Source organism: Defluviitoga tunisiensis, assembly GCF_000953715.1.
In the GTDB taxonomy this organism is placed as follows: domain Bacteria; phylum Thermotogota; class Thermotogae; order Petrotogales; family Petrotogaceae; genus Defluviitoga; species Defluviitoga tunisiensis.
On the sequence record NZ_LN824141.1, the window covers coordinates 173014 to 230377 of the forward strand.

The window sequence follows — 57364 nt, forward strand, 5'->3', positions numbered from 1 at the left end:
CTTGAATGTTTTTGATTTAATAAACAACGAAAAAATAGTATTAACGAGAGAAATGGTTAATAAAATCGAGGAGGTGATCGGCTAATGAAAGCAAAAAATCCTCATGATATTGTGATAAAGCCGATCTTAACTGAAAAATCATATAATCTAATGCAAGAAGGAAAATATACATTTGAAGTTGCTAAAGACGCTACTAAACCTGAGATTAAAGATGCAATAGAAACTATTTTCAAAGTTAAAGTACAAAAGGTCTATGTCATGAACGTTAAACCAAAACCAAAAAGATTAGGAAGAAGTGAAGGGTACACTAGAAGCTGGAAAAAAGCTATAGTTAAATTAGCTGAAGGATACGTTATAAAAGAACTAAAAGCAAGCTTGTAAAGAGGTGAAAAATAATGGCGTTAAAAACATATAAACCTGTAACTCCTTCTAGACGATTTATGGTAACTGTTGATAATACAGATTTATCAAAAGTTAAACCTGAAAAGTCCCTTTTAGAACCAATAAAGAAAAATGGTGGAAGGAATTGTTATGGTCGTATCACAGTTAGACATCGCGGTGGAGGACATAAAAGAAAGTATAGAATAATTGATTTCAAACGCGATAAAATAGGAATACCTGCCAAGGTGGCCTCTATTGAGTATGACCCTAATAGAAGCGCTAGAATTGCTTTGTTAGTATATGCAGACGGAGAGAAACGATACATATTGGCTCCTCAAGGTTTAAAGGCTGGAGATACAGTAATGAATGGTCCAGACGCTGAAATAAAAGTAGGAAATGCTATGCCACTACAAAATATACCTTTAGGTACGTTAGTACATAATGTAGAATTTGAGCCTGGTCGAGGAGGAAAAATTGCAAAATCAGCGGGAACGTCTGCCCAACTTATGGCTAAAGAAGGAAAATATGCATTACTAAAGATGCCATCTGGAGAATTAAGAAAGGTCAGATTAACCTGTATGGCTACAATTGGAACAGTTGGAAATGAAGACCATATTAATGAAGTTTTTGGTAAAGCAGGAAAAAATAGTTGGTTAGGTATAAGACCCAAAGTTAGAGGTATGGCTCAAAACCCTGTTGATCATCCAATGGGTGGAGGAGAAGGAAGAAGTAAAGGACATATTCCTACATCTCCTTGGGGATTACCCGCAAAAGGTTACAAGACAAGAAGAGGCAAAAAACAATCTGATAAATTTATTGTAAGAAAGAGAAGTAAGTAGTACATTTTAGAGTTAGGAGGTGCAAACTGTGGGAAGATCTTTAAAAAAGGGTCCATACGTTCATCCCAGTTTATTAAAAAAAATAAGAGAAATGAATCAAAAAGGTGAAAAAAAAGTAATTAAAACATGGTCCAGATCTTCAATGATATTACCAGAAATGGTTGGACATACAATAGCCGTTCATAACGGAATGAAGCACATACCAGTATATATAAACGAACAAATGATTGGTCATAGATTAGGTGAATTTTCTCCAACAAGAAGATTTGGAGGACATCCTGATAAAAGGGCGGCAAAAGGTAAATTGCAAAGGTAAATTTGGTAAAATTGAGGAGGGTAGTTTATGGCTTCTAATAAAGAAATTACAAGAGTTCAAGAAGATGGTAAAAGAGCTAAAAGATCTGTTTATCATCAAAAAAGAAAAGAACATGAAGCTTCAAAACCAATAGTTGAAGCAAGAGCTGTTACAAAATATGCTAGGATATCACCTACAAAAGCACGATCAATAGCCAACTCTATTAGAAATAAAGACGTAAGCGAAGCTTTACAAATACTTATTTTTAGCCCAAAAAAATCAGCAAGAATTATATATAAAACCTTAATGTCTGCTGTTGCTAATGCCGAAAACAATTTTGGACTAAATGCTGAAAATCTATACGTATCTGAAATAATGATAAATGAAGGTCCAAGAATGAAAAGACTTTGGCCTCGTTCGCACGGAAGAGCAGACGTTTTACAAAAGAGAATGAGCCACATTTATGTGACAGTAAGGGATAAAAATGCAGAAAAGTAAACTAAGTGAGGTGAATTGAGTGGGATCTAAAGTACACCCCTACGGTTTTAGATTGGGAAACAATAAATCATGGAAATCTGTATGGTTTAATGAAAGAAATTACTCTGATTATCTACAAGAAGATAAAATAATTAGAGATTACCTTAAAAATTCGTATGAAAAAGCTGGAATTTCTGAAATATTGATTGAAAGACCAAGCGATTCATTAGTACGTATAGATATTTATGCTGCAAGGTTAGGAATTTTAATAGGACGAAAAGGTTCTGAAATAAAAAATATACGAGACCAAATAGGAAAAATTGTAGGTGAAAAGAACGTAAAAGTATATGTTCATGAAGTTAAAAACCCTTATACAGATGCTCAATTAATTGCTGAAGAAATATCCGGACAATTATTGAGAAGAGTATCCCATAAAATTGCTATGAAAAGATCTATTTCTAACGCTATGAGAAGAGGAGCAAAAGGAATTAAAATAATGGTATCAGGAAGGCTCGGTGGAGCAGAAATTGCAAGGACCGAGTGGTATATGGAAGGAAGATTACCCCTTCAAACATTAAGATCAGAAATAGATTATGCAACCACAGAAGCCCAAACAAAATATGGAACAATAGGTATCAAAGTATGGGTATATCACGGTAACACACCCATCTAAATACTAGCTAATAATAGAAAGTGCCTGTTTAGCAAAGGAGGTTAGAGCCAATGTTGATGCCAAAAAGAGTAAAATATCGAAAACAACAAAGAGGAACAGTCAAAGGAATGTCCAAAGGTGGAACATTAGTACACTTTGGAGATTGGGGCTTAAAGGCAATGGAAAATTCATGGATAACAGCACAACAAATTGAAGCGTGCAGAATTGCAATGGTTAGAACTTTAAAAAGAAGCGGTAAAATATGGATTAATATATTCCCTGACAAGCCTGTTACATCAAAAGGAATAGGTACAAGGCAAGGTAAAGGAAAGGGCGACGTAGAAGGCTGGGTCGCCGTTGTAAAAAAAGGAAAAGTAATGTTTGAAATAGGTGGAGTTGATGAGAAAACAGCAAAAGAAGCTCTACAGTATGCTGCCTCCAAACTACCAATTAGAACAAAGATAGTACCAAGATATGAAATAGGAGGTGAGCTCTAATGAGAATCTCTGAAATAAGAGAATTAACAGATGAAGAGCTCAATCGAGAATTAGATAACTTAAAAGAGAAGTTATTCCAATTGAGATTCCAATTAGAAATTGGACAATTAAAAAATGTTTCAAGTATTAAGTTAGTCAAAAAGGACATTGCACGAGTCAAAACCGTCCTCAAAGAAAGGGAACTTGGAATAAGGAGGTAGAACTGAAATGTCAAAGAAAACAATCATTGGAAAAGTTGTTAGCAATAAAATGGACAAAACTATAACAGTTGAATCTGACGAACTTGTAAAACATCCAAAATATGAAAAATATGTGAGAAAAACAAGAAGATATCATGCACATGATGAAAATAATGAGTGCAGCCTTGGAGACATTGTTGAAATAGAAGAATCAAGAAAACTCTCTAAGACCAAATCATTTGTGCTAAAAAGAATAGTTCGAAAAAGTATTTTGTCAGAAGAATTTGAAACACCTGAGCCTGTTGAAGAAGAAATGCTAGAAATACTTGGAGGTGACTCCGATGATTCAGTTGGAAAGTAAATTAAATGTTGCTGACAATTCAGGTGCTAAAGTGTTAAAAGTAATAAAAGTTTTAGGTGGCTTTCATAAATCTAAAGGAACTATTGGCGATGTTGTTGTATGTTCAGTTAGAGAAGCTATTCCTCATACAAATATAAAAAAAGGCCAAATAGTAAAGGCGGTTATTGTAAGAACAAAAAAAGAAGTAAAAAGAAAAGATGGAACATACATAAGATTTGACGATAATGCTGCAGTATTAATAGATAAAAATAATCAACCCCTTGGTACTAGAGTATTCGGGCCAGTTGCTCGAGAAGTTAGAGAAAAAGGTTATTCAAAAATAGCATCTCTAGCAAAGGAAGTCTGGTGAGGTGATAAGATGAAAAAAATAAAAAAAGGCGACACAGTCCTTGTAATTTCAGGAAAAGATAAAGGAAAGAAAAGCAAAGTTTTAAAAGTTCTTCCAAATGAAAATAAAGTTGTTGTAGACAATGTAAATATTGTAAAAAAGCATCAAAGACCAACTCAACAAATTAGAGAAGGCGGAATTATTGAACAACCTAAACCTATTCACATATCTAAAGTCATGTTAATATGTCCTAATTGTGAAAAACAAACAAGAATAGGTTTTAAATTTCTAGAAAACGGCACTAAAGTTAGATATTGTAAAAAATGTGGAGAAATAGTAGAAAAAGTATAAAATCCTAGGAAATAAGGTAATTTGAAAGGAACTAAAGGAGGATTGCTTATGACAAAAGAACAATATGTCCCTTTAAAAGATTTATATAAAGAAGTGGTTGTACCTTCCATGATGAAGGACTTCAACTATAAAAATGAACTTGAAGTTCCCAAACTTGTAAAAATAGTTGTTAACATGGGAGTAGGAGAAGGGTCTAGAAACAAAGCAATTATAGAAAAACATGCCCAAGAACTAACCCAGATTGTCGGACAAAAAGCAGTGATAACTCATGCTAAAAAGAGTATTGCTAATTTTAAACTCAGAGAAGGAATGCCCATAGGAGTAAAAGTTACTTTAAGAAGTTGGAAAATGTACAATTTTTTGTATAAATTAACCAATATTGTTTTACCAAAACTTAGAGACTTTCGAGGATTACCGGCTGATTCTTTTGATGGAAGGGGCAATTACACTTTTGGGTTACCCGAACAACTAATATTCCCAGAAATTCGTCCAGATGATATTAATAGAATTCAGGGAATGGACGTAACCATAGTTACGACAGCCAAGACTAATGAAGAAGCTAGAAAACTTTTAGAATACTATGGTTTTCCTTTGAAAAGATCATAAAATAGGAGGGAAATAAAATGGCTAGAAAAGCCCTAATTGAAAAATCTAAAAAAACACCCAAATATAAAACAAGAGCTTATTCTAGATGCAAAGTATGTGGTAGGCCAAGAGCCGTTTATAGAGAATTTGGACTTTGTAGAATTTGTTTTAGAGAAATGGCGCTGGAAGGAAAACTTCCAGGTGTTAAAAAGGCAAGTTGGTAAGGAGGGAAGATATAAATGTGGAGTGATCCAATAGCAGATATGCTAACCAGAATAAGAAATGCTAACTCTGTCTATAAAGAAAGTGTAGAAATACCTGCCTCTAATTTAAAAAAATCTATTCTCGATATTTTAAAAAGAGAAGGATACATACTTGATTATAAATTTATAGACGATGGAAAACAAGGAATATTGAAAGTTAATTTAAAATATAAAGGTAGTAGGAGAGACAAAAAATCAGCTATTGAAGGAATAGTAAGAGTTTCAAAAGCGGGAAGAAGAGTATACGTTAACTCTCGAAGCATTCCAAAAGTCAAAGGTGGTTTAGGAATTGCTATCTTATCTACTTCAAAAGGGTTAATGACAGATAAGGAAGCAAGAGAAAATAACGTAGGTGGAGAAGTAATCTGCTATGTATGGTGAGGAGGTGCCTAAATGTCGAAATCAAGAATAGCTGATAAACCAACGGTTATACCACAAAATGTTCAAGTTTTACAAGAAGATAATTTAGTAAAGGTTAAAGGCAAAAATGGTGAATTATCATTATATCTACCCAAAGAACTTGAGATAACAATCAAAGACAATGAATTGATGGTTGAAGGTAGAGAAGAATATATTAAAAGAGCTGCTGACAGAAAGCAAATCACTGCATTAAGAGGCACTTATACTGCTCTCATAAGAAATATGATTAAGGGTGTTACTGAAGGCTATCAAAAAGAATTAGAAGTTATGGGAGTCGGATACAGGGCACAAGTCCAAGGCAACTCTTTAATATTAAATATAGGATATTCCAATCCAGTCGTTTTCGAAATACCTAAAGGAATAGTAATAGAAGTACCTCAACCAACCAAAATAATTGTTAAAGGCATAGATAAATACCAAGTTGGAGAAGTAGCTGCGAGAATAAGAAGCTTGAGAAAAGTCAACGTATATAGTGGAAAAGGTATCAAATATGTTGACGAAGTTGTTATAAGAAAGAAAGGTAAGAAAGTTTAATTCTCATATAATTCTCTAGTATAAATAAAGAGAAAGAGGAAGAAGGAGGCAAACGAAATTGATTAAGCCTGTAGACAAAAAAGACCTTAGAAAAAAAAGACATTTACGCGTTAGAAAGAAAATAAGTGGAACTGCTGAGAAACCTAGATTAACAGTGTTTAAAAGCAACAAACATATATATGCCCAAATAATTGATGATACAATTGGCAGAACTTTAGTATCTGCATCTACTACTGAAAAAGAAGTAAAAGAATCACTGAACAATAAAACATGGGATAAAAATGCTGCAAATGTAGTTGGAAAACTCATTGCACAAAGAGCTAAAGAAAAAGGTATCACAACAATAGTTTTTGATAGAAGCGGATACAAATACCATGGAAAAGTTAAAGCTCTCGCAGACGCTGTAAGAGCCGAAGGCATAAAGTTTTAGGAGGTGTTTATACACATATGTCAGAAAATCAAAAATTTAAAGCCACTGATGCGGCTAATGAGTTTGAAGAAAGAATAATAGAAATACGACGAGTTAGCAAAGTCACTAAAGGAGGAAAAACCATCTCCTTTAGAGCTGTTTCTGTAGTTGGAAATAGAAACGGAAAAGTGGGACTAGGAGTAGGAAACGCCAGAGAAGTTCCACAAGCTATAAGAAAAGCCGTTCAAAATGCTCATAAAAATTTGATAGAAGTCCCTGTAAAAAATGAAACTATTCCTTATGAAACTCTTGGAAAACAGGATTCATCGGTCGTTCTTCTATTCCCTGCTGGACCTGGTACAGGGGTTATTGCATCATCAGCGGTTAGAGCTGTTGTTGAATTAGCTGGGATTAACAATATTCTAACAAAATCAATTGGTTCTACAAACACAATCAATCTAGCTAAGGCTACTTACAATGGATTAAAAGAGCTAAAATCTCCCAAAGAAATAGCAGATCTTAGAGACGTATCTCTCAAACAAGTATTTTACGGTGCACATAAGGAGGTTTGACAAAATGGCAAACTTAAAAATCAAACTAGTAAGGGGTCGAGCTGGAAAAAACAAAAGACAATTAGCTACACTTGATGCCTTAGGACTTACAAAAAAAGATAAAGAAGTTATAAAACCGGATAATCCACAAATTCGAGGAATGATAAAAAAAGTTGAACATTTGGTAGAATATGAAGAAGTCGAGGAATAATAAACATAGAAACTATTTCTAAAAACATAAGATATTTTTATTTTAGCACAAAAGGAGGTCAACCAATGTCACTTAAAATAGAGGATTTAAAGCCTTCTGAAGGTTCTAATAAACCAAAAAAAAGATTAGGCAGAGGAACTGGTTCTGGTCATGGAAAAACATCAGGAAAAGGGCATAAAGGTGAAAAAGCCAGAGGAAAAGGCAAAATTAGTAAAGTTTTTGAAGGTGGTCAAACTAATATAATTAGAAGAACCCCAAAATATGGTTTTTCTAATGCACCTTTTAAAAAAGAATATAGTATTGTTAACGTTTCTACGTTAGAAAAATATTTCTCTGAGAATGAAGAAGTCACACCAGAAATACTAATAGATAAGAAAATTATTAAGACAATAAATGATGGAATTAAAATACTAGGAAAAGGAGAAATAACTAAACCTCTTGTCGTCAAAGCTCATCAGTTTTCTGAAAATGCCAAGGAAAAAATTGAAGCTGCTGGCGGCAAAATAGAGGTGATAAAATAATATGTTTAAAGCCTTTAGAGATGCTTTTAAAATACCTGAATTAAGACAAAGAATATTATTTACTTTGATTGCCTTGATTGCTTTTAGAGTAGGTATTTATATCCCTATTCCTGGTATTAATGTCCAGGCATGGCAAGCTGCTTTAGGAGGAGCTTCCGCAGGAGCAATAGGTGGATTTATAGGTTTTTTTAATGTCTTTGCAGGTGGAGCATTAAGTAATTTATCTATATTTGTCCTTTCAGTAACACCATATATTACAGCTTCAATTATTTTTCAGTTGTTAGCTGCCGTAATTCCAAGTTTGAAAGAAATGCTTCAAGAAGGAGAAAGCGGCAGAAAAAAGTTTGAATTCTATACCAGAATAACAACAATAGTTTTAGCTTTTGGTCAAGGTCTATTAATGGCATTCGCTGCAAAAAATTATAAATCTCCAAACATATCAAGTGGTCTTTTCATTTTTTTGTCAACTGTGTCGATAGCCGCTGGTACCATGTTCTTATTGTGGCTGGGAGAAATAATCACTGAGAAAGGTATAGGAAATGGAGTATCTATACTAATTTTTGCTGGAATTGTTTCAAGTTATCCTACTTATGCTGTTGAGGCTCTTATAGGTTTAACACCTTTGGAATGGGTTTTACTAATTGCTATAGCTATATTCATTGTAATATCAGTTGTTGCTGTACAGCTAGCAGAACGAAGAGTAAACATACAGTATGCAAAAAGGGTTGTTGGAACAAAAGTATATGGTGGATCAAGTACCTATTTACCAATTAAAGTAAATGGCGGTGGAGTTATGCCTATAATTTTTGCATCAGCTATAATGACTTTACCTAGCATGATTGCAGGAATTACTCCAACACCGGTTGATGACAAATTATTTGCAGTAGGTTCTGCTCTATATCTAGTCCTATATGGATTACTTATTTTCTTTTTTACATTTTTTTACAGTTCAGTTGTTATGGATCCAACTGAAGTTGCTGACAATATAAAAAATTATGGAGGCTTTATCCCGGGTATAAGACCGGGTAAACCAACTGTCAATTACATCTCGACTATTACTAATAGAATTAACTTTATTGGAGCTGTTTTCCTTGTTATCATTGCTCTAGTCCCTTATCTAATTCGTGGTGCATCTGGAATGCAACAAATCTGGATTGGAGGAACTAGCACATTAATAGCTGTAGGAGTAGCATTAGATATAGTACAACAAATGGAACAACATATGATGTTAAGACAATATGAAGGATTCCTAAGAAAAGGCAGACTACGCGGAGGGAGATGACATAACGTATGAAATTATTGTTTTTTGGACCTCCGGGTGCTGGTAAAGGTACTCAAGCAAAAAAAGTTTCAGAAATATTTAAAATAGAACATATATCTACTGGAGACATCCTCCGAGAGGCTGTTAATAAGGGAAGCGAATTGGGTAAAAAAGTTAAAACAATAATCGATAAAGGAGAACTAGTTCCTGATGAAATAATGAACGAATTAGTTAAAGAAAAAATTAAGGATTTAGATTCTTTTATTCTAGACGGTTATCCAAGAACTATAGAACAAGCAAAATCCTTAGATAGAACATTGAAAGAACTAAATAAACAAATAGACGCTGTTGTATTAATAGATGTTCCAGAAGAAGAAATAGTAAAAAGGATAAGTAGCAGAAGAGTATGTCCTAATTGTGGAAAAGTATACAATTTGATTACACTAAAACCAAAAAATGATGAACTCTGTGATAATTGTGGGACAAATATCATTCAACGAAACGATGATAGAGAAGAAATAGTTAGAGAAAGATATAAAATATATCAAAGAAACACTTATCCTGTAATAGAATTTTATAGAAAAAATAACACAATTATTACAATAGACGGGTCCAAAGATGTTGAAGAAGTTACAAAAGAATTGTTTAATATGCTAAGGAGATTTCGCAAAAATGATAATAATTAAAACCGATGAAGAGATCGAGAAAATGAGACGGGCTGGAATAAAGCTTGCCCGTCTCCTTGATGATTTACTTCCTGATATAATAAAAGAAGGGGTTGACGGTGAAACAGTAGAAAAATATGTCCTTGAGTATTTTAGAAAAGAAAATGCAACCCCTACGTTTAAAGGATACCTAGGATACAAATATGCTATTAATTTTTCAGTGAATGAAGAAGTAGTCCATGGATTCCCTTTAAAAAGTAAAATCCTAAAAAACGGGGATATAGTATCTGTAGATTGTGGATTAACCTATGAAGGATACATCGCGGATGCTGCCAGAACCTATATAATTGGGTATGTTAGTAAAAGAGAACAAGAATTAGTCGAAGCAACAAGAGAATCTTTGTATCTTGGGATAGAAAAAGCAGTAATTGGAAATACTATTGGAGACATAGGTAGTACCATACAATATTACATTGAAAATAAAGGTTTTTCTGTAATTAGAGAGTATGTTGGACATGGTGTTGGAAGAAAATTACATGAAGATCCACAAATACCAAATTACGGAAAACCTGGAAGAGGACCAAAAATTCGAAAAAATATGACATTAGCTATAGAACCAATGGTAGCAATGGGAAACTATGAAGTTCAAATTCTTCCAGATGGCTGGACGGCTATCACAAAAGATAGATCAAAAGCTGCTCATTTTGAACATACTATAGCTATAACCTCAAATGGTCCTGAAATATTGACAAAATTATAAACAACTAATAATATAGAAAATTTTTTTAGTCCCTTGTTAAGGAGGGAATATATTGGCTAAAAAAAAAGATGTTATCGTGATGCAAGGCAACATATTAGAATCTCTACCAAATGCAACATTTAGAGTCAAATTAGATAATGGTCATGAGATAATTGCCCATATCTCTGGCAAAATGAGAAAAAATTTTATTAAATTACTACCTGGAGATAGGGTGACGGTAGAAGTATCTATATATGATCTAAATAAAGGTAGAATAGTTAGAAGAGAAAAATTAAATAAACCATAATAAACACTTTTTAAAAAATTCTACAGACAAAATAATTCTCCAAGGAGGAATAAAAATGAAAGTTAGAGCATCAGTAAAAAAAAGATGTGAAAACTGTCGTATAATCAAAAGAGGAGGAAGGGTTTGGGTTGTATGTTCAAAAAATCCTAACCACAAACAAAGACAAGGTTAAAAATTATGTACTAACAATTATTAATGAAATTTAACTGCTATTATTCAACAAATAATTTAAATTACATTTTTAACTCAAAAATATTTGGCTTTCTAAAAGAAGGAGGATGAATGAATGGCACGTATCTTGGGTGTTGAGATACCAGATAATAAAGCATTATTTGTAGGACTAACTTACATTTACGGCATAGGTAGAAAAACAGCATTTGATATATTGAATGCTGTTGGTATAGATCCAAACAAAAAAGCTAAAGATCTAAGTGACGATGAAATATCTAAAATCACTCATTATATAAATGACAACTACAAAGTTGAAGGAGAACTAAGACAAGAAGTAAATAATAACATTAAACGATTGATCGATATTGGAAGCTATCGTGGAAGAAGGCACAAGGCTGGGTTGCCTGTAAGAGGTCAAAAAACGCATGCCAATGCTAGAACTCGAAAAGGTCCAAGACTAACTAAAATAAAGAAAAAGTAGGTTCTAATTATAATTCATTTATAAATATTAGTTAGCTTATAATAGTTATTAGGTCTATTAAGCCTTTATTTTTAAAAAAGTTTTATTCTTAATTTGAAAAACTGGGTATCGATAATGGGCATTATTCAAGTGATAGGGTTACAATTTAGTCAAATAGTTGACAATGTGGCATGAAGAATATCCCACTCAAACCTCAAAAGACTAATAAAAGAATACAATAAATTTTTAAGGAGGTTTACATATAAATGGCAAAAAAAGGAGTTCAACAAAAAAGCAAAAAGAAAAAAGCAGCTCCTGAAAAGGCTGTTGTGCATATTCACTCAACATTTAATAATACTATAATAACTTTGACCGACACTGAAGGAAGACCTATAATTTGGTCAAGCAGCGGTAGTGTTGGTTTTAAAGGAACAAAAAAAGGGACTCCATATGCAGCTCAGTTGGCATCAGATAGACTAGCTAAAGAAGCTCTTTCTCTTGGTGTCAAAAGAGTTGATGTTTATGTTAAAGGTCCTGGTTCCGGAAGAGAATCGGCGATAAGGGCTTTACAAGCTGCTGGTTTAAACGTTGAAACAATAAAAGATGTTACACCCATTCCTCATAACGGGTGTAGACCAAAAAAGAAGAGATTTTAAATTATTGAGGAGGGAAGAAATTAATGGCGAGATACATAGGTCCTGTTGAAAAACTTTCTAGACGAGAAAATATAAATCTTTATTTAAAAGGAAAAAGGAGCTATACTGAAAAGTCTTCTTTAAGAAAAAGAAATTTCGCTCCTGGCCAACACGGTAGACAACCAAAAAAGTTAACTCAATATGGCATGCAATTAAGGTCTAAACAGGCTTTAAAAAGAATGTATGGCTTAATGGAAAGACAGTTTAGAAACACATTTGAGGAAGCTGAAAGGAGCAGAAGTGGAGAAACTGGTGAACTTTTAATGCAACTTTTAGAAAGAAGATTAGACTCAGTGGTTTTTCAAATGGGTTTTGCTCCAAACAGAAGAACTTCCAGGCAAATGATTACCCATGGTCATGTATTAGTAAATGGGAAAAAAGTAGACATTCCTTCATATAGAGTAAAAGAAGGCGATGTTATTCAGATTAAAGAACGAAGTAAAAATATTCAACAAGTAAAAGATGGCTTAGAGCTAGTTCAAGAAGGTTATAGAAACATCCCATCCTGGGTTACTGTTGACCTTGAAAATCTCAGAGGCACATTTGATAGAATTCCAAAAATTGAAGAAATGGATGTTCCAGTCGATCTTACTAATATTATCGAGCTTTATTCAAAATAATTATATTACACATATCAAGTCATAATTTATTCATAGAAATATTATCACCTCGCCATAAGAAGGCAGGAAAGGAGGTGTACTCTGAGTCCTTTATGGATCAGAGAAAGCATGGAATTATTAATTAAACCAGAAAAATTTAGAATTGCGGAAAAAAGAGAAGAAAATGATTATAATTATACAAAATATGAATTATATCCCTTGGAAAAAGGCTACGCAGTAACAATAGGAAATGCGTTAAGAAGAGTTCTTTTATCATCTATTCCATCTTTAGCCATTACGGGATTAAGAATTCCAGGAAAATTACACGAATACGACACTGTAGAAGGAATAGAAGAAGATATATTAGAAATATCTTTAAATTTAAAAAAAGTGCAGTTAAAAGTTGAAAGTTTAGATAAATTAAAAAATATTGACCATCCTATTTTATTAACTCTAAAGAAAAAATATAAAGCTAAGGATGTTATTAAGGCTGGTGACATAAAAACTCCGGCGGGAATTGAAGTAGCAAATTCTGATTTAATAATTGCTCACGTAAACAAAGACATGGAAGTAGATTTTGAACTTTACGCCCAAACCGGTAAAGGATTTGTGCCAGCTCAAGAATTAAGTTATCAAAGCGATATAGAATATATATTTATAGATGGTGTTTTTAGCCCCGTCCTGAAGGTTAATTATTTAACAGAAAATATACGAGTTGGTAGAAGAACAGACTATGACAAGCTAATATTAGAAATTTGGACTAAGAAAAACATTACACCTAGTGAGGCGTTAAAAGAAGCTACTGAAACCTTGATGGAACATTTCGATTTTATCGCTCAATTATGGAATAGAGAAGGCAAGATTCAAGATTTAGAAAGCGCTGAGGTAACCATTGAAATTGAAAATGAAGAACAAGAAGAAACTGAAGATACAGAAGACGTCTTTGGTTTTCCAAAAGAATTATTAGATACACCTATAGATTCATTGGATTTAACAAAAAGAGCGAAAAACTGCTTGAAAAGAGAAAAAATTGATACTATTAGAGACCTACTAAAGAAAAGGCCAGAAGATTTATTAAAAATAAAAAATTTTGGTAAAAAGTCTATGGAAGAAGTTCGAAAAGAACTTAAAGAAAAATTTGACATAGACTATGATAAACTGTATGAAGATGAAAGGGGGAACGACTTCGATGAGGCATAGAGTCAAAACAAACAAATTAAACAGATCCGCTTCTCATAGAAAGGCCATGTTGAATAATATGGCAAGAAGTGTCTTTGAATCTGGAAGCATTATAACAACAACAGCAAAAGCTAAAGAAGTAAGACCTTTAGTTGAAAATATAATAACAAAGGCAAAAAAAGCAAATACTACCAGCTCACCAGAAGAAAGAGTGGCTTTAAACAGGGAAATAAACAAACATTTCAACGATAGAAAGCTTGTCCAAAAAATAGTACATGAAATTGCTCCAAAATATCAAAACAGAGATGGAGGATATACTCGTATACTTAAAATTGGAAATCGAAGAGGAGACGGAGCAGAATTATCTATTCTCCAACTAATTCCTGAAAAAGAATAATCAAATTATAATTATATAACCCCCAAAGGTATCGCTCTTTGGGGGTTATTTTAATTAAGTAGGACTGTAAGCCGGATTCTGTCTTATTGATCATTTATCTTCGCGGTCTACCTGGAAGGCGGAGAAGAACTCTCACTCGGCGGATCACCTATGGCCTTCCTGCTTGACCTTGCTCAAGGTGGAGGTTGCCAAGCTATCAGATCGCTCTGATACTGGTGGGCTCTTACCCCACCTTTCCACCCTTGCCTTTCGGCGGTTTCCGTTTCTATGGCCCTATTCAAGGATCTCTCCTTCTGGCAATTAACCAGCACCTTACCCTTAGAGTCCAGACTTTCCTCAAGATAGGCCCTGTATGCCTACTCGCGATCAATCATCCTACTTACTTTTATTTAATTTTAATTTTAAATCATTTACTATAGTTTTTTTCGGACCATACACCAAAAAAAAGGTGTTGTTATACCCTGTAAACCATGCACTAAGTTGCATCTTAGAATATTCTATATTGAACTCTCCATAAATAAAAGGAATAGCTGAAAAAGCCACATCTAAACCATCTGTATAATCTCTCACAAAATCATACCAAAAATTCATTAAAGTAAAGGTACTACTAAAGTAAATTACATGGACCTCATAAATACCCCTACTCTTTTTAAAATTAATCTGCAAATGTTCGCCTTCTTCAGGAACAGATGTCTTCAATACCTTACCGTCTCTCATAATAACTCTACTAATATCTTCATATCCCCTGGGTGAAAATTCAACAAAATCTTCAATCGTACTAGCAATTATTATTCCTGATATTCCCATCACAAACACGGTTATTAAAATTATTTTCAATCTCTTTGTAATAATATTCAAATTTCTCATATATTTCTCCCTCATCTAATAAATTAACAAATTTCTTGTCAAAATACAACCACTTTCCAGCAACCATTGTACCAAATACATTTCTAGGATTAGCAGAAAAAACTATGTTCGATTTCATTCTTTTTAAATCTTTTGGACAAAATTCTGGGGTATTGATATCTAATACCACTAAATCTGCCTTAAAAGTTGGTTCAAGCCTTCCTAGCCTTTCTCCTAACGCAAATCCTCCATTTTCCCATGCCATCCTTAAGATTTGTTTAATTGTCAACTTATCAGGACCATACTTATACTTTTGTAAAATGGAACCTACCTTCATCTCATTAAAAAAATTTAAAGAATTATTACTAGCACATCCATCAGTTCCAAAGGTCACATTTACATTCTCATCAATAATATCAACTATTGGAGCAATTCCATTTCCTAATTTCATATTACTGGTAGGATTATATACAACTGTAACATCATTTTTAGAAAGCACTTTAATATCTTCATTATCAACATAAACACAATGCGCAGCTATAGTAGGAACTTCAAATAGACCCGTATTTTCTATATCTGATAAAGAATATTGATTCTTCTCGTTTTTTGATTCCAATAAATGAATTTGAATATGAGTATTATACTTTTCAGCAATTTTTGCTATTTCTTTCAATTTATCAAACGAAACGCTGTATGGGGCGTGAGGACCAAAACCAATATAAATTCTGTTTTCTAAACCGTTAAACTTTTCATAAGTAGAAACATTCTCTTTTACTCTTTGGTTCCATCCTTCTTCATTATCAAAAGAAAGTCCTCGGGAAATATATGCCCTCATTCCTAAATCATACGCTGCTTTTGCAATTTCGTCTGTAAACATATACATATCAACAAAAGTCGTTATACCGCTTGAAATCATTTCTAAAATTGAAATAACTGCGCCATAATAAGCCATTTCGCTTCTCAAAAAATCTTCACGAGCCAGCATTTCTTTGAACAACCATTCTTCAAAAGAAGAATCATCGGCTACTCCTCTAAAATAAGACATCGCAGAGTGTGTATGCATATTGATAAAACCTGGTATTATTAGCTTTCCCGATAAATCATATTCCTCTACGTCTTCTTCCTCAATTTCTTCTGTATTCTCGGGTAAAAGAAGATCTTCTATTTCATCATTCTCTATTAAAACGTCCAATTTTTCAATATCATCATCAGCACTAACTAATACATAACCATTTTTAAGCAATTTTTTAGACATAACAACATCTCCTTCAAACTTTCGTTCGTAAAAATTATACTATAAAAATAACTATTTAGCACTATTGCATTTTGTGTATATACTCCTTCAATTTTTATATGATAAAATAATTAAGTGAATCAAAATATTATTATTGACTTTAGAAATGAAGATTTTCTAAAAATAAGCAGTTGAAGTTATAATGGGTTTAGGGCGGAGCCCTCTCCCCCAGCGTACAAGTGTCAAAAAGGTTAAAGAAATTCAGAACTAGTGATGATTAGAACCTAGAATGTATTTTATAAAAAAATCAATTCTAAAACATATATATAATGCTGATTTTGGAATTTTTAAAGTGAGTAAAAATATTAGATAAAGGAGGATTTTTATGAGTGGAAGTCAAGTTATCTTGGTTATTTTATTGACCGGTGCACTGATTGGTGGCGCTATATTGTTAACTCCTCCAAAGCAAATTTATACACCAGATATTATCACTGAAGAAGCAAGTCCTAATAATACACTATATGAAAGCAGTGAAGAGTTTTTTTTGAAAAACTATAAAACTGTTAGTTGTTTCTTAAAAACTCAAAAAGAAGAGATAGTCATTTCGCAAAACAATAATCAAACAACAAATGTCAGAGGAGTTCCATTTGTTATTTGTATAAGTGCTGGGGAGAAGAGAACTGGCGGATACAATTTGAGTATCAAAAACATTATCTTGGACCAAGAATCAAAAAAAATATATATCGATCTCTTTTTGAAAACACCAGGACCTGGCGAAATGGTTACACAAGCATTTACTTACCCTTCAATTGGTATTGAAATTGAAGAAAACTTAATTGAAGGTCATTGGGAAGTTATAGCTAAAATAGAACAAGAAAAAAGTCAACCTGTCTTTTTGAAAAAAACTTTTCTTTTTTCACTCTAATGAATCTATTGAAACCTAATAATATATTTATTATATTAAGTACCTGTCTAATAATATTCTATGTTGAATCTACAGTTTTGGCTAATCTTGCTTCTTTTGATACAAATTATTTCAAGGTTAAGCCTGAAAGTTTTTATTTTAATTATTGGGAATTGGACGACAATCATAATTTATTTATGAAAGAATACGGATTAATGCAAAGAATATCTCTTTCTTATCTATATAACTCAAATATTTTATATAAGGTTGAAGGTAGATTTGCATATGGACAAATTAGTTATGAAGGTTCAACATCATATGGCCATCCTGTTAATCTAAGCAATGTTTGCGATTATATGTTTGAAATAAGAGAGTTAATAGGCATACAATTGCTGATAAACTCGGATTTAGCAATTTCTACATTTTCCGGACTAGGTTATAGAAACTTAAATGATGAGCTAGGACAAGCTAGTTATCTAGGTTATAAAAGAGAATCTAATTATTTATATCTTCCTCTTATTATACAAACATGTGTCAATATAAATAATAAGGCCCTTATAAATAATGAATTTGAATATGATTTTTTCTTGCTTGGAATTCAAAATAGTTATTTAAGTGATTTTAATCCAAATTATAATGACGTGACAAATATTCAAAATCAAGGATTTGGTTTGACTAACAATATTTCTTTCTCCGTTCCATTAAATAATCTTATTTTATCGACTGAACTTTTTTTTAGGTATTGGCACATTGAAAAATCTTATCTATCATATTTAAAAAATAACGGGGAAAATGTTGGGTATGTTTGGGAACCAGAAAACAATACTATAGAAATTGGTATTGGAATAGGATTATTTTTTGAATTTTAAGCATGTAAAATGGTAAGGTTATTTTCAAACTTCAATATACAAACATAATATATTCATTTAACTTATAAACTAAAATAGTAATAAATAAATAGTATAATTATTGGTGGTTTAACGAGTAAAAATTTTTCATTTTAAAGTGAGGAGTTTATTTTGAAAAATTTTGATTTCAACTCTTTTCACAACTTGAATATTATTTTTTATTTTGCTATTATAATACTGTCTAATATATTTGTAGGTTTTTTAATTGGATATTTTATATTTTCATTGACAAGCCAAAAATTTTGGATAGTCATTTTCATGATTATAGGTATAATTTCAGGTTTATATTCAGCTGTGCAGGAATTCTCAAAAGAGGTTGACAATCATGACAGAACTCAAAAAAAAACTAAAGGAACTGATAACAAAAACAATTATACTTCTAATAATTGAAGTTTTTATCTTTTCTTTCTTTTTTTCTTTTCAAGCTTTATGGATTCTGTGGGGAGGGACAGGTGCCGTAATAGGTTTTATTTCTTTAGCTGAAGAGATTAAAAAAATGGATCCAGATTCTAAACCTAAAAAGTTTTCGTTTGTATTTTTGATTAGATACTTACTATATTTCGCCATACTGTGCGTAGCTGCTCTTAATTCTCTATTAGCTTTAATGTTAAGTTTCTTGGGTATTATGAATATGAAAATAGCATCTTACCTTTCTTATAAGTAAAGATTATTATTGTAAACTTGCAAAAGAAGGAGGTGATTAGTTGACAACTGATAGAGTTTCAAAATTCATTATTTTTTTCTTCATTCTATATGTAGGTTTAGGAATAATTAATTTTTTCTTCTTTGAAATGAGCATGGAAGGCGTTGGAGAGCGGTGGATTGTTTACTTTGGAAATGGTGGATTTTTTGGACAATTGAATCCAATGACTCTCATAATGTCTTTTGCAATAATGATTATGCTGGTATTAATTGCAAGAAAAATCAAATTTGAAAGAATACCAGGAAGGGTTCAAGGTGCGGTAGAAACTTTTTTTGATTCTTTTTGGCAAATAACTGAGGAGGTTGTTCCTAATCCAGAATACAGAAAACCTACTTTTGTAATTGCTATGACTCTGTTTTTGTATATTCTAGTTTCAAACGTTTTAGGTGGTATTCCTGGAATAAATGTTACTCCTCTAGCTAGCGGAATAAATGTTCAACTTTTTACCGATGTATGGTACTCACCAACTTCTGATCTAAATGTTAACTTGTCTTATGCAATAATGGTCTTAATTATTAGTCATGCCTTTGCAATAAAATCAAAGGGTTTTGTAAGCTGGTTTAAATCTTTTTTTGAACCTACTCCTATTATGTTTCCAATGAATATAGTAAGCGAGATCGCAAAGCCTATATCTCACTCCTTTAGGTTATTTGGTAACATCATGGGAGGAGGTATGCTCGTTCTAATTTTGAGCAGTATTGTTAGGTATTTTGTTCTCCCTGTTTTCTTATGGGCAATTTTTGGGTGGTTCTTTGGTATTATTCAAGCTTTTGTTTTTTCTTTGCTAACTATAGTTTACATTGGATCAATGTTATAAAAAAACAAATGACTCAAAATAAACAAATTTATTATATCAATCAAACATCTTAAGGAGGAGAAAACATGGATTTAAAAACTATGTTAGAAACTTTGGTTACCAACGGAGGTTATTTGGGTTGGGGATTGTATTATTTAGGAAAGTTTTTAGCTGCGGGTCTTTGTATGGGAATTGGAGCTCTAGGACCTGCACTTGGAGAAGGTAAAATTGGAGCTGCTGCAATGGAGGCAATGGCAAGACAGCCAGAGTTAAGCGGTACCATAAGAACAAATATGATCCTTGCAGATGCTGTAGATGAAACTACTGGTATCTATTCTCTTTTAATTGCTATAATACTATTACTAGTACTTCCATAAAAATTAAAATTGTTAACAACGATAAGTAAATTATCCCTAAAGGGGTGCATGTAGATATGTTATCTTTTAATTTGACTTCTATTGTCAATTTGGTAGGTTTTATATTTTTTATGCTCTTAATGTACAAATTACTCTACAAACCATATTTTGAAATAACTGATAAAAGAAAGCAAGAGGTAGAAAAGAATTTAAGTGAAGCTGAAAAACTTCGATTAGAAGCCCAAAACAAGAAAAATGAGTTAGATAAACAGCTTCAAGAAATCGAAGAAAAAAGAACACAAATAATTCTTAAAGCAGAAGAACAAGCTAAATTAATTTTAAAAAGTGCTCAAGAAGAAGCAGAAAACCAAAGAAAATATATAATTGATAAAGCAGAAAAGGAATCAGAAGAAATAAGAACAAAGGCCTTAAAAGAATTACAATCACAAATCGTAGCAATGGCATTGAGTATTTCTTCTATGATATTAAAAGAACAAGTCGACAAACAAAAAAATGAAGAAATTATAAAAAGAGCTTTAAGAAGCTTACAGGGTAAAGGAGAATCTCAATGAAGCCCTCTTATTTTCTTGCTTCCAAATATACCGAAGCTTTAATAAATATATTAACACAAAAAAGTAAAATAGATCAACTTGAGAAGTTTTTAAAAGCTTTTCAAGAGATTAGTAATATAATGGAAAAAGATGAATCATACAAAGATATTATCTTTAATCCTTTGCTACCTACAGATTTTGTAGTAAAAAAACTTGTAGATGTATCGGATTTTATGGACGATATTTTTGTCAATTTTTTGAAAGCTCTTGTTCAGAAAAAAAGGCTAAACCTGATTCCACTTATAACAGAATTACTGTACAGAGAAAATTTAGAACTAAATAAAACAGTAGAAGTAAAATTAATTTTAGCTAAAAAAGTTTCTAAAAAGGTTCTAGACGAAATTTCAAGAACCATTCAAAAAAATACTGGAAAAAATATTAAGTTAGTAGTAGACTATGAAGAAGAACTGATAGGCGGAATGCAATTATATATTGGAGACAATTTTTTTGATTATTCTGTTAAAGGGTTTCTAGAAAGCATTCAATCCGCCTATGCCCCAGCTGGTGGAGGTGAAATTTTTGAGGGTTAATCCTGAAGAACTAACTAGAGTTATAGAAGAACGTATTAAAAGTTATGAAAGCGGAGAAATAAAAGAAATAGGGCTAGTTATGCAAGTTAGTGATGGTATTGTAATTGCATATGGCCTTAAGGATGTAATGTCAAATGAATTAGTTGAAATAGAGGCTTCAAACGGAAATAAGGTTTATGGTATAGCAATGAACCTTGAGGAAGACAATGTAGGTATAATTACTCTTGGTAATTATAAAGATGTTAAAGAAGGAGACAAAGTTGTTAGAACCAACAGAATAATTGAAGTACCTGTAGGTGAAGAACTTTTAGGAAGGGTTATCAATCCTTTAGGTATTCCCTTAGATGGTAGGGGTAATATTCAAGCAAAGGAATCTTATCCTATTGAAAGAAAGGCAATGGGGGTTGTAACAAGAAAACCTGTTGATACACCCCTTCAAACTGGTTTAAAAGTATTAGATGCGTTGATACCTATTGGAAGAGGTCAAAGAGAATTGATTATTGGAGATAGACAAACTGGTAAAACTGCTATTTCTATCGATACTATAATCAATCAAAAAGGCAAAGGTGTTTATTGTGTATATGTTTCAATAGGGCAAAAGGTTTCTGCTCTTGCTAGAACTATAAACAATTTAGAAAAACATGGGGCTATGAAATATACAGTAGTAGTTTCTGCAGATGCATCAGATCCTGCTTCACTACAATATCTAGCTCCTTATGCAGGAACCGCCATTGGAGAATACTTCATGTTTAACGGAAAAGACGCTCTGGTCGTTTTTGATGATCTTTCAAAACATGCTGCTGCTTACAGAGAAATTTCATTGTTGTTGCGTAGGCCTCCAGGAAGGGAAGCTTATCCAGGAGATATCTTTTATTTGCATTCCAGACTATTAGAAAGAGCATGTAGGCTTAACGAAAATCATGGAAATGGTTCTTTAACTGCTTTACCAATTATTGAAACTCAAGCTAATGATATTTCTGCATATATCCCAACAAACGTAATTTCTATAACAGATGGTCAAATTTATCTGGAGGCAAGTCTTTTTAATGCTGGAATAAGGCCTGCAGTTAATATAGGTTTGTCTGTATCAAGAGTAGGTGGAGATGCTCAAACAAAGGCTATGAAAAAGGTAGCTGGTTCATTAAAACTTGATTTGGCACAATATAGAGAGTTAGAATCATTTGCTCAGTTTACCGCCGATCTTGATGAAGCTACTAAAAAACAACTCATCAAGGGTGAAAAACTAACAGAACTTATGAAACAACCTCAATATTCTCCTATGGAATTAGAAGAACAGGTTGCTATTATTTATATAGCTACAAAAGGTTATATTGATCAACTTCCTACGGAAAAGATTGCTCTGTTCGAAAAACAATTTTTAACATTTTTGATAGAGAATTATTCTCATACGTTAAATTCAATAAAAGAAACTAAAGACCTTACAGATGATATTACAAAACAATTAGATGAAGCCGTATTAAAATTTCTAAAAATCTTCAAATAAAGTGACGGTGATGATATAAAATGAGCCGAGGAAACTTGCGAAGTATCAGAAAAAGAATAGATTCTACCGAATCAACCATGCAAATTACAAAAGCCATGCAGATGGTCGCTACTGCAAGACTCAATAAAATACAAAAACAATGGAAAGGCATAAAAGATTTTTCTTTTTATACACAAACTATCTTAAAACACTTTCCTTTTGTTGAAGACAGTTTTTACACTCAAGATCGTGCGGGGACACTTATTTTAGCGATTACACCTGACATGGGACTTGCAGGCTCTTTTCCTTCTGATCTAATAAAAGAAGCATTAACCATAAAACAAAATACTGAAGATTTCAAGGGATTTTTAGTTATTGGCTCAAAAGGATACTTTTCCTTAAAAAATGAGGGAATTTTACTTACTAGAACAAATTTATACGACATTCCAAAGGTTGATCATGCAGAATTTTTAGCTGAGGACTTATTTGAAATCATGAGAGAAAATAATATTTCCAAAGTTAAAGTGCTTTATGGGAAATTTAAAAATGCTCTCGTCCAATTGCCCTCAACTTTTGATTTGTTGCCAATAAAAAAAGAGCACCTTGAAATTGATGAAAGATATGAATATGAACCTTCTACAGAAATAGTTTTTGAAAGTGCTGCTTATTTATATGTTTTATCAAAGTTATACCAATTTCTTTTTGAAACGAAATTGAGCGAGTTATATGCACGACAAAATGCTATGAAAAATGCAACTGACAATGCTTCTGATTTAATTGAAGAACTTACTCTTGAGTATAACAAACAAAGACAAACTGCAATTACTCAAGAGTTAATAGAAATAATTAATGGGGCGAAAATGCAATAGGAGGTAATTTAATGCAGGAGCAAAAAGGAACTATAATAAGCATTATAGGTCCTGTGGTGGATGTTAAATTCCCCATTGGACAATTACCAAATGTTTATGATGCTTTGATTGTAAAAAATAAATATAATAATGAAGAATTAGTACTTGAAGTAGAGCAACTTATCGGAGATAATACAGTTAGGTGCGTTGCAATGGATTCTACTGACGGCCTTAGAAGAGGTGAAGAGGTAATTAATACTGGTGGCCCTATAAAAGTACCAGTAGGAACTAAAACATTAGGTAGGCTATTCAATCTTCTAGGAAAACCTATAGATGAAAAAGGAGATATAGAAGTTGAAGAATATTGGCCAATCCACAGAGAACCTCCCGCTTTAACAGAACAAGATACCACTATAGAAATCTTGGAAACAGGTATTAAATGCATAGATTTATTAGCCCCATTTCCAAAGGGGGGAAAAATTGGTTTCTTTGGTGGAGCGGGAGTTGGAAAAACTGTTCTAGTTATGGAACTTATTAGAAATATAGCTATGGAACATCGAGGCATTTCTGTATTTGCAGGTGTTGGAGAACGCACAAGAGAAGGAAACGACCTATGGTTGGATATGCTTCAAAGTGGTGTTATCGACAACACAGTTCTTGTATTTGGACAAATGAATGAACCACCAGGAGCAAGATTTAGAGTTCCATTAACTGCTTTAACAATTTCTGAATACTTTAGGGATAAAGAAAAAAAGGATGTTTTGCTGTTTATAGACAACATTTTTAGATTTGTTCAAGCTGGTTCAGAAGTATCAGCTTTGTTAGGGAGAATGCCATCTGCAGTTGGCTATCAACCGACTCTTGCTACTGATATGGGACAACTACAAGAACGAATAACATCAACAAAAGATGGTTCAATAACCTCTGTTCAAGCTATTTATGTGCCTGCTGATGATTTCACTGATCCTGCACCAGCGACTACCTTTGCCCACTTGGAAGCTAATTTAAACCTTTCTAGAAAGCTATCAGAACTTGGTTTATATCCTGCAGTTGATCCTTTAGAATCAACATCTAAAATGCTTGATCCTAATATTGTTGGCGAAGAACACTACAACGTAGCAAGGCAGGTAAAGGAAGTTCTACAAAGATATGAAGACTTACAAGATATTATAGCAATATTAGGGATTGAAGAGTTATCAGAAGAAGATAGAAAAATTGTTAATAGGGCTAGAAGAATTCAAAGATTTCTGACTCAACCATTCTTTGTTGCTGAAAGATTTACTAATTATGCAGGAAAATACGTGACAATAGATGATACAATTAAGGGATTTAAAGAAATCCTTGAAGGAAAATACGATGATTTACCCGAGAATGCCTTCTATATGGTAGGGACAATCGAAGAAGTTATAGAAAAGTCTAAAAAGTTATAACCTTGATTTTTGCTAGTAAAGGCAGGTGTTTACCATCTTTAAATTTAGAATAGTAACCCCTGAAGGTATAAAAGTTGAAGAAGATGTAGAATATGCAGAATTTAAAAGTATCGAAGGTGGAATGGGTACTTTAACTAATAGATTGCCCATAATTGTTAGATTAAGAATAGCCCCTGTTAGAATAAAAAAAAGCGAAAATATCTATAAAACTTTCGCTGTTCATGGCGGCGTATTACAAATGACCGGAAATGAAATGACTATAGTTACAACCGCTGCTGAACGACCAGAAGATATCGATGTTCAAGCTGCTCGAAGGGCTTTAGAAAGGGCTCAAGAAGAGCTAAGAATTACCGAGGACAAATTTAAAAGAATGAAGCTTGAAACTCGTATCCAAAAAAATCTTTTAAGGGTAAATGTATCAAACGAACGTTAATGTTTTATATCTGAAAGCTGTCTAATTTTGCTTTTATTAACGTTAAGTCCTTGTAATTAGTTTCTAAATAATTGTTTTTTATGCTTTTTAGATATTTTAAATTTAACTTTATCATATCTTTTGTCTTTTCCATAACCATATTTTTTTCAAAAAGATCAGGTACGTAAACATTCTTATCAGTAATCACATAAGCTATTAAATTATTAGATAAATCTTGATTAAAATAAGATGAAATGTTTGTACTAAAGATTATATCTATGTTTTGCATCTTAAGTGTCATAGTTACCGCAGGATTGTTGACCTCTTCAGGAAATAAAAAAGTGATTTTTGAAGAGCTTATACTAAAAATTCGATCTTTTAAAGATGTTTGTGAATCCATATAAAAGCATCGATTATCAAACATCCTTAAAATACAGTTTTTACTAAAGATAATGAAATGAATTCCATATATATTTGTTAATTCTTTAATCAATTTTATTTTTTGTTTTGGAATTTGACGAGATGTAAAGTAAAAAAATACATAAAATCCTTCACCAATTCCTTTGGCGAAGGATTTTATTAATGATCTAAAATTCAAATTCGAAGTTATATATATACCAAGAATATCCTTTGTTATCCTTTTGTGACCTTTAAGGGTTTCTAATGAAGAAAAAATATCTTTTTTAAATATCCAATAATAACTTTTTAATAGAAACCGTTGAAACATCATTTTATCTTCTCACCGTAACTCTAAATGAACAAAGAGTATCTTGTAAATCCAAGATATACCTTCCAAATGTTTGAAATTTATGCTCTTTCTTTTTGAATTCACTGTACAAATATATTGAATCCTTCACCAAGAAATCGTTTTGATAGTTTGGAATAATATAATAAATCTTAGAAATTTTATCAGTACTATTAATCAATATAGTAGGAATATTTACCTTTCTTAGATTGGATTGGATTAACAAGAACATTTTTTTGAGGACATTGTCAGAATAATAAGTTGAAAATATAATTAAATCAGTATTATTCACCAAATTCATAAAATAAAAGTCAAAGTTTAGAATGTCTTTATCAAACCCAAAAGCTACCAAAAAATCATTAAGATTTAAAAATCTATTTTCTTTACTTAAATAAGTTTTCTCTTCATTTACATAGATTTCTACATACTCTCTATTTAAAATACCAACAACATCAGCTTGGTTATTCAATAACCAACCAGAAGTTGATAATATTAAGTTAGTACCAATAAATTCTAAGGCATTTAAGGGATTACCAATAAATACTCTCATTTTCCAAATTTTTCAAAAAAAGTTTTATATGCCAGATAAGTTTCATAGATATCCGCTTTTGAGGCTATCTCATAAGGTGAATGCATTCCTAATAGCGGCACACCCGCATCTAAAACGTCAAGTCCTTTTTCAGCAAAGAAAAGGGCTATAGTACCTCCTCCTCCTCTATCGACTTTTCCTAATTCACCAACCTGCCAAGAAATATCTTCCTTGTTGAATAGATTCCTAACCTTTGCTAATAGCTCAGCGTTGGCATCATTTGTTCTTGATTTCCCTCCTGAACCTGTATACTTCATTAAGGTTATTCCATATCCCAATCTAGGTGCATTTGATAAATCATGTGCCTCCTTGTAATTAGGGTCTACCGCAGCAGATACATCAGCGGAAAGTAATGCTGAATTAGAAATAACATCATCAATAATACTACATACCTTTTCTTCTTTAGCTAGATGCATGATCTTTCTAATTACATTAATCCAAAAATGATTCTTTGCTCCGGTATTCCCATCACTCCCAATTTCTTCCTTATCAACCAACAATACTGCAGGATTTTTTAAAGAAGAACTAGAATCAATTAAACCAGTAAGTGCTGTATAGGCACAAACTCTATCATCATGACCATAAGAAGCCATTAAACTTCTATCCAAACCTACATCTCTTGCTTTTAGAGCCGGAACGACTTCTAATTCGGCACTTACAAGATCCTCTTCAATAATTCCATATTTCTCAAACAGTATCTTCAACACATTTAATTTCACTGGATTATTAACTTTTTTATCATTTTCATAGGTAATAGAAATGGTACCTAAAATTAAATTCATTTTTTCTGGGTCAAAAGCCTCTGATACTTTTTTATTTGGTAATTCTTTATCAAGATGTGGTAAAAGATCAGAAATGACAAATATTGGATCATTTTCGTCATCTCCTATAGATACTTCCACTTTGGTACCGTCACTTTTTACTACTACTCCATGCAATTCAAGAGGTATATTAAACCAGTGATACTTTTTTACTCCACCATAATAATGAGTTTTTGCCATGGCAATATTCTCATCTTCTATGAGTGGCTCGGGTTTAAAATCAAATCTAGGTGAATCAATATGAGCTCCTACTAAGTTAATACCATTTTTCATTGAATGATTATACTTAATAGCAAATAATGATTTCTCTCTATTTACAAAATATATTTTGTCTCCTAAATCTATCTTTCCAATACCTTCATAATAAGACAAGGGTTTAAATCCATTATCTTCAAGTAATTTAATGGAATATTTTACCGCTAGCCTTTCTGTCTTTGAATAATCTATGAATTTTTTGTACTTAGAAGTATAACCTTCGATACTGTCTATATCTCTTTTGCTCCAGACACTTTTCTTTTGAATTGTTAGTTTTTTTTCTAATTCGTGTATGTCCATAATTATCCACCTCCAATTAAATTTTATCATACTTTTACTAATAATGATTAAGTTAATAAATAAATTATTTAATAGTTTTTAAATATGAAATTATTAAATATTTAAATTATATACTTTACTCAGAATTAAACGTAAATACATCTATTTATATTAACTGGTTGTTAATTATACTAATTTTTTCCATTTTTTAAAAAAAGAAAAATATAATATAATAAAAACGTAAAGATGTTATTCATATTTTTAAATTTTTGTTTTTATTAACAAATCATATTCAACATCAAAAAATATATTTCGGCTTAGATAGCTGAAAGATAAAAGGAGGAGTTTCATGGATAAAATAATATATCCCGAATTAACAATGGATTTGGTTAGAGTAACCGAAGCATCTGCATTACTAAGTAGTTTGTATCTAGGATGTGGTAACATGGAAAAAATCAAAGCTGTCTCTATTGATGCTATGAGGGGAATGCTTGATTATATTGATTTCAAAGGAAAAATTGTTATTAGTAAATATGACAAAGATTCTTCAGGAATGCTTTATACTGGAGAAAAAGTGGGAACTTGGAAGAACGATTTTCCAGAGATGGATATTGCTGTGGACCCAATAGATGGGGTGAAACTTGCTACTTTTGGATTACCAAATGCCCTAAGCGTTGTTATAGCAACAGTTAAAGGTGGAATAACATTGCTACCAACATTCTATTCTTATAAATTGGCCGTGGGGCCTGAATTAAAAGGTAAGCTAGATATAAGAAAATCAGTGAAAGAAAATATAAAAATAGCTTGCGAAACTTTGAAAGTTAATCCTAGCAATTTAACTTTTGTCCTTTTAAACAGGCAAAGACACGAAGAAATTATTGAAGATATCACTCAAAGTGGCGCACGGATCAAATTAATAAGTGATGGAGATATTACACCTGCCATTGCTACATCTGTGCCTAATAGTGGAGTTGATATTTACATAGGTATTGGAGGAACTTTAGAAGGAATATTGGCAGCAGGTGCGTTGAGTACTCTCAATGGAGAAATACAGATGAAATTATGGCCAAGAGATAGGAATGAATCGCATTTGATTTCCGAAAAGGGATGGGACACAGAAAAAATATTTTTTACTGAGGATCTTATAAATGGCGAAGATATAATATTTTCTTCTACTGGTATTACTGACGGAGACCTTTTAGATGGTGTCAAATTTGTAAAAGAATTTGCATATACTCATACATTAACAATGAGAAAAAAGAGTGCAACAGTAAGAAAAATAAATACTGAGCACAATTTGAAAAACAAAACTATTAGATTAAAATCACTAGAAAAAGACGAAAAACTAATAGAATTAAGAAAAATCTTATAAAAAGTGCATTAAACTTTAACCTAATCAGTGACAAAACTCTCTCACTTCTATAAGGAGGTGGGCTCACAATTAGCAGTTAACTATTCGTCTTTTTTGTTATTTCTAATAAAAAATAAAACCAATATTTCAAAAACTATTTGCAAATAATAGGTAGAAAATCTCCATATTAAAATAACTGGAGATGTAAACTTTTTTTGTATAAATCCAGATAATACTATTCCGTAAAAAGCTTCCACTCCACCTGTAGAGCCTGGTGTTGGAACATAATAAACAACAAAATTCATAATGATAAAAAGTATAAAAACATCAAAAATCCCAAACTTTACACCAGTTATCCCTGCCAAAGCCGCATAAAAAGCCAAAGAATGCAAGAAAGTTACCACTCCACCTAGTATAAAATCGAATGCAACAATTTTTGCTTTCTGTATCCATAATGAATGGATACTATCTTTTAAATTTTCTAGCCAATTCTCCAACTTAGAGGCCCGTTCTTTCATTTTTGTTTTATTTTTTTTGGGCCAAATCTTTATAAAAAAATTGAATATCTTATATAAAAGTTTTGGATAAACAAAAATCAAGATTAATAGGGAAGTCAAACTCATTGATACTACTATTCCAGCTATAATTATATATCTTCCTACACCAACTTTATCTAAAACGTTTATAACTTTTTTCAGAAATATTAATATTACTCCTCCTGAAAATATTAAACTTTCAATAAATCTAGACATAACTATATTCGTTGCTAGAGTAGATTCTATACCAATTTGAGTAAGATGATAGATTTGATATGGCTGTCCACCACTAGTCATAGGAGTTATGTTAGAAACAAAATAATATGAAAGAGTATTTTTAAGAGCATCCTTGAAATTAATTTTCTTTTGAAAACTTGAAGTAACTATACATAGACGAATGGAGTCTATAAAGTAAGTAGTAGAAAAAATTAAAAAAGATATTAAAACGACAGATATATTAACATTTTTAAGAACACTTACAGTATCCTCAAAATCAGAGAAAAAAGAAATCACTATGTTTATTGCAAATCCTATTATAACAACTAAAATAATATTGATAATAATTTTTTTTCGACTAAGAGTTCCTTTTTCTTTTTTATCAATTTTTTCTGACATGTTCTTCACCTTTGTATTTTATTTAATTTTAACTGCTTATTTTTTACTATTAACTCCTTCTTCATAAATTTTTTTTAATTCTCTAAAAGCTTTTTCTTCATTATACATGTCAAATAACTTATAAGACTTACTTTCATACTCCTTATAAAAATTTATATCATTTTTTAATTTTCTGAATATCAACATAAAATCTTGAATAGAAGTACCTGATAGATAACAAGAATTAAATATTTTTTTATATACTTCCAAATCTCGCAAAACAATTGGTAAACCGCTACCTGCTGCTTCTAAAACCACTAAACCAAAGGTTTCTTGCAAGGAAGGAAGAAAAAATATATCGGCCATATTATAAAAATCAATCATTTTTTCTCTGTTCACTATTCCTGCAAAAAACAAGTTGGAAGGAGCATTATTAATTAACTCATTCATTTCCTCATAACCGTCTGTCATTTTTTGAAATGGCATACCTCCAACCCAAATAAACTTCATTTCTTTTAATTCAGATGCCATTTCAAAGAAATCTCTAATGCCTTTTCTAGGTTGAATTTGTCCAGCTCCTAAAACCACAAAATCATTTACAGAATAACCATATTTTTTTCTTAAAAATTTTTTTTTAGATTCTTTATCTTTCTGACTAGTATAAAACAGGTCCTTTCTAACAATATTTCGAAACACTTTAATTTTTTCTGGCTCAATTTTTAAATCATTTATAAGTTCCTCTCTTGTTTCTTCACTTACAGCTAAAACAACATCACTAATTTTGTAAAAACTCCAGAGATATATTCTAAATAGAAATAGCCAAAATCTATTTAATTTTAAACTACCCTTTAAAGAATTTGGAACAATATGAGCACTTATAACGCAAAAAGATTCTTTTTTATGGAACAATAATGAGAAAAAGCTTTTTGGATTAATCGTATGAATATGTAAGATATCATATTTTCCAAACAACTTATTTTGATATATCTCGTAATCACTATACTTTTCAAGCAAATACATGTGGTCTTCTGTAGCAGAATATACACCTTGCCCTGGATATTTATGGGCTATAGACAATATATTTATCTTCATTTATCACCTCTATTAAAGCTATAATAACTTCTTTATTCTTTTCAGGGTTCTGTTATATATTTTAGTATACATTATAGCAGAATTATCTATTAGAAATTCACGAAATGCATAACCATCAAAAACAATTTTCTCGTTATTTAAATATTTTTTTATTAAAGTCTTTGATAACCCTTGTTGTTTTGTTAGTATTATAGGTAATCCAATAGTTTCAATGTCATAACGGGCATAATCTTCTAGTTCTGTATAGATTTTACTTTCAAGATCATCTTTTTTCTTGTCTCCAAATAAAATTCTTCCAATTTCCTGAAGCTCCTGACTTCTTCCTCTTAATAATTCTGTTGAACTTTTTAAAAGCTGTTTTCTGTTATCATTTAAATAATCTAAAGAACCACATTTAATAAGCAACTCAATGATGTTTCTATTAATGTTTTTTAGTATTGCGAAATCAAAAAAATCTTCAACATCTTGAAATTTGCAGTTCATAAATATGTCTGCTATATTTTTACCTATGCCTTTAACAGTGTATAACGGTAAGATAATTTGGGTCTTATCAAAATTACCATGTGGATATCTAATATCAGGCGATTTGATATCTACACCTAATATTTTAGCCTCATTAATTATATCAACGTCTAGACCTTTTAATTTAATTAATTCTAAAAAAAAATGAGATGGATCTTTAAATTTCTTGTCCATAAGCCAATAAGAAATATGTGCATAAGCTACTGCGTGAGATTTATTAAAGGCATATTGCGAAAATTTTTCTAGCTGAGAAAACAATAAATTTGCCTGAGCATATCCTATTTTTTTGGTAGCATTATTTATAAATTTGTCTTTAAACTTACTAATCTTCTCTTTTTCTTTTTTAGACATTGCCTTCCTTAATAAATCAGATTCTTCTGGTGAGAATTCCCCTAAAATCTGTGAAAGTTTCATTATTTGTTCTTGATAAACCAAAACACCTTTAGTCTCTGGAAAAATATCTTTCAAATAATCTGGAGCATCTTTTTCTAGATACTGATCTATCATTCCCGATTCAAGTGGACCCGGTCTGTTTATAGCCAACAATAATACCAACTCTTCAAAATTTTTTGGTTTAATCTTTTTTGAAAGCCTTTTTCCTAATCTAGAATCTAATTGAAATATACCTTTAGTTAATCCCATTGAAAGATATGCATAATTTGAGGTATCTTCTAAATTTTCATATTCTTCCTTTGCTTCTATTTTTTTTAAAAAAGATAGTGTATCTAACGAAAGAACATCAAATTTTTCAACACCCACAAGCTTCAAATCTGACATTTCCCACTCAAGTATAGGTATACTTCTTTGTTCTAAAGGTCCAAAGGTTCTCAGATCATCATCTGATATAACTAAACCTGCTGCGTGCGTTGATTCTGCAGTTTCTAAACCTTCTAAATAGTACGCTAAGATATAGAAAATTTTTTCTTTATTGGTATAATTTGATAGTTTATTCAGGTTTTCTTTACTTCTAATTGGAGGTAATAACTGAAGGTCGGTAGAATAGCCTAGTAATTCTTCACTCTTTTTTAAAGCAGACCTAACTTTCATTGTAGAATAAGTCCGTATTTGAACAACATTATAAAATCCCATATTTCCTTGTAATGTTTTTATAAGTTCGTTTCTTCTCTCTGCATCAACGTCTATATCTATATCAGGAAGCTCATGTCTATATTCATTTAAAAATCTTTCAAATAATAATCCATATTTCAGTGGATTAACCTTAGTTATACCTAACTTATAAACTAAAAAAGAGCCAACAGCTGAGCCCCTTCCAGGTCCTATTAATATACCTTTTTGGGCGGCAGCTTCTATTATTTCTTTTACTGTTAATATATAATTCTCAACTCTTAATTTTTTAACTGTACTTAATTCATAAGCTAATCTTTTTTTCTCTATATCCGTCATTTTAATATCTTTAAAATAATCAATAAGATTTTTTTCTCTAACCCTATACTCTTTAAATGTGTATTCTTTTAAATTATAATAGGTCTCCTCATCGCCAATGAAAGCAAGCTCGTTCTGATATTTTAGCACATCTTTTACACACCATGATTCAGGATCTTTAAAAATTTTCTTTAAACCATCTATTGGATACCTTACATAAGGTAAACTTAAATCGATCTCTTTTAAATTTAAATTGTTAATAAGTTTGTTATAATGCATTATTGCTTGCTTGATATCTTCATTATTTTTAATAAAAAACTTCTTATTATTTGTTTCGTATAAAATAATTGGCTTAATCTTGTACTTTTGACATAAATAAATAAATCTCAGCCAAGATTTAGGATGAGATTCAGATAATACTATGCATTTAAAACCATATTTTTTGGCCAAAACAAAAAGATCTTTTATTTGAAGATAAGACTTACCTATCGATTTTGAAGTTTCTACAGGACCTAATATTTTCAATTGCTGTCCCCCAAATCATTACTGAAATTCATTAAAACTTTTTTAAAATCTTCTGGTAAAGGAGCTAAAAACTCCATCCACTTTCCATTTCTCGGATGATAAATTCCTAGTTTCAATGCATGAAGCATTTGTCTTTCAATAGGAATTTTCACAGACTTTTCAAACTTATTTTTACCATACAATGTATCACCTACAACTGGATTTCCTATATATTTAAAATGAACTCTTATTTGATGTGTTCTACCCGTTTCAATTTGTACCCATACTAAAGATGCAAGACTATTAAATTCCTTTAATACTTTGTAAAAAGTTACAGCTTCTCGCCCATTAAAAACAACCGCTCTTTTCTGTCTTGAAGTAGGGTGCCTTCCTAAAGGTAAAGTTATTTCACCTTCTTTTTCTTTTAAAAGACCTCTTACAATGGTTAAATAGATTTTTTTAGTTTTTCGCTCTTTAAATTGCTCAGATAAAAAACTTTTTGAATAACTGTTTTTACCTACAACCAGTACCCCAGAAGTATCTTTGTCAAGTCTATGCACTATTCCTAGACGATTTGGATCATCTCCTATTTTATCGAAATCTTTTATATGATACATTAATGCATTAACCAACGTTCCACTTCTAATTTTATTTGTTGGATGTACCAAAAGGCCTGCGGGCTTATTGATTACTATTATATCTTCATCTTCATATAAAATATCTAAAGGTATATTTTCTGGGGATATCGAGTCTTCTTCATTCATATGATCAGATATTTCTAAATTATCCAGACAAATTACGATTTCATCGCCTTTTTTTACAAGGTAATGAGACTTTTTTATGCCGCCATTAACGGTAACAGCCCCACGTTTTATCAATTCTTGAATCATATTTCTAGAAACTTTTATAGGAAGCTTTTCTAAAACAAACAAGTCCAATCTTTTTTGATCGTCCCCTTCATTTACTTTGTAAATCACTTTTTCCATGTAAACTCCTCCGAACAAGATGGTACAATAAAATTATTCCTCCAAACGTGATAAAAATGTCCGCAATATTAAATACAGTAAAATCTTGCCAAGATATTATATCAACAACATAACCTAATCTAATTCTATCAAAGATATTACCCAAGGCTCCACTGATTATGAAACACATACCTAAATCAAATGAAAAATTGAATATGTGGTTACTCCTTAAATACTGTTCCCTAAAAAAATAAAGAAATGTGACAATAATTGTTGCTATTATTCCATGAATAAGAGCCTTGCCCCTAAAAAGTCCGAATGCAACTCCTGTATTTTCAACATAAGTTAATTCAAAAATGCCTATTTTTATGGGATTATGAACTAAAATAGTTTCAGCTGTTTTTTTCGTTATTTGATCAAAAAATATAATAATTGGAATAAGCCAAGACATTATCTAACCCCTTTCTCATCTATTTCATCTAAAATTATTAATTCATATGATTATAACATTTTAAAATAACACTTGTTTCTAATTAAAGTTAACAATTTTAATTTGTTACATGATTTATAAGTTAACTTGACATTGATAATAAATTGTGTTAAAATTTATCAAAATTAATAAATTTATACCTTATCGAGAGTGGTGGAGGGACTGGCCCTGTGAAACCACGGCAACCTACATAAATAATCTTTATGTGAAGGTGCCAAATCCTGCAGAAATAATTCTGAGAGATAAGGAGAGGAAAATAAAAAATAAACCTCTTCTCGTCTTAAGAAGAGGTTTTTTATTTTTTTAAAAAATGGACATAAGGTTTTTGATTTTTAAAGATTCATGCATAAAACCCCAAACTTTTAAGGAGGAATAAAAATGGCAAAAAAGAATTACAAATTTGATACTTTAATGATCCACGCCGGGTACAATTCAGATCCTACAACTGGTTCAAATGTTGTTCCCATCTATCAGACATCCTCTTATATGTTTAAAGATACTAATCATGCAGTTAGTCTCTTTTCTTTGGAAGAAAGTGGCAATATTTATACAAGAATGGAAAACCCAACCACAGAGGTTTTAGAAAAGCGAATTGCTACTTTGGAAGCAGGAGTGGGGGCCCTGGCTACTGCATCGGGTCAAGCCGCTGAAACAATATCGGTATTAAATATTACAAAATCCGGAGACGAAATCTTGTGCAGTAGTTCTTTATATGGTGGAACATTTACATTATTCAAAAATACACTTGGAAGATTAGGAATTAAAACAATTTTTTTTGACGTTACAGACCTTGATATGTTACATAAGAAAATCTCAAAAAAAACAAAGTTAATTTACGTTGAAACCATTGGTAATCCTGAATTGTCTGTACCAGATTTTGAAAAAATAGCAAAAATAGCACATGAAAATGGGATTCCCTTAATTGTAGATAATACATTTGCCACACCATTTTTATGTAAACCTTTCGAATTTGGCGCTGATATTATAATTCATTCTCTAACTAAATATATAAATGGTCATGGTACTTGTATTGGTGGAATTATTGTAGATAGTGGCAAATTCGATTGGAACAACGGAAAGTTTCCTGAATTAAGTGAACCAGATCCAGCATTTCACGGAGTAAACTTTTTCGAAAAATTCGGAAATAGGGCATATATTCAAAAAGCCAGGTCTCAATTTTTAAGAGACATAGGAAGTACTATTAGCCCTATTAATTCTTTTTTGATATTGCAAGGGTTAGAAACCTTAAGTTTAAGGATGCAAAGACATTGCTCAAATGCATTGCAAATAGCTCAGTACTTGCAAAATGACCCAAGGGTCAATTGGGTTATTTATCCAGGATTAGAAAATCATAAAACGCATGTAAACTCAAAAAAATATTTAAAGAATGGTTTTGGGGGGATCTTAACCTTTGGATTAAAAGGGGGATTAGAAGCAGGAAAACAATTTATAGAACACTTAGAACTCTTTCAACATGTTGCTAATGTTGGAGATGTTAGATCTTTAGCGATTCATCCTGCTAGTACCACTCACCAACAACTAACTAAAGAAGAACAACTTGCCTCTGGGGTTACTGAGGATATGATAAGACTATCTATAGGATTGGAAGATGTTATAGATTTAATAGAAGATATAAATCAATCCCTAACTAAAGCTACTACATTTCAAGGAGAATTAGGAAATAAATGCCTATAAACATACCGGCAAATTTACCAGCCGGTGAAATATTAAAAAAAGAAAATGTTTTTGTAATGTATCATGATAGGGCTATTCATCAAGATATTAGACCTTTGGAAATTATTATTCTAAATTTGATGCCTACAAAAGTTGTCACAGAAACTCAAATTCTTAGACTTTTAGGGAATACCCCTTTGCAAGTGAAAGTAAGCTTGTTAAGAATGATCACACATAAATCTAAGAACACTTCAGAGGAGTATTTGAGTACTTTTTATACAACATTACTTGAAATTAAATATAAAAAGTTTGACGGATTAATTATTACAGGGGCACCTGTTGAAACCTTAAACTTTGAAGATGTTGATTATTGGGAAGAATTAAAAGATGTTATGAGTTGGTCTAAAAATAATGTTTTTTCTACTCTACATATTTGTTGGGGTGCTCAGGCAGGGCTATATTTTCATTATGGTATCAATAAATACCCCGTTAATAAAAAAATATTTGGTGTTTTTGAACATACTTTAAACGATAAAAGTTGCAAATTGGTAAGAGGTTTTGATGATATATTTTGGGTTCCTCATTCAAGACATACAGAAATCAAACGTCAGGACATAGAACCTATCCCTGATTTAAATATTATCTCTGAATCGAAGGATGCGGGCGTGTATTTAATTGAAAGAAAAGATGGAAGACAAGTTTTTGTAACAGGTCATCCAGAATACGACCCAATAATTTTGAAACATGAGTACGAAAGAGACATAAACAAAGGAATGGATATACCACTACCAAAAAATTATTTCCCAAATGATGACCCTAATAGCAAACCTATTGTTAGATGGAGAAGCCATGCCTACCTTTTATTTAGCAACTGGTTAAATTATTATGTATATCAAGAGACACCATATGAAATTGATAACATTAGTTAATTCTGTTTCACTTGTCTGCATTCATTTTTCCTTCAGTTATAAATATTATATAATTGAATAAATACTTTAGAAATGAAAATTCTCTAAAAATAAAATTTTGATTTTATAATGGGTCAGGGTCAGAACCCTCACCCCTTTTCTAGCTACAAGTACCGAAAAGTTTAAAGAAATTAAGCCTTAGTGTGTATTAATATTGAGATAATATTTTATAAAAATGATTAAATCCAAAACATAAATATAATAAGGCTTTGGAATTTTTGAAGACGGTAAACATCAAATCTTAGGAGGAAAAATTAAATGGATGGTCAATTAACCTATGGGATGGTAGGTGGAGCATTAGATTCAATGATTGGAGAATCTCATAGAAATGCTATTTTATTGGATGGAAGGGCTAAAATTGTTAGTGGTTGTTTCTCAAGAAATTTTAAAAAAACACTTCTAACTGGTCAAAAATGGAAAATAAAAAGAGACAGACTATACAGAGATTACCAGCAAATGGTAATTGAAGAAAGTAGAAGAAAACCAAAAATAGATTTTGTGGTTATTGCAACACCCAATATTTCTCATTATGAAATAGCTAAAGCTTTTCTAGAAAAAGGAATAAATGTTGCATGTGAAAAGCCATTAACCACAACTTTACAAGAAGCTGAACACTTGAAAAAGATAGCGAACCAACTTGATTTATTGGTTTGTGTTACTTATTCTTATACAGCTTTTCCTGTAATTCCAATAGCAAGAAAAATAATTCGATCTGGAGAAATAGGTTCAATAAGAATGGTAAATGCTCAATATCTTCAGGGATGGCTGGCTAAACCCCTAGAAAATGAAAATAAACAATCTAACTGGCGTTTAGATCCTTCTCAAAGTGGTTTGTCAAACACAACTGCTGATATTGGAAGTCACGTGGAAAATATGATTTCTTACTTAATAGAAAAGGATATTCAATCTTTATGTGCAAAATTAGATACATTTGTTAAACCCAGAAAACTAGAAGACAACTCAATTGTAATGGTTAATTTTAAAGATGGTGCAAGAGGAATTTACTGCATGTCACAGATCGCAATGGGAGAAAAAAATAACTTTAATTTTTCAATTTATGGTTCTAAAGGAAGTTTAAAATGGAGCTATGAACATGCTAATACATTAAATATAATATTTGAAGATTCTTATAAACTAATAAAAAAGGAAGATAAAATTTTAGATGGGACTAATGAAGGTTTTAAAAATCTATATTCACTTTTCATTACTGACTTAATAAATAAAAAAAATGGCAAAAAAATCACTAATTCTAATGCTCATTTTCAAAGTATTAATTCTGGTGTAAGAGGTATGAAATTTATAGAAAAATGTCTAGAAAGTAATAAAAAAGGTACATGGGTAAAATTTAATTAGAGGAGGAAATAATATGACTAAAAAGCTTACTTACGGTATGGTTGGGGGAGGTAAGGGATCCCAAATTGGCACTATTCATAGAAAAGCTTTAAATCTCCATGGCAAGGTAGAACTAGTTGCTGGATCTTTTTCAAGAAATTTTAAAAATACCTTGATTACTGGTAGAGAACTAAAGTTAGATGAAAAAAGGCTGTACAATAATTACGTAGAAATGGCAGAAAAAGAGAGTAAACGAAATGATAAAATTGATTTTGTTGTGATAGTAACGCCTAATAATTCCCATTACGATATAGCAAAAAGCTTTCTAGAAAATGGGATAAATGTTATGTGTGAAAAACCTTTAACAGTAACATTGAACCAAGCCTTAGAATTGCAAAAATTAGCAAACAAAAATAACTTACTTTTTGCGGTTTCTTACGCATATACTGGTTACTCAATGATTAGATATGCAAGAGAATTAGTTAAAAGCGGTAAAATAGGTGAGGTAAGATTTGTCAATTCTCAATATATAAGCGAATGGATGGCAAAAGTTCCCTTTATAGGAAAAGTTCCTCGTCATGAATGGAGATCTGATCCTGATATTTCTGGTTTATCAAATTGCGTTGCTGACATAGGAGTTCATGTAGAAAATTTGATTTCTTATGTAACTAATCTTAAAATCCATTCTTTATGCGCCCGAATGGATAAATTTATAGAAAAAGATAGACTAGACGATAATGCCTCTATTCTTGTAAACTACGACAATAATTCAAAAGGCATATATTGGACTTCACAAATCACTATTGGTCATGAAAATAACCTAAATTTTGGTATATACGGTACAAAAGGTTCTATAGAATGGTCTCAAGAGCGTGCAAATTATTTAAGGTTATCAACAATTGATGAGCCCTTTAAAATAATATCTAGAGGAAATGATAAAGTAAGTGATCATATAAAAGATGAATATGTAGCCCCCGGGGGACATCAAGAAGGATATGTTGAGGCATTTGCTAGAATTTATGATAAATTTGTTGACGCTATATATAAAAGAAAACAAGGTGAAATTCTTACGCCTTCAGACATCGATTTTCCTACGGTAGAAGATGGTGTTCAAGGGATGCGTTTCGTAGAAAAATGTTTGGAAAGTTCAAACCAAGGTGGTGTGTGGGTTAATTTTTAATCACCATTTTATATTCTTCAACAAATTATACTTATTACTTATAAAGTAATAAGTATATAAAAAGTAATATATTTTTCAGATTTTTTTAAACCAATATATTTAAAAATATGATAGAATGTTTAAAATTTTGCTGATTTCGCAAGTGATTTTTTTAACTTATTCGCTACTTAATAAATAGGCACACCTTCAAATAAGACTTTAAAATTTTTAAAATGAGGTTTAGATAAGGTCTTTAGAAATGAAGATTTTTTAAAAGTAAGCGTTTGAATTTATAACGGGTCAAGGGCGGAGCCCTCCCCCTGCCTCGGTACAAGTACCAAAAAAGTCAAAAAATTTAGAATTAGTAAGGATTAGAACTGAGAAGATATTTTGTAATAAAATCAATTCTAAAACATATATATAATAATGATTTAGAATTTCTAAAGTGAGTACATACCTACTTTCTTAAGGAGGAAAACTGTTAATGGAAAAACTCTATGAAACTAAATTAGAAGCATTTCGTAAGTATCTTGATACTGTTAATGTAAATGATTACCCCGACGAACAAAGAAAAAGTTTGCTTATTCAGATTCTTCATAAAGCGCAAGAAGATATAGGTTACATTCCTATGGAAGTTCAAAAACTTATCGCTAAGAAATTAAAAATTCATGTTTCTAAAGTCTATGGAGTTGTAACATTTTATAATTTCTTTTCCACAAAACCTCGTGGAAAATATCCAATCGATATATGCCTAGGAACAGCTTGTTATGTTGCTGGTGCAAACTCAATTTATGAAGAATTTAAAAAGATATTAAATATTGAACCCGAAGAAATCACAGAAGATGGTTTATTTTCGATTCATCCTGTTAGATGTTTAGGGGCATGTGGATTAGCTCCGGTTGTTAAAATTGGTGAAAAGACCTATGGAAGACTAAAAGTATCTGATGTCAGGAAAATACTAAGAGAATATACAAATAAAGAAAAATAACCTAAATCCTCTACAAGAACATACTATTTTCGTATGAAGTAGGTTGATAATTTTATATAAATGGAGGGAACATTTGTGCCTAAATTAAAAAGTATCAAGGAATTAAGAGATTTAGTTTCAGAACTTAAAAATAATGCATCAAAAAATAAAACTTATTTAAAAGTTGCTTTAGGAACCTGCGGAATATCTTCTGGTGCAGATGAAACATTTGATGAACTAATAAACGTTATTAATGAGGCAAAACTGGATAACGTTGAGGTAATAAGAACAGGATGTTTGGGTTATTGTTATGCAGAACCAACAATTGAAGTTAATGTTCCTGGAAACAAACCTGTGTTGTATGGTTTTGTGACAAAATCTAAGGTCCGAGACATTGTATATAAACATTTGATCGAGGGTAAAATCGTTGAGGAACTTGTTATTCCCGAAACTCACAAGATAGTTTTATAATTAGTTTTTATAAGTAAAGTATTTAATTAAAGCAGGTTTATAAGCAATGGCTCTATTTTCATTTCTTTAAAAATCAAAATTTAAATAGGAATAGTTTTATAACTGGAGGTAAAATAATGTGTGAACAAATACGTATTGTATTACGAAACGCAGGAAATATTAATCCAGAAAACATAGAAGATTACTTAAAAAAAGATGGTTATTTAGCCTTAGCAAAAGCTCTAGAATCTACTAGAGAAGAAGTTATTGATATAATCTCGTCTTCCAACCTGCGTGGTAGAGGTGGAGGTGGATTTCCAACAGGTTTAAAATGGAAATTTACCTTGCAAGCAAAAAGTGATGAAAAATATGTAATATGCAACGCTGATGAGGGGGACCCTGGCGCTTTTATGGATAGATCAATCTTGGAAGGAGATCCACATTCAGTTCTTGAAGGAATGGCAATAGGGGGTTATGCTGTAGGAGCAAAGAAAGGTATTATTTATATTAGAGCAGAATATCCACTAGCTGTGGAACGATTAAAAATAGCTATTTCTCAAGCGAAAGAATACGGATTACTCGGAGAAAACATTCTAGGTACTAATTTTTCTTTCGACATAGAAATCAGGTTAGGTGCTGGAGCTTTTGTATGTGGAGAAGAAACAGCTTTAATTCACTCCATTGAAGGCTCACGTGGTGAACCAACTAATAAACCTCCTTTCCCTTCTACTAGTGGTTTGTGGGGGAAACCCACCTTAATAAATAATGTTGAAACTTTCGCTAACATTGCCCCAATTATACTTAATGGTTCAGATTGGTTTAGACAATATGGTACTAAAAATTCTCCTGGCACAAAAGTTTTCGCCTTAGCTGGAGACGTTAAAAATGTTGGGTTAGTTGAAGTTCCTATGGGAACAACCTTAAGGGAAATTATTTTTGATATTGGTGGTGGAATTAAAGGGGATAAAAAATTTAAAGCGGTACAAACCGGAGGTCCTTCAGGTGGTTGTATTCCAAGTGAATATCTTGACACTCCTATAGATTATGACAGCCTTCAAAAATTAGGATCCATGATGGGTTCTGGTGGAATGATTGTTATGGATGAAGATACCTGTATGGTAGATGTAGCAAAATTCTATCTTCAATTCACAGTTGATGAATCTTGTGGAAAATGTACCACTTGTAGAATTGGTAATGTAAGGTTGTTAGAAATATTAGAAAAAATAACTTCTGGAAACGCCCATTTAGAAGACTTGGATAGAATGATTTCCTTATCTAATGTCATTAAAAATTCTTCTTTATGTGGATTGGGACAAACTTCCCCTAACCCTGTTCTATCTACTTTTAAGTATTTTGAAGATGAGTATAAAGCTCATATCTTAGATAGGGTGTGTCCCGCAGGTATTTGTAAGAATCTAATAAAATATGAAATTATTCCACAAAACTGTCAAGGTTGTACCGCTTGTGCCAGAGTCTGTCCAACACAGGCTATAAGTGGAGAATTGAGGAAACCTCATTTTATAGACCAAACAAAGTGTATTAAATGTGGTTCTTGTTATTCTACTTGTAGATTTAATGCAATTAAAATTGTCTAATCAGGAGGTAATATTTAGATGCCCAAGATTTATATAAATGGAGATGAGTTTGAAGCTTCTGAAAACGATACTGTTTTGACTGCAGTTCAAAAGTTTGGTGGTTACATACCAACTTTATGCTATCTGAATTTAAAAGATATTAACATAGAAAACAAGCCTTCATCGTGTAGGGTTTGTATGGTTGAAATAGAGGGTAGAAAATCGTTAGCCCCTGCTTGTACTACACCTGTTTCAGAAGGATTAAGAATTAACACACTTTCAAGGCAAGCTGTTGAAGCAAGAAGAACCGCTATTCAATTACTTCTATCAGATCATCCACAAGATTGTTTACAATGTCCCAAAAATGGTGAGTGTGATCTTCAAAGAATTGCATCTGAACTAAATATAGTGAAAAATCCATTCACAGGAAAAACTACAAACTATAAGCAAGATATTTCAAAGGCAATTATAAGGGATCCTAATAAATGTATTATGTGTCGGAGATGCGAAACAATGTGCAATGATTTTCAAACTGTAGGCGTATTATCTGCTGTTAACAGAGGTTTCAATGCGGTTATTAAACCTACTTTTGATTTACCTTTAGAAGAGACTGCTTGTACTTTCTGTGGTCAATGTGTTGCTGTTTGCCCAACAGGTGCATTAGAAGAGGATTCATATATAGATTATGTATGGAAAGATTTAGTAAACGAAAAAAAGCATGTTGTAGTTCAAACAGCACCTGCTGTTAGAGTAGCTTTGGCAGAAGAGTTTGGATTTGAACCAGGCACTATTTCTACAGGAAAGTTAGTTGGGGCGTTAAAATTGTTGGGATTTGATAAAGTTTTTGATACAAATTTTGGAGCTGACCTTACTATAATCGAAGAAGCTACAGAATTCAAAGAAAGACTTGAAAATGATGGCTTTTTGCCTATGCTGACTTCATGTTGTCCTGGTTGGATAAAGTTTTTAGAACATCAATTCCCAGATTTAATAGAAATGCCTTCTTCTGCAAAGTCCCCTCAACAAATGTTTGGCGCTATTGTAAAAAGTTTTTACGCCCAAAAAGCTAATCTTGATCCAAAAGATATTACAGTAGTTTCTATTATGCCTTGTTTAGCCAAAAAATACGAAGCTTCTCGAAAAGAAATAAACTCTAGCCCAGATTATAAAGATGTTGACTATGTTTTAACAACCAGAGAATTAGCAAAAATGATAAAAGAAGCAGGAATTAACTTTACAACTGTGCCAGAAAGGGCTTATGACAATCCTCTTGGAGAATCTACAGGTGCAGCTGCAATCTTCGGTAGAACAGGAGGTGTTGCAGAAGCAGCTTTAAGAACTACATATGAATGGTTAACTGGAAAAGAATTAAAAACAGTCGAATTTCAGGCACTACACGGCTATGAATCTTTAAGAGTTGCAGAAGTAGAAATTAACGGCCAAATCATAAAAATTGGTGTAGCCTATGGTTTAGGAAACGCTCGAAAATTGTTAGAAGCGATAAGAAACAAAAAAATAGATCTACATTTGATTGAAATTATGGCCTGTCCAGGTGGTTGCGTTGGTGGAGGAGGTCAACCTTATCATCATGGAAATTTTGAGGTCATTAAAAAAAGAATAGATGCCCTGAATGTAATCGATAGAACAAAAGTAATTAGAAAATCGCACGAAAATCCATACATATTAAGACTATACAATGAGTACTTAGAAAAACCTGGTAGTGACAAGGCTCACAAGTTATTACATACTCATTACTTAGAAAGAGAATGGCTTTAATCACGTATAAATAAATTAGGCGGAGAATATTCTCCGCCTATATAATTAATTTCTCAACTGTAAAATTTTAGATAGTTTCTTCAGGCTATCTTCTAGTCCTCCAGGTCTATTTACAGATAGCCACAATTTTTGATAATCATTAATTACACTATTTAATTCCTTTTTAAAAATTATCCATTCATTTTCTGGAATTGATACAATATTCATATATTTTTTAATAAGTAGAATCACTTTCATTCCAAGAATAGCCATTTCAGTATTATTTATTATTTGATCTATTAGCAATTTTTTGTCGGAATTATTTCTTATTTTAAATAATTCTTGTATAATCTCTTCTGCTAAATCAATTGATTTTTTAACTCCTTCAACATTCACATTGTTCATCTCGTTTGAACTTATAATTCTTTCAGGAAATAATAACGCTAAAAAATAAGGGGTTGAATTATGAATTTCAACTCCAATATTTTTGTAAAGATTACCTAAATTGTATAATATTTGGGAAATGTCATCTTTAACATGAAAAACATGGATATTTATATCTTTCAAAAACTCGTTAATAAAAGGCTTATTTGAGGGATTCCATCCAAGTGTTGAGGAGTATCCTAAACCAATAACTGAACAAGGTAAATGTTGTGGATGACCATTATCACCCCAATCAGTGAGAAGTACTCCACTTGCACCTAAATTTTTCCCATTTAAAACAGCGTTTTCTATATTTTCTAGAGCATTATCACTTCTTCCAACAAAAGAATTCCAAGAAGAAGTTCCAGGACAAACGTAAAATGTCAAACCTTTTTCTGCAAAGAGAGAGCATTCTTTTTCAAAAGGATGATTGGCTTCATATCCCCATATTAATGAAATAACATCATCAGGCAGCTCTTCTACATGTTCAGGATAATTTTTTATTATGTCTCCCCAAAACATCATTGTTCTATCATGTTTTTTAATTATTTTATATATATCTAGCAAAAAGTTTAAGTAAACTCTCCCTTTTCCAAGATTTTCACAAAGTTCTTTAGAGCGACCTAACCCTAAATCAAATGTTTCGTCACCACCAACATTTACTTTTGTGCTTGTAAAGTTAGGTAAAAGCTCATCAAATAAACTATTGACAAATTTGATGGATTCAGGAACAGCAGGAGATAGAGAAAAGGGTCCTGACTTTTCTCCCCATGGTTTAATAAAACCATTAGGAGCTTCTGCTAAATATTTATATTCTTCATGACTTAGCCATTTTTCCATATGTCCAAAAGAATTTTGGTTTGGAACTAATTCTATGTATCTTTCTTTACAATAATTGTCAAGTTCAAGAATATCTTGAGAAGTTAATGGAGAATAGTCCTTCCATACAATTTCATGATTAGTATATGCAAAGGTATGCTCTGTGTATAACTGAAATTGATTGTATTTTAGCTCAGCTAATATATCAATCAAACTTTTAAGAGTACTTATCGTAGGTACTCTATCTCTACTTATATCTAGCATAAAACCACGATTTTTAAAAGCAGGTTCGTCTTCAATTATCATTGAAGGAATTTGATAACCATGCTCTCTAAATAGTTGTTTTAATGTCTGGATTCCATAAAATAGTCCTTGATGTGTCGCCCCAATAATTATAATTTTTGATTTTATAATTCTCATTTTATATCCTTGTGAACTGTTCACTACGTTTCCGTCAATCATAAGTTCAATAATTGATGTGCCGTCATTATAGGTTGTAAGTTCTAGTTTTTTTTCAGAAAAAATGCTTTTTACTAATTCTGCTAACTTAAAGGTATCTACTGAAGTATAAATCTTTCCTTTATCAGGTATTTCAAAAATCCCTTCAAGTAAAGTAAGCTTCTTAGGAACTGGTATCATAAATTATCCTCCTAACATGAAATGAATAGACTCTTTATAAATTTTAAAACTGGGAATCCGTCTATCTTTCAATTTTTAAATTATTTAGTACTTATACTAAAGTCAAAGAAAATTCTACCTTATTGTTCTTCTAAATGTAAAATTTCAATGCACCAATAAATAATTATTTGATCCCTTAATGCTGTTTATTTAACAATTCCCCTGAAATTAATCAGGGGAATTTGAAAGAATCTCTAAATCACATATAACTGGCATATGATCAGACGGAAAAATGCCGTCACAATTATCAGGCAAAATACCATGATTTATAACCTTAATATTGTTTTTTATGAAAATATAATCTATAAGATATTTCATCTTTTTGTCTTTGTTTCTCTTTGAATTTGACAGCTTATAAATAATTTTTGCAGCATTAAAATCATGAAAACTAAAGCTACATCCATAATGGCCATTAAGACTTACATATTTTGAATCAGTAATTCTCAAATCTTTTTCTGCTTTTTCGGTTAAAATTTTATATACCAAACTATCTTCTGTGTTGTTAAAATCCCCAACTATAATTACAGGAACATCCTTAGCAATATTTTTAACTTTTTCGAGTAATAAATAGGCGCTGTTTAACATCGCTTTATGCCCAAAATGGTCAAAATGAGTATTGAAGAAAAGAAGAGAATTGTTCACATCTTTCAATGTAAATTTAGCCCATGTTGTAATCCTTACACATGCTGCATCCCAACCTATACTACCCTTAACTTCAGGTGTATCAGATAACCAAAACGTTCCCCATTTCTCTAGTATGAATTTATCTTTCTTGTAAAATATAGGAACGAATTCTCCTTTATCTATGCCATCTTCTCTTCCGACTCCAACATAATCATACTCATCTAAATAATCACTTAAATATTCCAATTGATTTTTTAATACTTCTTGAAATCCTATCAAATCCATATTATGATACTTTAACAGTCCAACTACTATGTTTCGTCTGCATTTCCATGATCTTACTCCAAAATCTAATATATTGTCATAACGTATGTTAAAACTGCATACCCGTAATTTTGAATTTTTCATTATTTGAAGCTCCTAAAATGTTGAATGAAGACACACAAGTATCATTTGAAATTTATAAACTATTTCAAAAGCAAAATTGTTATAGATCTACTTTAAACGTTTTTATTTCATATGGGTTTATATTAAATACTATCTTGTTATCTTCAAAAGATATTTGTTTTCCTTCTTCTTCAATTAAGTTTGTTTCCCACGCATTTTTTATATTTTTATAGAAGGTTAATGATACACCTTGTTTTCTATTACCTTTACTTTCGTAAACTCTAATAATTATAGAATTATCATCTTCGGCCTTTTTAATAGTCTCAACTATTATATCAGAATCACTAATTTTAAAGAAAGAAAAACTGTTGGGCAATTTTCCTTTTTTATTCATATCAGTTTTTTCTACAATAACTGGATAATTAAGTTTATATGCTTCTTCAATTACCTGAGCTTCTCTCCACGTTTTATAATGAGGCAAAAGACTATATACAAATCTATGTTCTGTTCTATCAGCCGTTTCATCAGGATCTACCGGAGATCTTAAAAGAGTTATTCTCATAATATTATCTTTTATATCATAACCATACTTACAGTCGTTTAGGATAGAAACACCATAGTTACCTTCTGATAAATCTGCCCATTTTTGTGCAGGAACCTCAAATTTCGCAATATCATAACTAGTATTATTTGTTGTTGATCGTTCTATATTACCAAATTGGATATTATAAGTTGCTTTTGTACTTCTAATATTAACAGGAAATGCCGCCTTTAAAAGAATTTGCTTTTCTTTCCAATCAATTTTTGTATCAAAATCTATCCTTCTTGAATGATTGTAAACTATAACTCTTTGTTCGATTTTTGACTCATAAAATTTCCAGGTAAATTTTAATATACCTCTATAATTGTCACTTTCTTCTACTTCTACTTCCACTAAATCTGTAACTTCCTTCATCTTTTCATTAAAATATGGCGAGATATCCCAAGCATCAAAAAAGTATGGTCTATCCTCAAAAGCTTGTAATACATTACCACATTTTCCTTCTTCTAATACTTCTCTTTGATTTTCTTTATCATATAATCTCTTGATTTGTCCTCTTTCATTAAATTCTATTATATAGAATTTGTTTTCTATAATATCCCTGCTAACCTTTATTTTTTCATTCTCTGAATTTGATTCTTCTATTTCAGACAAACTTACAGTTTTATAGCCTAGGGGAGGTATACCTTTTATTATAGCTTTTTTCCCATTTTCTAATTCAATAAGCTCTTCTCTTTCAAAATTTGTAGTATTAAAAAGTACAACACTATCCTCTTGGGTTTTTATATGATTTGAAATCAAAGAGATTGCTTTCTGTATTTCATTATTGGCAATTCCTTTTATTTTTTCAAAATCTTTTCGAGCGTCCTCGTATACTTCTCTGATAGAAGAACCTGGCAAAATATCGTGAAATTGATTTAAAAGAAGTAATTCCCATCCCTCATTTAATGAATCTTTAGGATATTCATAATCATCAAACAAAGACTTAGCAACTGAATTTATGAATTCTGCGTTGTGATATAAAACCTCTGACTTTCTATTATCTCTTTTTATAAAAGCTTGAGAAGTATAGGTACCTCTATGAAGTTCAAAGTAAAGTTCGTCGTCCCAAACAGGAACATTTTCATTTTGTATTCGTTTTTCTAATCGTTCAAAGTATTTTTCCACACTTCCCATTTCAATATCGTTTAACACGGGAATTTGCTTCATGGCTTCATAGTTTTCTAACATTTCAAACGTTGGACCTCCTCCACCGTCTCCCCAGCCAAAAACTAAAAGCAGCTCTTCGTTTATATCTTTTTGCTTGTAGTTGTCCCATATGCCTTGTACAGTAAACGGTTCTAGCATACCATTGTATGTATAAAAATAATTATTTTCATCTGGTGTAGTTATAAAATGAGCTAATATTTCCGTTCCATCTATTCCTTTCCACCAAAAAGTGTCGAATGGAAACCTGTTTATTTCGTTCCAACTTATTTTGGTAGTAGCAAAATATTTCATCCCTGATTTTTTAATTATTTGAGGCAAAGAATATGTGTATCCAAATGCATCTGGTAGCCAAACAACTTTTGAGTCTACTCCGAATTCTTCTCTTAAAAATCTCTTCCCAAATAAAATTTGCCTTATAAGAAATTCAGCAGGTGAAATATTTGAATCAGATTCGACCCACATGCCACCTGTTGCTTCCCATTTTCCTTCTTTTATTTTTTCTTTAACCTTTTCGTATAATTCCGGATAATCTTTTTTAAAATATTTATATAGGCATGGAGAAGAATGAATAAATGTATATTCGGGATATTCTTCCATTAAATTTAAAACAGTTGCAAATGTTCTTTGTGCTTTTTCTCTAGTATGAAGAACCCTCCATAACCATGCCATATCTATATGAGAATGACCAGTTACAATAACCCTAGGGATTTCCCTTTTTAGAAAATTTAATTTCCCGAGCCCTTCTTGAAGGCAAGTAAGCGCTTCATCTATAGAATCATAGTATTCTTGAGATCGAGGATAAGCAAAATTTATTTTTTTATATGAATCGTTCAAAATATTTAACAACCTTGAATTGGCAATATCATTTTTATCTAATTCTTCAATTGTATCTAAGACGTTTTTCGCCAAGAAATAATATTTTTGTGCAACAGGATTTACATCAAAAAATTCCAAGCCAAAAAACGTATAATCAAGTTCCCCTCTTAATCCTGTCCAAGACCTAATATATATAGAGAAAGATCTCTTTTCTATCCATTTTTGAGCTAAAAATATACCTTTGTGATATTTATCGATACCTTGAAGTGCAATTCCATCAATGAAAAGTAGTGATTCTGGATAATTTGGAACTACATCTAAATTACTAGTTTTTGCAAGAGAGGGGACTAAAAAAATCCTTCCTTCTTGTAAATGTTCGGGAAGGGTTATTTCAGCTTTAAACCAAAAAATCTTATCGTATCCTCCCCATCTTTGCCCACTTGTAATTTTTCCCCATTTAATTGAGTCATCAAAGTCTGGTTTAAATTTTCTTTCATGATCTTCAAAATAATACATCTCTTGAACTTGATATAAAGATACTTCCTCATTCTTTTTTATTGACCATAATCCATTTGCTAATTTATTTTTTGTGATGCTTTGTAATTTTTCCAACATATTTTTTATCCTCCTCGTTTAATAGAAAATTACATACTTTAGAAATTTCAAAATCCTGATTATATATATGTTTTAGAATTGATTTTTCTTACAAAATACCTCCTCAGTTCTAATCCTTACTAATCCTGAATTTTTTGAATTTTTCGGTACTTGTACCAAGGCAGGGGGAGGGTTACGCCCTGGACCCGTTATAAAATTCAAATGTTTGATTTCTTGAAAATTATGATTTATAAAGTCCCTATATAATCCACAATTAATGAATTACTTTAAATTCTTCGGAATTTGACCGAGAAAAAGAAAGGAGCCTATGTCCTGAACCCACTATAAATACAAATGCTTATTTTCTGAAAAAAGCCATTATTAAATTTATTTTTCTTTTAATTATTCTTGTAGCTTTTTTGTTTTAATTATTCAATTAATTATATATTCAATATACAATTATACTGTATTTAATTCTCAAATAGATCTGAGAAATGAGTAGCTTGCTTTCTATAACTAAATAGAGACTTTTTTCAATATAAATTCTAAAAATGACTTTTCTTGTAAGTGGAAACTAAGAATATTTTATGATAGAATTATTTTGTGTTGTTGGTATTAAATACTTTGAGGGGTGGATCTGTATGTGGGCTAGATATATTTCTTTTTTTATATTGAGTGCTTCTATGCTGTATTTAGTAATTTATTCAATTATTTTTTCTTTCAAGTTTAGTTTAACTGCTTTTTTTCTTTTGTTAGTGTTTGGTTTTAGCATCTTATATGCTATTTTTACTGAATTTAAAGCCATAAAAAAATCTTCAAAAACTAAAACTACTTTCAATTTTTTGTCTCTTTTGTGTGTTTTCGGTGGTGCACTTTCAACTTATTTTTTGAACATATATTTAAGCCAAGGTTCAATCATTGCAGCCAGTTTAATCGGAATTATTGGTTCTATCTTTTTTCCTAAGTACTCTTTACCTATATATACTGGAGCCTTTGTAGGCATGATTTCTCCTGATTTTTCTCATAATTTTTATCATATTTGTGCTGCTTGTATAATTGCGGGATTTATTTATGAATTATCTAAAGAAATATTTGTGGGAGCTGGAGGAAAATTAGGGACAATAGCTTTTAGTTCGTGGCTTATTACTTATTTAATTTTTGATTTAACTCTTTTACAATCTTCATTTAATTATCAAATTGGATACGAATTATTATTAATTAGTTTTATAGGTGCAATAACTACCTATGTCCTTTACAATTATTTTTCTTTAGATCCTGTTTTATCATCTGCTTTAATAAGTTTGATAGGTGCTTTAATCTTGCCTGTAATAATTCCTGATTTAAAAAACATATCACCTTCGGTTATTATGGCTGCTACATTTGCTGGAATGAGTTCAAAAAAGAGAGAGAATTGGTATAAAATGATTTTGATTTCTTTCATAGTACCTATTTTTTTCACTTGCAGTTATTGTAATCTTGGAGGAATAGGTGGAAAACTTGGAACAATAGCTTTTAGCAGTGTGTTAACCATAGATGGGATTTTTATTTTATTAAAAGATATATCATATAAAAATTAGTCAAATAAGTTGAAGGCGAGATGATAGCTTATGATAGAGGACAAAATTTTGTTTATAGTTAATCCAAAAGCTTGTGGTGGAAGATCTTTAAAAATTTGGGAGAAAAAGATTTATCCTCTTTTAACAAAAAGTAATGATCTTAAGTTTGACTATGTTTTTACAGAAAAGCCTTTTGATGGATTTAGATTAGCTATGAAAGGAATAGAAAAAGGATATAGAAAGTTAGTTTCTGTAGGCGGAGACGGCACTTTAAATGAAATTGTAAATGCAATCTTAATACAGAATTTTGTGGAACCTACTGAAATTGCTGTAGGTTCAATAGGTACCGGAAGAGGTAATGATTGGAGAAAAACAATTGGCATTCCAGAGGATTATAATGAATCTGTAAATATTTTAAAAAACGAAAAATATATTTTACAAGATGTAGGAAAAGTCAGGTATATTCAAAATAAAAAAGAAAAAGAGAGATTTTTTATAAATATTGCAGGAATGGGTTTTGATGCTGAGGTAACTTATAAAGCTAATAGAAAAAAGGAAAGACTAGCCACAAGTCTTTCCTATTCTATCAATCTTGTTAAAACTTTGTTTTCATATGAACCTACAATTGTGAATATAATTGCAGATGGGCATATTGTCTATAATAATAAAGCTTTAACCTTAAATATTGGAATATGTAGATACAGTGGTGGGGGTATGATGTTTACACCAAATGCAATTTATAATGATGGGCTTTTCAACTTGACGGTAGTTGATGACATATCAATTTTAAAAATTCTAGCTAATTTGAGAGGGTTATATAACGGCTCTTTTATAAAAAACCCATCAGTAAAAACTTTTAGAGCAAAAACAATTGACGTTTATTCACAAGAAAAACTCTATTTAGAGGTTGATGGCGAATCTTTAGGACATTCACCATTTCATTTTGAAATTTTACCTCAAACCCTTAAAGTTATTGTTGGTTAATTTTTATCCAAATACTATACCTATTAATGCCGTTACGATAATAATTACCATCGGATTTACATCAGTAAATATCAACAATAATAAAACTATTATGAAAGTCAACAAATTAATTAGAGTTGTAATATTTGTAAATCCTATAGTAAATCCTGATCCTAAAATTAAACCTATCACTGCTGGGGATAAAAATTTAAGAATATTTTGTTGGGTATCCCCAGTTCCATTTTTAAAAAAAGCAGCTACACTAAGTCCTATAAGCAAAGATGGTGTAACAACCCCCAAAGTTGCAACTATAGAACCTATAAAGCCATATACCTTATATCCAACGTAAGTTGCACTATTTATGGAAATAGAACCGGGGGTTACTTCAGCAATCGCTATAAGGTTTAAAAATTCTTCAATACTCATCCAATTATTCTTAACCAAATGCTCTTGGATGAGTGGAATTATTACGTACCCACCACCAAATCCAAATAAACCTATTTCAAAAAATGTCCCAAACAATTTTAGCAAAGTAAGCATCGTTGATAATCCCTTCTCTTCAATGATTATTTATCTTTATTTTTTATTCTATTACTTAAAGAACCTATTATAAAGGCTCCTGCTATTATATAAATTGGATTTACACTAAAAATGGTTGTTAATAAAAAAGAAATTAAAAAAACTAGAAATAAAACAGTGGACCATTTAATACTTTTTGAAAGACTAAATGCAGCATATAAAATAAATGCAGCAACAGCCGGTCTTATTCCATTAAATGCCTTTTCTAATAAAGCTAATTCTCCTAAATTTGTTAGAGCAAGAGCAATTAATAAAATAATAACAAAGGAAGGCAAAATAACACCTATTGCAGAGACTATTGAACCTATTATGCCTTCTATATTATATCCTAATAAAATAGATAAATTTACTGATACAGATCCTGGAATTGTTTGAGTTAACGAAACAGTTTCTGTAAATTTCTCCTTTTCAAGCCATTTATTATTATCTACTATTTCCTTTTCCATCAGCGGAATCATAGCATACCCTCCACCGAAAGTGAATAGGCCAATTTTTAAAAAGGTTATAAACATACTGAATAATTTATTTTTTTCTTTTTTCGTTGTCATTAAATCGTCTCCTGTGATCTCTATTAAAAAATTTATATAAAAAAAAGGGGAAAATATATAAAACCCCATGGGAAGTAAATTTATTTTTTAAATTTAGTTATAGTAATTAAAATATGATCTTCCTACTATAAACTCAATTCAGTGTAAAATTTGAAGTAATCAGCTCTAATTAAACTTTCTCTGAACTCCACGAATCTATCATCAGAATCATATGTATATCGAGTTGTTTGAAAGAGAGGCACATTTTCTTCTACTTCTAAAAGTTTTTGAGCCTCTAAGGAAGGTAAAACTGGTTCTAGATACTCTTTGGCTCTGACACACCTTATTCCTTCTCTTTCTAATACATCATATAAAGACTTGGTTTGAAGAAGTTTTTTATTATCAACTTTTTTAAGGTAATCACAAGGTATGTAAGAAGTTTCTAAAATTAGAGGGATCTCCCCCACCATTCCAATCCTTGTTATTTCCCATAATTCTAATTGTTCAAATTTATCAACGTCTCCTAATCCGTCAACTTTGTTAATAGAAATAAGCTTCGTTTTAGAATTCTCAATCTTCGTTGCTATGCTTCTACCAAAACTATAAAATTTAAGTAAACTCTGCTCCCATAGTAATGATTGAACTTTGTATCCTCTACCAGGATAACTTTTTATTGTACCTTGATGTTTTAACACTTCTAAAACTTTTCTAATAGTTGTTCTAGTGACGTGAAATTCTTCGGCCAATTCGTTTTCTGAAGGGAGATAAGAATTTAAGGAATATACTCCTTCATATATCCTAGTGGTTATTTCGTCGGCGATAATCTTATAAATAGGTACTTTATTCTTAGCCATTATTTCATGCTCCTAAAGATTGAAGAAACCATAATTTAAACATATCTGTCTACACAAACTTGTGTAGACAGATTATATCAAATAATAAAAGATTAATCAACAGAATAATTATAATTTTAGGTTAACATTATATGTCTTTTAACTTACCCAATATTTTATATTATTTAGTATAAATATGGGCAATATTTGTTGCAGCGAAAGAATACGGTTTTGTCTTACAATCATATCCAAGACCTTTTACATATCCTGTTAAAGAATTAAAAATATCTTTTGATTTTCCGTTCAAACCAATATCTAAGTGTATTTCAGGCCTTTTTAACTGTAATTCTTCTTCTAGAAACTTTGCTGTTTCTAAGCTTAGTTCCGCTTCTTTAATAAGTCTATTATACATATCATATCTTTTATTTTCTCGAGTAAGATAATAAAAGTAAGTTCCACCACTTCCTGTTTTATAAATAACGATAGCAGTTGCAAATACCACATTTCCATTTCTCGAGTGGCTATCAGTCCCAACCCATATTTTTACCTCTTCTTCTGAAGAAAATTCTTTAATAAAATCTGAGATTTCTAAAGATTCAACAAAACCTATGGTTGGATTTTTTAATCTGAAGTTAATGTCCCCCTTTTTTCTTTTCTACAATTATACAACAAAATACTAATATTGCAACATATATATTATTTGTTATAAAACCTATAATAGTTCAAAACAAAATAATCAATTCCTTCAAAAAAGAAAATATTTGATAAATTATATGGTAAAATAGATACATATCCCCAACATTTAAAACAACTTAATTAATATTTTATCATTTTAACGTGGAGGTATACTATTGCAACAAAAATATAAAGCATATATAAACTTATTTTTAGTGACTCTAATATGGGGAAGCACTTTTCCACTTCACAAAGCAGTTTTGACAGACGAGTATACATTTCCTTATTTATTTGTCAGATTTTTTATAGCTGGAATATTTTCATTTATAATTTGGAGAAAGCAATCGTTTAAATACGGTATGATATTAGGAGTCATCCTTGGATTAGGTCACGCTCTTCAAACTTATGGTATTAATTTTACTGATGCATCTAAAAGTGGCTTTATAACATCCCTTTATATTCCATTTACTCCGATAATTTCCTTCTTAATTGAAAAAGAAAAACCAAATTTAATTCAATGGATATGTTTCCCCTTATCTTTACTTGGTTCTTATATGCTTTTTGGAGGTATATCAGGATTTAATTTTGGCGATTTTTTAACTTTTATAGGTGCCGTTTTGTTCGCACTTCATATTGTGTTGATTACTAAATTTTCTAAAAAAGTTCAAGAAACCTCGCTGTTAGCTTATCAATTTCTTTTTGCAGCTGTTATCAATTTACTCCTCTCATTTAATTCTAATTGGAGTT

Annotated in this window: 68 protein-coding genes, 1 other RNA gene, 1 pseudogene and 1 riboswitch (2 of these 71 running past the window's edge); of the genes and pseudogenes, 51 read left to right on the top strand and 19 right to left on the bottom strand. The window is 31.2% G+C overall.

Features of this window, described 5'->3' with window-relative positions:
- From rplD to rplQ, 29 genes are all read left to right on the top strand, one after another.
- Window positions 1-85, top strand: partial view of a 50S ribosomal protein L4 gene (gene rplD / locus DTL3_RS00790; protein WP_045087101.1) — the final stretch only. Its footprint begins 581 nt before the window's first position; the window shows 85 of its 666 coding nt (coding positions 582-666); its start codon lies off the left edge, out of view; it ends in the stop codon at window positions 83-85.
- Complete coding sequence (gene rplW, locus DTL3_RS00795) at window positions 85-381, top strand: 50S ribosomal protein L23 (RefSeq protein ID WP_045087102.1); 297 nt, start codon at window positions 85-87, stop codon at window positions 379-381. Before rplD ends, rplW begins: the two co-directional genes overlap by 1 nt.
- A 14-nt stretch (window positions 382-395) precedes the next feature.
- The gene (gene rplB, locus DTL3_RS00800; RefSeq protein ID WP_045087103.1) at window positions 396-1220 is read left to right on the top strand and encodes a 50S ribosomal protein L2; all 825 of its coding nucleotides are present in this window, start codon (window positions 396-398) and stop codon (window positions 1218-1220) included.
- Between the two features lie 28 nt (window positions 1221-1248).
- Window positions 1249-1536, top strand: a complete 288-nt coding sequence (rpsS, locus tag DTL3_RS00805) for a 30S ribosomal protein S19 (RefSeq protein WP_045087104.1) — start codon at window positions 1249-1251, stop codon at window positions 1534-1536.
- A 27-nt stretch (window positions 1537-1563) separates the two neighbouring features.
- Window positions 1564-2013 (top strand): 50S ribosomal protein L22, encoded by a 450-nt coding sequence (rplV, locus tag DTL3_RS00810; RefSeq protein WP_045087105.1) that lies wholly within the window; start codon window positions 1564-1566, stop codon window positions 2011-2013.
- 19 nt (window positions 2014-2032) lie between these two features.
- Window positions 2033-2665 (top strand): 30S ribosomal protein S3, encoded by a 633-nt coding sequence (rpsC, locus tag DTL3_RS00815; RefSeq protein WP_045087106.1) that lies wholly within the window; start codon window positions 2033-2035, stop codon window positions 2663-2665.
- A 50-nt stretch (window positions 2666-2715) separates the two neighbouring features.
- The gene (gene rplP, locus DTL3_RS00820) at window positions 2716-3141 is read left to right on the top strand and encodes a 50S ribosomal protein L16 (protein WP_045087107.1); all 426 of its coding nucleotides are present in this window, start codon (window positions 2716-2718) and stop codon (window positions 3139-3141) included.
- On the top strand, window positions 3141-3341 hold the full coding sequence (rpmC, locus tag DTL3_RS00825; protein WP_045087108.1) for a 50S ribosomal protein L29: 201 nt from the start codon (window positions 3141-3143) through the stop codon (window positions 3339-3341). Before rplP ends, rpmC begins: the two co-directional genes overlap by 1 nt.
- A gap of 7 nt (window positions 3342-3348) precedes the next feature.
- On the top strand, window positions 3349-3681 hold the full coding sequence (rpsQ, locus tag DTL3_RS00830) for a 30S ribosomal protein S17 (protein ID WP_045087109.1): 333 nt from the start codon (window positions 3349-3351) through the stop codon (window positions 3679-3681).
- Window positions 3662-4030: a 50S ribosomal protein L14 gene (gene rplN / locus DTL3_RS00835; RefSeq protein ID WP_045087110.1), complete on the top strand. Its 369-nt coding sequence runs from the start codon at window positions 3662-3664 to the stop codon at window positions 4028-4030. The genes rpsQ and rplN overlap by 20 nt, the downstream gene beginning before the upstream one ends.
- 9 nt (window positions 4031-4039) lie before the next feature.
- Window positions 4040-4360, top strand: coding sequence for a 50S ribosomal protein L24 (gene rplX, locus DTL3_RS00840; RefSeq protein WP_045087111.1), 321 nt, complete (start codon window positions 4040-4042; stop codon window positions 4358-4360).
- A gap of 48 nt (window positions 4361-4408) precedes the next feature.
- Window positions 4409-4966: a 50S ribosomal protein L5 gene (gene rplE / locus DTL3_RS00845; RefSeq protein ID WP_045087112.1), complete on the top strand. Its 558-nt coding sequence runs from the start codon at window positions 4409-4411 to the stop codon at window positions 4964-4966.
- 17 nt (window positions 4967-4983) lie between these two features.
- Window positions 4984-5169 carry a type Z 30S ribosomal protein S14 gene (locus tag DTL3_RS00850; protein WP_045087113.1) on the top strand — a complete coding sequence of 62 codons (186 nt, stop codon included), beginning with the start codon at window positions 4984-4986 and terminating at the stop codon, window positions 5167-5169.
- A gap of 15 nt (window positions 5170-5184) precedes the next feature.
- Window positions 5185-5589, top strand: a complete 405-nt coding sequence (gene rpsH, locus DTL3_RS00855) for a 30S ribosomal protein S8 (RefSeq protein WP_045087114.1) — start codon at window positions 5185-5187, stop codon at window positions 5587-5589.
- A gap of 12 nt (window positions 5590-5601) precedes the next feature.
- Window positions 5602-6162, top strand: coding sequence for a 50S ribosomal protein L6 (gene rplF / locus DTL3_RS00860; RefSeq protein ID WP_045087115.1), 561 nt, complete (start codon window positions 5602-5604; stop codon window positions 6160-6162).
- A gap of 58 nt (window positions 6163-6220) precedes the next feature.
- Window positions 6221-6592 carry a 50S ribosomal protein L18 gene (gene rplR, locus DTL3_RS00865; protein WP_045087116.1) on the top strand — a complete coding sequence of 124 codons (372 nt, stop codon included), beginning with the start codon at window positions 6221-6223 and terminating at the stop codon, window positions 6590-6592.
- Between the two features lie 17 nt (window positions 6593-6609).
- A complete protein-coding gene (rpsE, locus tag DTL3_RS00870; protein WP_045087117.1) occupies window positions 6610-7143 on the top strand; it encodes a 30S ribosomal protein S5 in 534 nt (177 codons plus the stop codon).
- A gap of 4 nt (window positions 7144-7147) precedes the next feature.
- Entirely contained in the window at window positions 7148-7333 is a 186-nt protein-coding gene (rpmD, locus tag DTL3_RS00875) for a 50S ribosomal protein L30 (RefSeq protein WP_045087118.1), read from the top strand.
- 65 nt (window positions 7334-7398) lie between these two features.
- Window positions 7399-7854, top strand: a complete 456-nt coding sequence (gene rplO, locus DTL3_RS00880; RefSeq protein WP_045087119.1) for a 50S ribosomal protein L15 — start codon at window positions 7399-7401, stop codon at window positions 7852-7854.
- 1 nt (window position 7855) lies between these two features.
- Window positions 7856-9136, top strand: coding sequence for a preprotein translocase subunit SecY (gene secY, locus DTL3_RS00885; protein ID WP_045087120.1), 1281 nt, complete (start codon window positions 7856-7858; stop codon window positions 9134-9136).
- An 8-nt stretch (window positions 9137-9144) separates the two neighbouring features.
- The gene (locus DTL3_RS00890; RefSeq protein ID WP_045087121.1) at window positions 9145-9801 is read left to right on the top strand and encodes an adenylate kinase; all 657 of its coding nucleotides are present in this window, start codon (window positions 9145-9147) and stop codon (window positions 9799-9801) included.
- The gene (gene map / locus DTL3_RS00895; RefSeq protein ID WP_045087122.1) at window positions 9788-10540 is read left to right on the top strand and encodes a type I methionyl aminopeptidase; all 753 of its coding nucleotides are present in this window, start codon (window positions 9788-9790) and stop codon (window positions 10538-10540) included. The genes DTL3_RS00890 and map overlap by 14 nt, the downstream gene beginning before the upstream one ends.
- Window positions 10541-10592: 52 nt before the next feature.
- On the top strand, window positions 10593-10826 hold the full coding sequence (infA, locus tag DTL3_RS00900; protein WP_045087123.1) for a translation initiation factor IF-1: 234 nt from the start codon (window positions 10593-10595) through the stop codon (window positions 10824-10826).
- Between the two features lie 55 nt (window positions 10827-10881).
- Window positions 10882-10998: a 50S ribosomal protein L36 gene (rpmJ, locus tag DTL3_RS00905; protein ID WP_045087124.1), complete on the top strand. Its 117-nt coding sequence runs from the start codon at window positions 10882-10884 to the stop codon at window positions 10996-10998.
- A gap of 114 nt (window positions 10999-11112) precedes the next feature.
- Window positions 11113-11478 carry a 30S ribosomal protein S13 gene (gene rpsM / locus DTL3_RS00910; protein WP_045087125.1) on the top strand — a complete coding sequence of 122 codons (366 nt, stop codon included), beginning with the start codon at window positions 11113-11115 and terminating at the stop codon, window positions 11476-11478.
- Between the two features lie 245 nt (window positions 11479-11723).
- Window positions 11724-12113, top strand: a complete 390-nt coding sequence (gene rpsK / locus DTL3_RS00915) for a 30S ribosomal protein S11 (RefSeq protein WP_045087126.1) — start codon at window positions 11724-11726, stop codon at window positions 12111-12113.
- Window positions 12114-12136: 23 nt separating this feature from the next.
- Entirely contained in the window at window positions 12137-12772 is a 636-nt protein-coding gene (rpsD, locus tag DTL3_RS00920; protein ID WP_045087127.1) for a 30S ribosomal protein S4, read from the top strand.
- Window positions 12773-12880: 108 nt separating this feature from the next.
- Window positions 12881-13951, top strand: coding sequence for a DNA-directed RNA polymerase subunit alpha (locus DTL3_RS00925; protein ID WP_045087128.1), 1071 nt, complete (start codon window positions 12881-12883; stop codon window positions 13949-13951).
- Window positions 13941-14327, top strand: coding sequence for a 50S ribosomal protein L17 (gene rplQ, locus DTL3_RS00930; RefSeq protein WP_045087129.1), 387 nt, complete (start codon window positions 13941-13943; stop codon window positions 14325-14327). The genes DTL3_RS00925 and rplQ overlap by 11 nt, the downstream gene beginning before the upstream one ends.
- A gap of 51 nt (window positions 14328-14378) precedes the next feature.
- Here the strand turns inward: rplQ and rnpB are convergent.
- From rnpB to DTL3_RS00940, 3 genes are all read right to left on the bottom strand, one after another.
- An RNA gene (gene rnpB / locus DTL3_RS09345) (RNase P RNA component class A) lies at window positions 14379-14709 on the bottom strand.
- Window positions 14703-15134, bottom strand: coding sequence for a hypothetical protein (locus DTL3_RS00935; protein ID WP_171820564.1), 432 nt, complete (start codon window positions 15132-15134; stop codon window positions 14703-14705). The genes rnpB and DTL3_RS00935 overlap by 7 nt, the downstream gene beginning before the upstream one ends.
- Window positions 15106-16428 carry an amidohydrolase gene (locus DTL3_RS00940; RefSeq protein WP_052670201.1) on the bottom strand — a complete coding sequence of 441 codons (1323 nt, stop codon included), beginning with the start codon at window positions 16426-16428 and terminating at the stop codon, window positions 15106-15108. The genes DTL3_RS00935 and DTL3_RS00940 overlap by 29 nt, the downstream gene beginning before the upstream one ends.
- Before the next feature lie 364 nt (window positions 16429-16792).
- Here DTL3_RS00940 and DTL3_RS00945 point away from each other — a divergent pair, with 364 nt between their 5' ends.
- From DTL3_RS00945 to atpC, 11 genes are all read left to right on the top strand, one after another.
- Window positions 16793-17332 (top strand): protease complex subunit PrcB family protein, encoded by a 540-nt coding sequence (locus tag DTL3_RS00945; protein WP_045087131.1) that lies wholly within the window; start codon window positions 16793-16795, stop codon window positions 17330-17332.
- The gene (locus DTL3_RS00950) at window positions 17332-18180 is read left to right on the top strand and encodes a hypothetical protein (RefSeq protein WP_171820565.1); all 849 of its coding nucleotides are present in this window, start codon (window positions 17332-17334) and stop codon (window positions 18178-18180) included. The genes DTL3_RS00945 and DTL3_RS00950 overlap by 1 nt, the downstream gene beginning before the upstream one ends.
- A gap of 364 nt (window positions 18181-18544) precedes the next feature.
- Window positions 18545-18883 (top strand): ATP synthase subunit I, encoded by a 339-nt coding sequence (locus DTL3_RS00960; protein WP_045087134.1) that lies wholly within the window; start codon window positions 18545-18547, stop codon window positions 18881-18883.
- A 40-nt stretch (window positions 18884-18923) separates the two neighbouring features.
- Entirely contained in the window at window positions 18924-19739 is an 816-nt protein-coding gene (atpB, locus tag DTL3_RS00965; RefSeq protein ID WP_045087135.1) for a F0F1 ATP synthase subunit A, read from the top strand.
- An 80-nt stretch (window positions 19740-19819) separates the two neighbouring features.
- Window positions 19820-20095 carry an ATP synthase F0 subunit C gene (gene atpE, locus DTL3_RS00970; RefSeq protein ID WP_045088512.1) on the top strand — a complete coding sequence of 92 codons (276 nt, stop codon included), beginning with the start codon at window positions 19820-19822 and terminating at the stop codon, window positions 20093-20095.
- A 56-nt stretch (window positions 20096-20151) separates the two neighbouring features.
- Window positions 20152-20646, top strand: coding sequence for a F0F1 ATP synthase subunit B (atpF, locus tag DTL3_RS00975; protein ID WP_045087136.1), 495 nt, complete (start codon window positions 20152-20154; stop codon window positions 20644-20646).
- A complete protein-coding gene (gene atpH / locus DTL3_RS00980) occupies window positions 20643-21215 on the top strand; it encodes an ATP synthase F1 subunit delta (RefSeq protein ID WP_045087137.1) in 573 nt (190 codons plus the stop codon). The genes atpF and atpH overlap by 4 nt, the downstream gene beginning before the upstream one ends.
- Window positions 21205-22719, top strand: coding sequence for a F0F1 ATP synthase subunit alpha (atpA, locus tag DTL3_RS00985; RefSeq protein ID WP_045087138.1), 1515 nt, complete (start codon window positions 21205-21207; stop codon window positions 22717-22719). Before atpH ends, atpA begins: the two co-directional genes overlap by 11 nt.
- Before the next feature lie 20 nt (window positions 22720-22739).
- Window positions 22740-23567, top strand: a complete 828-nt coding sequence (gene atpG, locus DTL3_RS00990) for an ATP synthase F1 subunit gamma (protein ID WP_045087139.1) — start codon at window positions 22740-22742, stop codon at window positions 23565-23567.
- An 11-nt stretch (window positions 23568-23578) separates the two neighbouring features.
- Window positions 23579-24976, top strand: coding sequence for a F0F1 ATP synthase subunit beta (atpD, locus tag DTL3_RS00995; protein ID WP_045087140.1), 1398 nt, complete (start codon window positions 23579-23581; stop codon window positions 24974-24976).
- A gap of 25 nt (window positions 24977-25001) precedes the next feature.
- Complete coding sequence (gene atpC, locus DTL3_RS01000; RefSeq protein ID WP_231854018.1) at window positions 25002-25409, top strand: ATP synthase F1 subunit epsilon; 408 nt, start codon at window positions 25002-25004, stop codon at window positions 25407-25409.
- 4 nt (window positions 25410-25413) lie between these two features.
- Here atpC and DTL3_RS01005 read toward each other — a convergent pair whose 3' ends face one another.
- The 3 genes from DTL3_RS01005 to DTL3_RS01015 are packed head-to-tail and all read right to left on the bottom strand — an operon-like array spanning window position 25414 to window position 28098.
- The gene (locus tag DTL3_RS01005) at window positions 25414-26115 is read right to left on the bottom strand and encodes a hypothetical protein (protein WP_171820567.1); all 702 of its coding nucleotides are present in this window, start codon (window positions 26113-26115) and stop codon (window positions 25414-25416) included.
- 4 nt (window positions 26116-26119) lie between these two features.
- Window positions 26120-26683, bottom strand: coding sequence for a hypothetical protein (locus tag DTL3_RS01010; RefSeq protein ID WP_045087142.1), 564 nt, complete (start codon window positions 26681-26683; stop codon window positions 26120-26122).
- On the bottom strand, window positions 26680-28098 hold the full coding sequence (locus DTL3_RS01015) for an aminopeptidase (RefSeq protein ID WP_045087143.1): 1419 nt from the start codon (window positions 28096-28098) through the stop codon (window positions 26680-26682). The genes DTL3_RS01010 and DTL3_RS01015 overlap by 4 nt, the downstream gene beginning before the upstream one ends.
- 328 nt (window positions 28099-28426) lie before the next feature.
- On the opposite strand from DTL3_RS01015, the gene glpX reads away from it, so the two are divergent.
- Window positions 28427-29449 carry a class II fructose-bisphosphatase gene (gene glpX / locus DTL3_RS01020; RefSeq protein ID WP_045087144.1) on the top strand — a complete coding sequence of 341 codons (1023 nt, stop codon included), beginning with the start codon at window positions 28427-28429 and terminating at the stop codon, window positions 29447-29449.
- An 80-nt stretch (window positions 29450-29529) separates the two neighbouring features.
- Here the strand turns inward: glpX and DTL3_RS01025 are convergent, their stop codons facing one another.
- From DTL3_RS01025 to lspA, 5 genes are read right to left on the bottom strand one after another with little or no spacing between them, the layout of a single operon-like run.
- Entirely contained in the window at window positions 29530-30579 is a 1050-nt protein-coding gene (locus DTL3_RS01025) for a lysylphosphatidylglycerol synthase transmembrane domain-containing protein (RefSeq protein ID WP_052670204.1), read from the bottom strand.
- Window positions 30580-30615: 36 nt separating this feature from the next.
- Window positions 30616-31650 (bottom strand): glycosyltransferase, encoded by a 1035-nt coding sequence (locus tag DTL3_RS01030; protein WP_045087145.1) that lies wholly within the window; start codon window positions 31648-31650, stop codon window positions 30616-30618.
- Between the two features lie 18 nt (window positions 31651-31668).
- A complete protein-coding gene (locus tag DTL3_RS01035; protein ID WP_045087146.1) occupies window positions 31669-34080 on the bottom strand; it encodes a helix-hairpin-helix domain-containing protein in 2412 nt (803 codons plus the stop codon).
- On the bottom strand, window positions 34077-35045 hold the full coding sequence (locus DTL3_RS01040; RefSeq protein ID WP_045087147.1) for an RluA family pseudouridine synthase: 969 nt from the start codon (window positions 35043-35045) through the stop codon (window positions 34077-34079). Before DTL3_RS01040 ends, DTL3_RS01035 begins: the two co-directional genes overlap by 4 nt.
- Window positions 35017-35475, bottom strand: a complete 459-nt coding sequence (gene lspA / locus DTL3_RS01045) for a signal peptidase II (protein WP_045087148.1) — start codon at window positions 35473-35475, stop codon at window positions 35017-35019. Before lspA ends, DTL3_RS01040 begins: the two co-directional genes overlap by 29 nt.
- 177 nt (window positions 35476-35652) lie before the next feature.
- Window positions 35653-35763, top strand: a riboswitch (SAM riboswitch).
- A gap of 129 nt (window positions 35764-35892) precedes the next feature.
- On the opposite strand from lspA, the gene DTL3_RS01050 reads away from it, so the two are divergent.
- From DTL3_RS01050 to DTL3_RS01085, 7 genes and pseudogenes are all read left to right on the top strand, one after another.
- Window positions 35893-37209 carry an O-acetylhomoserine aminocarboxypropyltransferase/cysteine synthase family protein gene (locus DTL3_RS01050; RefSeq protein ID WP_045087149.1) on the top strand — a complete coding sequence of 439 codons (1317 nt, stop codon included), beginning with the start codon at window positions 35893-35895 and terminating at the stop codon, window positions 37207-37209.
- Complete coding sequence (gene metA, locus DTL3_RS01055; protein ID WP_045087150.1) at window positions 37200-38117, top strand: homoserine O-acetyltransferase MetA; 918 nt, start codon at window positions 37200-37202, stop codon at window positions 38115-38117. Before DTL3_RS01050 ends, metA begins: the two co-directional genes overlap by 10 nt.
- 297 nt (window positions 38118-38414) lie before the next feature.
- Window positions 38415-39509, top strand: a complete 1095-nt coding sequence (locus tag DTL3_RS01060; RefSeq protein ID WP_045087151.1) for a Gfo/Idh/MocA family protein — start codon at window positions 38415-38417, stop codon at window positions 39507-39509.
- Window positions 39510-39522: 13 nt separating this feature from the next.
- Complete coding sequence (locus DTL3_RS01065; RefSeq protein ID WP_045087152.1) at window positions 39523-40668, top strand: Gfo/Idh/MocA family protein; 1146 nt, start codon at window positions 39523-39525, stop codon at window positions 40666-40668.
- 463 nt (window positions 40669-41131) lie between these two features.
- Entirely contained in the window at window positions 41132-41635 is a 504-nt protein-coding gene (locus DTL3_RS01070; RefSeq protein ID WP_045087153.1) for an NADH-quinone oxidoreductase subunit NuoE family protein, read from the top strand.
- A gap of 183 nt (window positions 41636-41818) precedes the next feature.
- Window positions 41819-43659, top strand: a pseudogene (locus DTL3_RS01080) (NADH-ubiquinone oxidoreductase-F iron-sulfur binding region domain-containing protein).
- A gap of 18 nt (window positions 43660-43677) precedes the next feature.
- Window positions 43678-45414 (top strand): NADH-dependent [FeFe] hydrogenase, group A6, encoded by a 1737-nt coding sequence (locus DTL3_RS01085; protein WP_045087156.1) that lies wholly within the window; start codon window positions 43678-43680, stop codon window positions 45412-45414.
- A 45-nt stretch (window positions 45415-45459) separates the two neighbouring features.
- Here the strand turns inward: DTL3_RS01085 and DTL3_RS01090 are convergent, their stop codons facing one another.
- From DTL3_RS01090 to DTL3_RS09745, 4 genes are all read right to left on the bottom strand, one after another.
- Window positions 45460-47274: a beta-N-acetylhexosaminidase gene (locus DTL3_RS01090; RefSeq protein WP_045087157.1), complete on the bottom strand. Its 1815-nt coding sequence runs from the start codon at window positions 47272-47274 to the stop codon at window positions 45460-45462.
- A gap of 207 nt (window positions 47275-47481) precedes the next feature.
- On the bottom strand, window positions 47482-48345 hold the full coding sequence (locus DTL3_RS01095; RefSeq protein ID WP_045087158.1) for an endonuclease/exonuclease/phosphatase family protein: 864 nt from the start codon (window positions 48343-48345) through the stop codon (window positions 47482-47484).
- A gap of 79 nt (window positions 48346-48424) precedes the next feature.
- Entirely contained in the window at window positions 48425-51505 is a 3081-nt protein-coding gene (locus tag DTL3_RS01100) for an alpha-mannosidase (protein ID WP_052670206.1), read from the bottom strand.
- Window positions 51506-52184: 679 nt separating this feature from the next.
- The gene (locus tag DTL3_RS09745; protein WP_231854019.1) at window positions 52185-52322 is read right to left on the bottom strand and encodes a hypothetical protein; all 138 of its coding nucleotides are present in this window, start codon (window positions 52320-52322) and stop codon (window positions 52185-52187) included.
- Window positions 52323-52371: 49 nt separating this feature from the next.
- On the opposite strand from DTL3_RS09745, the gene DTL3_RS01105 reads away from it, so the two are divergent.
- Together DTL3_RS01105 and DTL3_RS01110 are read left to right on the top strand one after the other, a co-directional pair.
- Window positions 52372-53061, top strand: coding sequence for a hypothetical protein (locus tag DTL3_RS01105; protein ID WP_231854020.1), 690 nt, complete (start codon window positions 52372-52374; stop codon window positions 53059-53061).
- Between the two features lie 30 nt (window positions 53062-53091).
- Window positions 53092-54024 carry a diacylglycerol/lipid kinase family protein gene (locus DTL3_RS01110; protein ID WP_084217071.1) on the top strand — a complete coding sequence of 311 codons (933 nt, stop codon included), beginning with the start codon at window positions 53092-53094 and terminating at the stop codon, window positions 54022-54024.
- Window positions 54025-54027: 3 nt separating this feature from the next.
- Here DTL3_RS01110 and DTL3_RS01115 read toward each other — a convergent pair whose 3' ends face one another.
- From DTL3_RS01115 to DTL3_RS01130, 4 genes are all read right to left on the bottom strand, one after another.
- Window positions 54028-54543, bottom strand: coding sequence for a chromate transporter (locus DTL3_RS01115; protein WP_045087161.1), 516 nt, complete (start codon window positions 54541-54543; stop codon window positions 54028-54030).
- Window positions 54544-54569: 26 nt separating this feature from the next.
- Complete coding sequence (locus DTL3_RS01120; RefSeq protein ID WP_052670208.1) at window positions 54570-55130, bottom strand: chromate transporter; 561 nt, start codon at window positions 55128-55130, stop codon at window positions 54570-54572.
- A gap of 125 nt (window positions 55131-55255) precedes the next feature.
- Complete coding sequence (locus DTL3_RS01125) at window positions 55256-55963, bottom strand: GntR family transcriptional regulator (protein WP_045087162.1); 708 nt, start codon at window positions 55961-55963, stop codon at window positions 55256-55258.
- Between the two features lie 160 nt (window positions 55964-56123).
- Window positions 56124-56579: a ribonuclease H-like YkuK family protein gene (locus DTL3_RS01130; RefSeq protein ID WP_045087163.1), complete on the bottom strand. Its 456-nt coding sequence runs from the start codon at window positions 56577-56579 to the stop codon at window positions 56124-56126.
- Window positions 56580-56793: 214 nt separating this feature from the next.
- Between DTL3_RS01130 and DTL3_RS01135 the strand changes: the two genes are divergently transcribed.
- Window positions 56794-57364: the 5' portion of a DMT family transporter gene (locus DTL3_RS01135; protein WP_045087164.1), read on the top strand. The gene runs 290 nt beyond the window's last position; the window shows 571 of its 861 coding nt (coding positions 1-571); its start codon is at window positions 56794-56796; its stop codon lies beyond the right edge, outside the window.

What these genes read in the sequence shown, in the direction of transcription:
- rplW (WP_045087102.1), top strand. Translation starts at nt 85, where the DNA reads ATGAAAGCAAAAAATCCTCATGATATTGTGATAAAGCCGATCTTAACT.
- rplB (WP_045087103.1), top strand. Translation starts at nt 396, where the DNA reads ATGGCGTTAAAAACATATAAACCTGTAACTCCTTCTAGACGATTTATG.
- rplV (WP_045087105.1), top strand. Translation starts at nt 1,564, where the DNA reads ATGGCTTCTAATAAAGAAATTACAAGAGTTCAAGAAGATGGTAAAAGA.
- rplP (WP_045087107.1), top strand. Translation starts at nt 2,716, where the DNA reads ATGTTGATGCCAAAAAGAGTAAAATATCGAAAACAACAAAGAGGAACA.
- rpmC (WP_045087108.1), top strand. Translation starts at nt 3,141, where the DNA reads ATGAGAATCTCTGAAATAAGAGAATTAACAGATGAAGAGCTCAATCGA.
- rpsQ (WP_045087109.1), top strand. Translation starts at nt 3,349, where the DNA reads ATGTCAAAGAAAACAATCATTGGAAAAGTTGTTAGCAATAAAATGGAC.
- rplN (WP_045087110.1), top strand. Translation starts at nt 3,662, where the DNA reads ATGATTCAGTTGGAAAGTAAATTAAATGTTGCTGACAATTCAGGTGCT.
- rplX (WP_045087111.1), top strand. Translation starts at nt 4,040, where the DNA reads ATGAAAAAAATAAAAAAAGGCGACACAGTCCTTGTAATTTCAGGAAAA.
- rplE (WP_045087112.1), top strand. Translation starts at nt 4,409, where the DNA reads ATGACAAAAGAACAATATGTCCCTTTAAAAGATTTATATAAAGAAGTG.
- DTL3_RS00850 (WP_045087113.1), top strand. Translation starts at nt 4,984, where the DNA reads ATGGCTAGAAAAGCCCTAATTGAAAAATCTAAAAAAACACCCAAATAT.
- rpsH (WP_045087114.1), top strand. Translation starts at nt 5,185, where the DNA reads ATGTGGAGTGATCCAATAGCAGATATGCTAACCAGAATAAGAAATGCT.
- rplF (WP_045087115.1), top strand. Translation starts at nt 5,602, where the DNA reads ATGTCGAAATCAAGAATAGCTGATAAACCAACGGTTATACCACAAAAT.
- rpsE (WP_045087117.1), top strand. Translation starts at nt 6,610, where the DNA reads ATGTCAGAAAATCAAAAATTTAAAGCCACTGATGCGGCTAATGAGTTT.
- rpmD (WP_045087118.1), top strand. Translation starts at nt 7,148, where the DNA reads ATGGCAAACTTAAAAATCAAACTAGTAAGGGGTCGAGCTGGAAAAAAC.
- rplO (WP_045087119.1), top strand. Translation starts at nt 7,399, where the DNA reads ATGTCACTTAAAATAGAGGATTTAAAGCCTTCTGAAGGTTCTAATAAA.
- secY (WP_045087120.1), top strand. Translation starts at nt 7,856, where the DNA reads ATGTTTAAAGCCTTTAGAGATGCTTTTAAAATACCTGAATTAAGACAA.
- DTL3_RS00890 (WP_045087121.1), top strand. Translation starts at nt 9,145, where the DNA reads ATGAAATTATTGTTTTTTGGACCTCCGGGTGCTGGTAAAGGTACTCAA.
- map (WP_045087122.1), top strand. Translation starts at nt 9,788, where the DNA reads ATGATAATAATTAAAACCGATGAAGAGATCGAGAAAATGAGACGGGCT.
- rpmJ (WP_045087124.1), top strand. Translation starts at nt 10,882, where the DNA reads ATGAAAGTTAGAGCATCAGTAAAAAAAAGATGTGAAAACTGTCGTATA.
- rpsM (WP_045087125.1), top strand. Translation starts at nt 11,113, where the DNA reads ATGGCACGTATCTTGGGTGTTGAGATACCAGATAATAAAGCATTATTT.
- rpsK (WP_045087126.1), top strand. Translation starts at nt 11,724, where the DNA reads ATGGCAAAAAAAGGAGTTCAACAAAAAAGCAAAAAGAAAAAAGCAGCT.
- rpsD (WP_045087127.1), top strand. Translation starts at nt 12,137, where the DNA reads ATGGCGAGATACATAGGTCCTGTTGAAAAACTTTCTAGACGAGAAAAT.
- DTL3_RS00925 (WP_045087128.1), top strand. Translation starts at nt 12,881, where the DNA reads ATGGAATTATTAATTAAACCAGAAAAATTTAGAATTGCGGAAAAAAGA.
- rplQ (WP_045087129.1), top strand. Translation starts at nt 13,941, where the DNA reads ATGAGGCATAGAGTCAAAACAAACAAATTAAACAGATCCGCTTCTCAT.
- DTL3_RS00935 (WP_171820564.1), bottom strand. Translation starts at nt 15,134, where the DNA reads ATGGGAATATCAGGAATAATAATTGCTAGTACGATTGAAGATTTTGTT.
- DTL3_RS00940 (WP_052670201.1), bottom strand. Translation starts at nt 16,428, where the DNA reads ATGTCTAAAAAATTGCTTAAAAATGGTTATGTATTAGTTAGTGCTGAT.
- DTL3_RS00945 (WP_045087131.1), top strand. Translation starts at nt 16,793, where the DNA reads ATGAGTGGAAGTCAAGTTATCTTGGTTATTTTATTGACCGGTGCACTG.
- DTL3_RS00950 (WP_171820565.1), top strand. Translation starts at nt 17,332, where the DNA reads ATGAATCTATTGAAACCTAATAATATATTTATTATATTAAGTACCTGT.
- DTL3_RS00960 (WP_045087134.1), top strand. Translation starts at nt 18,545, where the DNA reads ATGACAGAACTCAAAAAAAAACTAAAGGAACTGATAACAAAAACAATT.
- atpE (WP_045088512.1), top strand. Translation starts at nt 19,820, where the DNA reads ATGTTAGAAACTTTGGTTACCAACGGAGGTTATTTGGGTTGGGGATTG.
- atpF (WP_045087136.1), top strand. Translation starts at nt 20,152, where the DNA reads ATGTTATCTTTTAATTTGACTTCTATTGTCAATTTGGTAGGTTTTATA.
- atpH (WP_045087137.1), top strand. Translation starts at nt 20,643, where the DNA reads ATGAAGCCCTCTTATTTTCTTGCTTCCAAATATACCGAAGCTTTAATA.
- atpG (WP_045087139.1), top strand. Translation starts at nt 22,740, where the DNA reads ATGAGCCGAGGAAACTTGCGAAGTATCAGAAAAAGAATAGATTCTACC.
- atpD (WP_045087140.1), top strand. Translation starts at nt 23,579, where the DNA reads ATGCAGGAGCAAAAAGGAACTATAATAAGCATTATAGGTCCTGTGGTG.
- DTL3_RS01005 (WP_171820567.1), bottom strand. Translation starts at nt 26,115, where the DNA reads ATGTTTCAACGGTTTCTATTAAAAAGTTATTATTGGATATTTAAAAAA.
- DTL3_RS01010 (WP_045087142.1), bottom strand. Translation starts at nt 26,683, where the DNA reads ATGAGAGTATTTATTGGTAATCCCTTAAATGCCTTAGAATTTATTGGT.
- DTL3_RS01015 (WP_045087143.1), bottom strand. Translation starts at nt 28,098, where the DNA reads ATGGACATACACGAATTAGAAAAAAAACTAACAATTCAAAAGAAAAGT.
- glpX (WP_045087144.1), top strand. Translation starts at nt 28,427, where the DNA reads ATGGATAAAATAATATATCCCGAATTAACAATGGATTTGGTTAGAGTA.
- DTL3_RS01025 (WP_052670204.1), bottom strand. Translation starts at nt 30,579, where the DNA reads ATGTCAGAAAAAATTGATAAAAAAGAAAAAGGAACTCTTAGTCGAAAA.
- DTL3_RS01030 (WP_045087145.1), bottom strand. Translation starts at nt 31,650, where the DNA reads ATGAAGATAAATATATTGTCTATAGCCCATAAATATCCAGGGCAAGGT.
- DTL3_RS01040 (WP_045087147.1), bottom strand. Translation starts at nt 35,045, where the DNA reads ATGGAAAAAGTGATTTACAAAGTAAATGAAGGGGACGATCAAAAAAGA.
- lspA (WP_045087148.1), bottom strand. Translation starts at nt 35,475, where the DNA reads ATGTCTTGGCTTATTCCAATTATTATATTTTTTGATCAAATAACGAAA.
- DTL3_RS01050 (WP_045087149.1), top strand. Translation starts at nt 35,893, where the DNA reads ATGGCAAAAAAGAATTACAAATTTGATACTTTAATGATCCACGCCGGG.
- metA (WP_045087150.1), top strand. Translation starts at nt 37,200, where the DNA reads ATGCCTATAAACATACCGGCAAATTTACCAGCCGGTGAAATATTAAAA.
- DTL3_RS01060 (WP_045087151.1), top strand. Translation starts at nt 38,415, where the DNA reads ATGGATGGTCAATTAACCTATGGGATGGTAGGTGGAGCATTAGATTCA.
- DTL3_RS01065 (WP_045087152.1), top strand. Translation starts at nt 39,523, where the DNA reads ATGACTAAAAAGCTTACTTACGGTATGGTTGGGGGAGGTAAGGGATCC.
- DTL3_RS01070 (WP_045087153.1), top strand. Translation starts at nt 41,132, where the DNA reads ATGGAAAAACTCTATGAAACTAAATTAGAAGCATTTCGTAAGTATCTT.
- DTL3_RS01085 (WP_045087156.1), top strand. Translation starts at nt 43,678, where the DNA reads ATGCCCAAGATTTATATAAATGGAGATGAGTTTGAAGCTTCTGAAAAC.
- DTL3_RS01090 (WP_045087157.1), bottom strand. Translation starts at nt 47,274, where the DNA reads ATGATACCAGTTCCTAAGAAGCTTACTTTACTTGAAGGGATTTTTGAA.
- DTL3_RS01095 (WP_045087158.1), bottom strand. Translation starts at nt 48,345, where the DNA reads ATGAAAAATTCAAAATTACGGGTATGCAGTTTTAACATACGTTATGAC.
- DTL3_RS01100 (WP_052670206.1), bottom strand. Translation starts at nt 51,505, where the DNA reads ATGTTGGAAAAATTACAAAGCATCACAAAAAATAAATTAGCAAATGGA.
- DTL3_RS01110 (WP_084217071.1), top strand. Translation starts at nt 53,092, where the DNA reads ATGATAGAGGACAAAATTTTGTTTATAGTTAATCCAAAAGCTTGTGGT.
- DTL3_RS01115 (WP_045087161.1), bottom strand. Translation starts at nt 54,543, where the DNA reads ATGCTTACTTTGCTAAAATTGTTTGGGACATTTTTTGAAATAGGTTTA.
- DTL3_RS01120 (WP_052670208.1), bottom strand. Translation starts at nt 55,130, where the DNA reads ATGACAACGAAAAAAGAAAAAAATAAATTATTCAGTATGTTTATAACC.
- DTL3_RS01125 (WP_045087162.1), bottom strand. Translation starts at nt 55,963, where the DNA reads ATGGCTAAGAATAAAGTACCTATTTATAAGATTATCGCCGACGAAATA.